This window comes from Amycolatopsis sp. lyj-90 (genome assembly GCF_046549035.1).
Lineage (GTDB): Bacteria > Actinomycetota > Actinomycetes > Mycobacteriales > Pseudonocardiaceae > Amycolatopsis.
Window position 1 is genome coordinate 1 of record NZ_JAJPWP010000008.1, and the last position, 57,671, is coordinate 57,671.

Genomic DNA, 57,671 nt, shown 5'->3' on the forward strand with positions numbered 1-57,671 from the left:
CCCCCCCCCCCCCCCACCACCCCGACCCCCCACCCGCCGCCACCCTTCCCGCCCGCCCATCCACCCACCCACCTCACGAAAGGCGCTCTCCACCTAGTTCTCCCGCATTCCGTTCCTTGATCGCCGCCGCTCATCGAAAGGATCGCTACAGCCATGTCCTTAAAACGACGGCTCGGCGTGCTCGTCACGTCGATGGTCACCGCTCTGACAGGCTTCGCGCTGCCGATGCCCACCGCATCGGCGCACGAAGCGGCGACGGTGCTCGTGTTCTCCAAGACCGCGGGCTTCCGGCACGATTCGATCCCCGACGGGGTCAAGGCGATCAAGGAACTGGGTGCGCAGAACCACTTCGGAGTGGAAGCCACCGAGGACGCGGCGGCCTTCACCGACGCGAACCTCAAGCGCTTCAACGCGGTGGTCTGGCTTTCCACCACCGGTGACGTGCTGAACGCGGACCAGCAGGCCGCGTTCGAACGGTACGTGAAGGGAGGCGGCGGGTACGTGGGCGTGCACGCCGCCTCCGACACCGAATACGACTGGCCCTGGTACGGACAGCTGGTCGGGGCGTACTTCAAGTCCCACCCGCAGATCCAGCAGGCGAACGTCAAGGTCGAGGACCACTCCCATGTGTCCACTGTGGACCTCCCGGAGACCTGGCCGCGGACCGACGAGTGGTACAACTACCGCCAGAATCCGCGCAGCAATGTCCATGTGCTGGCGAGCCTCGACGAGAAGAGCTACCAGCCCGGTGACGGCGCGATGGGCGACCACCCGATCGCCTGGTGCCACGAGAACTCCGGCGGCCGTTCCTGGTACACCGGCGGCGGGCACACCAAGGAGTCCTACCGCGAACCGGCGTTCCGCAAGCACCTGGCGGGCGGGATCAAGTACGCCACCAAGCTGAGCGAAGCGGGCTGCGCCAAGACCCAGGAAGACCCGGTCGACGCGGACTTCGACCAGATCACCCTGGCCAAGGGCGAGGAGAAGACCGGCGAGCCGATCGCGCTCTCCGTCCTGCCCAACCGCGACGTCCTGCACACCTCGCGTGACGGCCGTGTCTGGTACACCAGCTCCGCCGCGACGACCAAACTGGCCGCGACGATCCCTGTCTACAACCACGACGAGGACGGCCTGCAGGGTGTCGCGATCGATCCGGACTTCGCCAAGAACCGCTGGGTCTACCTGTACTACGCACCCAAGCTGACCACCCCGGCCGGTGACGCGCCGCAGAACGGCACCCCGGCCGACTTCGCCCCGTTCAAGGGCTACAACCAGCTTTCGCGGTTCAAGCTCACCACCGACAACAACCTGGACCTCGCCAGCGAGCAGAAGATCCTGCAGGTCCCGGCCGAACGCGGCATCTGCTGCCACGCCGGCGGCGAGATCGACTTCGACGCGCAGGGCAACCTGTATCTGTCCACAGGGGACGATTCCAACCCGTTCTCCTCCGACGGGTTCACCCCGATCGACGAGCGCGCCGACCGTAACCCGGTCTACGACGCGCAGCGCACCTCCGGCAACACCAACGACCTGCGCGGCAAGGTGCTGCGGATCAAGGTCGACGCCAAGGGCAAGTACACCGTCCCCAAGGGCAACCTGTTCCCCAAGGGCAAGGCCAAGACCAAGCCCGAGATCTACGCGATGGGCTTCCGTAACCCGTTCCGGTTCGCCGTCGATCGTAAGACCGGCTGGCTCCACCTCGCCGACTACGGCCCCGACGCCGGTGCGGCCGACCCCAAGCGTGGTCCCGGTGGCACGGTCGAGTTCAACCTGATCAAGAAGCCCGGCAACTTCGGCTGGCCGTACTGCGTCGGGGACAACCAGCCGTTCATCGACTACGACTTCGCCACCAAGCAGTCCGGCGCCGCCTTCGACTGCGCCAAGCCGAAGAACACCAGCCCGCGCAACACCGGGCTCACCGACTTGCCGCCGGTCGAGAAGGTCTGGATCCCCTACGACGGCGGCTCGGTGCCCGAGTTCGGCACGGGTCCGGAATCCCCGATGGGCGGCCCGGTCTACCAGTACGACGCGAAGAACCCGTCGCAGACGAAGTTCCCGGAGTACTTCAACGGCAAGACCTTCGCCTACGAGTGGGAACGCAGCTGGATCAAGGAGATCACCGTCGGACCGAACGGTGAACGCGGTGCCATCAAGCCGTTCTTCGACTCGATGGACCTGGTCCGCCCGATGAACATCGAGTTCGGGCCGGACGGCGCGATGTACGTCCTCGACTACGGCACCGGCTACTTCGGCGGCTCCAAGGAATCCGCCGTCTACCGGGTCGACTACACCAAGGGACGCCGGACGCCGGTGGCCCAGGTGACCGCGGACAAGACGTCCGGGCAGGCGCCGCTGACCGTCGAGTTCGACCCGGCCGGGACGAACGACCCCGACGGCGGCGCGCTCACCTACGCCTGGGACTTCGACGGGAACGGCACGACCGATTCCACCGAAGCCGGACCGGTTTCCCACACCTACACCGCGAACGGCCAGTACACGGCGAAGCTTTCGGTCACCGACCCCACCGGGCTGACCGGAGCGGCGAGCACGGTGGTCACCGTCGGCAACACCGCGCCGGTGGTCACGCTGAAGACCCCGGTCAACGGCAGCGTGTTCAGCTTCGGGGACACGGTCCCGTTCAAGGTCGAGGTGACCGACGCCGAAGACAACCCGATCGACTGCTCGAAGGTGACCGTCGAATACATCCTCGGCCACGAGGGGCACGGGCATCCACTGAGCCGCGCGACCGGTTGTGAGGGCACCATCGCCACGCCCGCCGACGAAGGCCACGGTGCGGACGCCAACGTCTTCGGCGTCATCAACGCCAGCTACACCGACAACGGTGCCAACGGCGTCCCCGCACTCACCGGCGAGGCGGAGTCCTTGCTGCAGCCCAAGCTGAAGCAGGCGGAGTTCTACACCCAGTCCAGCGGGATCGAGGTCGTCGGGCACGACGGCGCCAGTGGCGGCAAGCGGGTCGGCCACATCGAAGCCGGTGACTGGATCAAGTTCGACCCGGTGAACCTCGTGGATGTCCGCGGCATCGGCTACCGGGTCTCTTCCGGTGGGGCGGGCGGCACGATCGAGGTCCGCTCGGGTGCGGTGGACGGGCCGCTGGTCCAGACGGTCACCGTCGCCAACACCGGCGGCTGGGACACCTATGCCGACATCCCGGCCTCCGCGATCACCGACCCCGGCGGCACCGGCTCCTTGTTCCTCGTGTTCAAGGGCGGTTCCGGCGGTCTGTTCGACGTGGACGCGATTAATTTCGAGGAGAACTGATGAGCCGTCCGATCACCCTGTTCACCGGCCAGTGGGCGGATCTCCCGTTCACCGAGGTGTGCAGGCTTGCCGGCGAGTGGGGCTACGACGGCCTCGAGATCGCGTGTTCCGGCGACCATTTCGAGGTCGACCGCGCACTGTCCGAAGAGGACTACGTGCCCGGGCGTCTCAAGCTGCTCGCCGAGCACGGCCTCAAGGTGTGGGCCATTTCCAACCACCTCGTCGGCCAGGCCATCTGTGACGATCCGATCGACGAACGCCACCAGGCCATCATTCCGTCCCGGGTGTGGGGCGACGGTGAACCGGAAGGCGTCCGGCAGCGGGCGGCGAAGGAAATGGCCGACACCGCCCGCGCGGCCGCGAAACTCGGGGTGGACACGGTGATCGGCTTCACCGGTTCCAAGACCTGGAAGTACGTCGCGATGTTCCCGCCGGTCTCGCAGGCGGTCATCGACGAGGGCTACACCGACTTCGCGGACCGGTGGAACCCGATCCTCGACGTCTTCGACGAGGTGGGGGTGCGGTTCGCGCACGAGGTCCACCCGTCGGAGATCGCTTACGACTACTGGACGACGAAACGTGCGCTCGAAGCTGTCGGCAACCGTCCGGCATTCGGGCTCAATTGGGATCCTTCGCATTTCATCTGGCAGGACCTCGACCCGGTCGGCTTCATCCTCGATTTCGCCGACCGGATCTACCACGTGGACTGCAAGGACACCAGGAAACGGTTCGACGGACGGAACGGACGGCTCGGCTCGCATCTCCCCTGGGGAGACCCCCGACGCGGCTGGGACTTCGTTTCGACCGGGCACGGCGACGTGCCTTGGGAGGACTGTTTCCGCGCACTGAATTCGATCGGCTACGCCGGTCCGATCTCGGTGGAGTGGGAAGACGCCGGCATGGACCGGCTCCGGGGCGCGGCGGAGGCCGTGACCTTTCTGCGGGGGCTCCTGTTCGACAAGCCGTCGGCGGCCTTCGACGCGGCTTTCAGCAACCAGAAGTGAGGGCGGTTTCATGTGCGGTGAAGAAGCTGAGCGGTTCCACTCCCGGCGGTCGCTCCTGCGGGGTGCCGCGACGGCGGCGGCCGCGGTCGGTGCGGCGGTAGCCCTGCCGGGAATCGCGAACGCGGCCACGTCCGCGGAAGCGGAGACCCAGGGCCACGGACACGGTCACGGGCACGGCCGGGTCCCGGTGGACAAGATCAGCATCCAGCTCTACTCCCTGCGCACCGCGCTGCAGGCCGATCTGCCGGGAACCCTGTCCGCGCTGGCGGACATCGGCTACCGGAAGGTCGAACTGGCGGGCACCTACGGCCGCACGGCCGAGGAGTTCCGCGGCCTGCTCGACAAGAACCGCATCCGCGCGACGTCGACGCACATCGGCATCGACGGGGATCTCGACAAGACCATCGCCGACGCGAAGGTCCTCGGGAACACCCGTGCCAATGTGCCGTTCGCGGCCTTCGACACCCTCGACGGCTGGAAGCAGTTCGCCGGACGGCTCGACACGGCGGCACGGAAGTTCCGCCAGGCCGGGATCCCGCTCGGGTACCACAACCACGCCCACGAGTTCGCGCCCATCGACGGCGTGCGCCCGTACGACGTGCTCACCAGGAACACCAACCGGCGTTACGTGCACCTGGAGATCGACCTGTTCTGGGCGGTGGAAGGCGGGGTCGACCCGGTTTCGCTTTATCGCCAGCACTTCCCGCGCGTGGTCCAGTACCACGTCAAGGACCGGACCGCGGACGGCCGGATGGTCGACCCCGGCAAGGGTGTCATCGACTTCCCGCGGATCTTCCGGAACACCCGCGCCAACCTGCACGAGTACATCGTCGAGCACGACAACCCCACGGATCCCCTGAGCACCGCCCAGACCGGATTCACCTATCTCCGTAACGTCCGCTTCTAGCTGGGGAATCCACAATGGACAAGAGTAAACGCGGGCTGTCCCGCAGATCGATGCTCGCGGGCACCGCGGCCGGGGTCATCGCCCCGGTCGTGGTGTCGGCCAGCGCCGGTTCGTCACCCGCCGCGGCGGCCGGGATGACCCGCAACATCACCGTGTACGCCGACTACGTTCCCGGTTCGACCCGGGTCGGTTACGGGCTCGAGCCCGGCAAGCCGACCATCCCCGGGCCGCTCCTGGAGTGCTACGAGGGCGACACGCTGGTGATCGAGCTGGTCAACAACACCGACCAGCGGCTTTCGATCCACCCGCACGGCGTCAACTACGACACCAAGTCGGACGGCTCGCCGTTCAACGATTCCTTCAACAAGCCGTACGAGACCAAGACCTACACCTGGAAGACGCGGACGGCTTACCAGGCGGCCAACGGTTTCTGGATGCCCGGCAGCGCGGGGTACTGGCACTACCACGACCACGCGTTCGGCGGGGACCACGGCACCATCGGCCTGATGAAGGGCCTCTACGGCGGCCTGATCGTGCGCAAACGCGGGGATCTGCTGCCCAGCAAGCAGTTCACCGTCGTGTTCACCGAAATGTGGATCAACCACCAGGTCGCCCCGAACACCCCGATCTTCGAGGCGAACCTCGGTGAACGCGTCGAGTTCATCTGCATCGGGCACGGCAACCTGATGCACACCTTCCACCTGCACGCGCACCGCTGGGCGGACACCCGCACCGGCATGCTCACCAGCGCGACCGACAACGCCCCGATCCTCGACAACAAGACCCTGGACCCCGGCAACTCCTTCGGGTTCCAGGTGATCGCCGGTGACGGCGTCGGGCCGGGCGCGTGGATGTACCACTGCCACGTCCAGCAGCACTCGGACGACGGCATGTCCGGGGTGTTCCTGGTCCGCAACGCCGACGGCGGGATGCCCGCGGGCGCCCAGGCGGCGATCGACCGCTTCAAGGGACATCAGCACGGCACCACCTCCACCCCGGACGCCACCGGCGCCTCGGCCCATTCCCACCACTAGCCTCGAAAGGAGCGAGAACTTGAGACGAGTCTTTTCGCAACGTCGGCTCCGCAGACGGTCTTTGGCCGCACTGGCGGTCGGCGCCGTCGTCACTTCCGGGCTTCCGCTGGCCATCGCACCGGTGACCGCCGAAGCCGCGACGAACGTCCCGGTGAACGTCCTGGTCTTCCACGGCACCGCCGCGGACCAGAAGGACCCCGTCCTGCGTGCCACGGACGCGATCTCCAGTCTGGGGCAGGCGAACGGGATCTCCGTCGCGTCCTCTTCGGACCCCGCGGTGTTCACCCCGGCGAACCTCGCGAAGTACCGCGGTGTGGTCTTCCTTTCCGCGCAGGGCATCACGCTCAACCGCGACCAGGAAACCTCGCTGCAGAACTACATGAAGGCGGGCGGTGGTTTCCTCGGGCTGTCGGACGCCGCGCGTGCCCAGGACGGTTCGCAGTGGTTCTCCGGGCTGATCGGGGCGCGCCCGGTGGGTGCGCGTCCCACGCCGGAGGCCGTCGCCTCGGTCACCGCGAGTGCGGAGAACGCGCCCAACGAGGGCAAGGACAAGCTGGCCGACAACAACGAGAACACCAAGTGGCTGGCCTTCACGAACACCGCGTGGATCGCCTACAAGCTGGCCGCGCCGGTCGCGGTGAGCAGCTACGCGCTCGTCTCGGCGAACGACTTCGCCGGCCGTGACCCGAAGAGCTGGACCCTGCAGGGTTCCAACGACGGGAGCACGTGGACCGATCTGGACACCCGCGCCAACGAGGTGTTCGCCGACCGGTTCCAGAGCCGCACCTTCACCTTCGCCAACACGACGGCGTACGCGAACTACCGGCTGAACATCACCGCCAACGCCGGTGAGTCGGCCACCCAGCTGGCCGACTTCAAACTGTTCAAGGACCAGTCGACCACCCCGCCGCCACCGGAGGCCGCTCCGGCGGAGGCCACGGTCGACGTCCTCGACAAGGCGAACCCCACCACGGCGGGGCTGCCGCAGAAGTGGGTCCGCACGGACCGGTGGCTCAACTGGGAGGTCAACCCGGTCGGCACCGTCCACACCGTCGCGCAGGTCGAAGAGTCGACCTACAAGCCGGGTGTCGGTGCGAACGGCGCCTTCCACCCGATCTCGTGGTGCCGTGACTACGACGGCGGCCGCTCCTTCTACAGCGGGATGGGCCGGACCGAGGCGAGCTACGGCGAAGCCCAGTTCCGCACCCACATCCTCGGCGCGCTGAAGTGGACCACCGGCATGGTGCGCGGGGACTGCAAGGCGGGCATCGCGGCCAACTACAAGGTCGAACGCCTGACCGCGAAGAACCAGCCGGGCCAGATGGACCAGATCGGCGAACCGCACGGGCTCACCATCGCCCCCAACGGCCGGGTCTTCTACATCGGCCGCGCGGCCTGCGCCGGCAACTCGGTGCCCACGCCAAACGAGTGGACCAACCCCGAGATCGGTGCCGGCTGCGGCACGATCCATCAGTGGGACCCGGTCACCAAGAAGCCGAAGCTGCTCACCACGCTCAAGGTGATGGGCAACCGCGGCAGCGGCGACGAAATGGTCAAGAACGAGGAAGGTCTCCTCGGGCTCGAGCTGGACCCGAAGTTCAGCGAGAACGGCTTCATGTACGCCTACTGGATGCCGCACGCGTCGATCGACATCGACAAGCGGATCGGCAAGCGCACGGTCTCGCGGTTCACCTACGACCTGACCAAGCAGACGCTGGACCAGGCGACCCGCAAGGACCTGCTGTCCTGGGACGTCCAGATCCACAGCTGCTGCCACGCCGGTGGCGGCATGGCCTTCGACAAGGACGGGAACCTCTACGTCGGTTCCGGTGACAGCAACTCGTCGCAGGGCTCCAACGGGTACTCCGGCAACAACTGGACCCAGGACTACAAGGGCGTCTCGTTCCAGGACGCGCGCCGCACCGCCGGCAACACCAACGACCTCAACGGGAAGATCCTGCGGATCCACCCCGAGGCCGACGGCACGTACACCAACCCGGCGGGCAACCTGTTCCCCGAGGCCAACGATCCCGGGAACAAGACCAGGCCCGAGATCTACGTGATGGGCGTGCGGAACATCTCGCGTCTGCAGGTCGACAAGAAGACCAACTGGCTGACCGCCGCGTGGGTCGGTCCGGACGCGTCCACGCCGAGTCCGGAACTCGGCCCGGCCAAGTACGAGACCGCCACGATCATCACCGAGGCGGGCAACCACGGCTGGCCGTACTGCATGGGCAACAAGCAGCCCTACCGTGACCGCAGCAGCACCGACGCCGCGGTCCTCACCGGCTGGTACGACTGCGACAACCCGGTCAACACCTCGCCGCGCAACACCGGCCTGGTGAACCTGCCGCCGGTCAAGAAGAACATGATCTGGTACTCGCCGGACGGCGGCGGGCCGGTGTTCCCCAACCGTCCCAACAGCTCCGTCCCGTCGTACAACGCGGCCGAGGCCACCTACACGCAGCCCTACCTCAAGGGCGGCGGCCAGGCGGTCATGACCGGGCCGACGTACCACCGCGATCTGGTCAACACCACCAGCGGTGTCGCGTGGCCGTCGTACTGGAACGACAAGTGGTTCATCGGCGACCAGAGCAACGGGCAGAACCGGATCGCGGTCACCGTCGACCCGAACGGCGTGCCCAAGCAGGATCCGCCGGTGTTCGCCGAGACCGTGCGGCAGATCATCCCGACCGGTGGCGGCGACACGAAGCTGCAGAGCTGGATGGACGCCGAGTTCGGTCCGGACGGCGCGCTGTACGCGCTCGACTACGGCAGCGGTTTCTTCACCCTGCAGGACAACCAGAAGCTGGTGAAGATCAGCTACACCGGCGGCGAGGCCACCCCGTCCGCCGCGGCGATGTCGACCATGGTGCAGAACAAGCCGCTCACCGCGGCCTTCACCGGGTCGAAGTCCGGCGGCGTCTCCTACAAGTGGGAGTTCGGCGACGGCACCATCTCGACGCAGGCCGATCCGCGGCACACCTACCCGCGCACCGGGCTCTACACCGCGAAGCTGACCGTGACCTACGCGGACGGCGAGACGGTGACCACGCGGAACTCGGTGAGCATCGGTTGTTTCGTGGCGGATCCCAGTGCCACGGTGACCATCGGTGACACCGACACCGGGGTGAGCAACCGGAACGCGGGCGGCGGATGCTCGGTCGACGACCTGATCGACGACGAGAGCACGTGGACCTCCCACGCCGGTTTCGTCAACCACGTCAACCAGGCCGTGGGCCGGCTGGACGATCTCGGGGTGCTGAACTCGGCCGAGGCGGACAAGATCAACGCCGCGGCCGCCGCGTCGCCCATCGGCAACAAGGGCGTCACCGGCTACGACGCGATCTACGACGGCACGACGGAGTCGTTCCGCAACTGGTCGCAGGCACCGTCCGGGCAGTTCGCCATCCAGCCGGACGGGTCGCTGCGACCGTCGGGCGGGCTGGGGATGCTGTGGTACTCGGCGCGGCAGTTCGGCAACTTCTCGGTGAAGCTGCAGTTCAAGGACATCGCGCCGAGCGGCAGCGCCAACAGCGGGGTGTTCGTCCGGTTCCCGGATCCGCGCACACCGCTGGAGCAGCGTCCGCCGGGCAGCTGCGGCACGGTGGGGTCGGCGAAGACCTCGCAGGCCTGGGTCGCGATCTACTGCGGACACGAGGTCCAGCTGTACGACGGGGCCACCGGTGAACCGCAGAAGACCGGGTCGATCTACAACTTCGACCCGCGGCCGCTGGACCAGGCGGGCGTGAAGCCGAAGGGGACCTGGAACGAGTACGAGGTCAAGGTCGTCGGCCAGAAGTACACGATCAGCCGCAACGGTGTCGTGATCAACGAGTTCGAGAACGCGCCGGGGATCCAGTCGTCGCGGGCGGGCGATCCGTCCACCGACTTCCGGCAGTTCGTCAGCGGGTTCATCGGCCTGCAGAACCACGGTGACAACGACCTGATGGAGTTCCGCAACATCCGGGTGCGGCAGCTGTAGCGCGAAAGCCGGCCGGGCGCGACCTCCCTCGCGCCCGGCCGGTCTCCCTGTACGGAAGGTTTCCCTGCGATGTCCCCAAGAATCCTCGTCGCGGCCCTGCTGGCCGCGGCGCTCGCGATAGCGGGCCTGGTGTTACCGGGCTCTTCCGCACCCGCCTCCGCCGCCCCCGTCCAGACCCTGGAATGGACCGCGGGCGACAGCACCGACCACTACCTCAGCGCGCCCACGACCGCGGTCGCGGGCGAGACCACGATCCTGTTCAAGAACACCGAAGCCCTCGGCTCGACGATGTCGCACACGCTGACGTTCGACACGTCGACGCCGGGCTACAACCACGACGTCACCCTCAACATCGTCGCCAACCCCTACGACGAGCAGAACGGCGAGCACGAAGCGACCGTGACGCTGACGCCGGGCAAGTACCGGTTCTATTGCACGATCCAGGGGCACAGCAAGATGGTCGGTGAGTTCGTCGTCACCGACGGCGGCGGCAACCCCGACACGACCCCGCCGACGGTGACCGCCAACGTCACCGGCACCAAGGACACCGCCGGGAACTACGTCGGTTCCGCGACGGTGAACCTGGCCGCCACCGACAGCCAGTCCGGGGTGGACAAGGTCGAGTACCAGCTCGACGGCGGCGCCTGGACCGCGTACTCCGCGCCCGTGGTGGTCAACGCCGTGGGTTCGCACATGGTCCACTACAAGGCGACGGACAAGGCCGGGAACGTTTCCCCGGAAGGGATGTCGTCGTTCAGCGTCGTCGCAGGCCAGCCCGGTGACAAGACGCCGCCGACGGTGACCTCCGAGGTGACCGGGACCAAGGACGGCGCGGGGAACTACCTCGACACCGCGACCGTGAAGGTGACCGCCACCGACGCCGACTCCGGCGTCGACAAGGTCGAGTACAAAGTGGACGATGGCGCGTGGACCGCGTACACCGCTCCGGTCGCGGTCACCGCGCCGGGGATGCACATGGTCCACTACCGCGCTTCGGACAAGGCGGGCAACGTCTCGCCGGAGGGCATGGCGCACTTCACGATCGTCAGCGGTGACACGACCGCGCCGACCGTGACGTCGGAAGTGACCGGGACCAAGGACGCCGCCGGGAACTACGTCGGCAAGGCGACCGTGACGCTCACGGCCACCGACGCCGGTTCGGGCGTCGGCAAGGTCGAGTACAAATTGGACGGTGGCCCGTGGCTGACGTACTCGGCGCCGCTCGCGCTGACCGTCGTCGGCGCGCACACGGTGAACTACAAGGCGACCGACAAGGCGGGCAACGTCTCGGCCGAAGGCACGGCGACGTTCACCATCGTCGAAGGCGACGACAGCACCGCGCCGGTCGTTTCGGCGGTGGTGAGCGGTGATCTGGACGGAAGCTGGTCGTACATCGAGGACGCGACCATCAACCTGACCGCGACGGACACCGGGTCCGGCGTGGACAAGATCGAGTACCAGTTGGACGGCGGTGCCTGGACGGTCTACACCGCGCCGGTCAAGGTGACCGCGCTCGGCACGCACACGCTGACCTACAAGGCGTCGGACAAGGCGGGCAACGTCTCGGCGGAACAGAGCGGCGCGTTCAGCATCGTCGCCGCGCCGCCGGGCCCGGACGCCTGCCCGGACTCCGACGTCCGGGACACCGTGATCCTCGGCTCGGCGGACAGCCAGGTCGAGAACCGCGACACCGGCAACGGCTGCACGATCAACGACGTGATTGACGACGAGTCCGACTACTCGTCGAACGACCAGTTCGTGACCTACGTGCGGGCGGTGACGCAGGAACTCCTCGACGGCGAGGCCATCTCGTCCGACGAGCGGAACCTGATCGTCACGGCGGCGATCGACTCCGGCATCGGCGGCTCGACCGCCGAACCGCAGAAGCGGCCGGAGACGAAGAACCCCGGGATGAAGAAGGTCGTGAAGACGCCGATCAGGGACGTCTGAGCCTCCTTACGACTCACAAGGTCGTCGGTTACCTTTCTCGCGTCGCGTTCGTCATGGACATGACGGATTCGGCGCGAGAAAGGTATCGACATGACCGGCGAAGCCCTGGCCAGCGCGTTCGAGGAGCAGCGCGGACGCCTGGTGGCGGTGGCCCACCGCATGCTCGGCTCGCGCGCGGACGCCGAAGACGCCGTCCAGGAGGCGTGGCTGCGGCTGGCCCGTCAGGACGCCGACACGATCGACAACCTTTCCGGCTGGCTGACCACCGTCGTCGGCCGCGTCTGCATCGACGTCCTGCGGTCCCGCCAGGCCAGGCCCGAGGACTCGTACGACGACGAACCGCCCGAACCGCTGGTGCTCGAAGACTCGCCGGAGGAAGACGCGCTGCTGGCCGAATCGGTCGGGCTGGCGCTGCTCGTGGTGCTCGACACCCTCGGCCCGGCCGAGCGGCTGGCGTTCGTGCTGCACGACCTGTTCGCGGTCCCGTTCGCCGAGGTCGGCGAGATCCTCGGCAAATCCACGGCCGCGGCCAAGATGCTCGCCAGCCGTGCCCGCCGGAAGGTGCAGGGACAGCGCCCGGCCGACGAACCGCAGCAGCGGGCCGTGGTCGACGCGTTCCTCGCGGCCGCGCGAGAAGGGGATTTCGAAGGCCTGCTCCGGGTGCTCGACCCCGACGTGACGTGGCGCTCGGAGACCGCGCGCGGCGTGGTCGTCCGTCTGGGCGCGGCCGAAGTGGCCACGCAGGCCCGGCGCGGCGCCCGTGCCGCGGTGACCGTGCGTCCCGCGCTGGTCAACGGCAAGACCGGGCTCGTGTCGTGGAGCAAGAGCGGCAGGCTCCTCGGGGCGCTGGCCTGCACCATCACCGACGGCCGGATCGTGGCGATCGACTCGGTGAGTGATCCGGATCGCCTCGCGGCCATGGGTGTTACCTCTCGGGAGCCGTTCTCGTCCAAGTAAACGAGAACACGGACGAGAAGGAGAAACCCATGCAGGCACGACTCGAACTCTTCAAGACCGCTCTCGCGCCGAAGCTGGTGAAGCACCTCGTCTCGGCGGCGAAGGTCATCGAAGCCACGGAACTTCCTTTGGCGACAAGGGAACTGGTGAACATCCGGGCCAGCCAGATCAACGGCTGCTCGGGCTGTCTCGACATGCACACCAAGGACGCCGCGCACGCGGGGGAGACGTCGACCCGGCTGAACCTGGTCGCGGCGTGGCGGGAGGCGACGGTCTTCACCGAGGCCGAGCGCGCCGCGCTGGAGCTCACCGAGCAGGGCTGCCGCCTCGCCGACGGCAGCGGCGTCACCGACGAGGCCTGGGATGCCGCAGCCAAGCACTACGACGACGAGCAGCTTCTCGCGCTGGTGACGCAGATCGCGCTCATCAACGCCTTCAACCGGCTGAACGTCATCACCCGGCAGCCGGCCGGGAACTACCAGGTCGGCCAGCTCGCGCACTGAACACAGGAAGGCCCCCTTCGGAGCGAAGGGGGCCTTCCTGTACTTACGAAGTCAGGACTTCTGCTTCGACCGTCCGAGGATGCGACGGCGGCCGTGGCCGTTCGTGCGTTCCTCGTGCAGTTCCTTCAGCGACAGCATCATCGCGTCTTCCTGCTTCATCAGCGGGTCGTTGCGCAGGTCCTTCCAGACCGACGCGCACAGCCCGACCATCACGAAGACGAACGGCACCGCGATCAGGATGGTGAGATTCTGCAGACCGGTCAGCGCCTTGTCCCCGCCGACCAGCAGCATCACCGCCGCGACGGCGCCCATCAGCACGCCCCAGAAGATGACGACACCCTTCTTGGGATGCACGCTTCCGCGCTGGGACAAGGTGCCCATCACCACCGACGCCGCGTCCGCACCGGAGACGAAGAAGATGGACACCAGGATCATCACCAGGATCGCGATCGGGATGAACCACGGCAGGGTCTCGAGCAGTTCGAACGTCGCCGACTGGGCACTGCCCGCGCCCGCGATGTCCGTGCCCGCACGCTGCCTGCTGATCGCCGCGCCGCCGAAGATCGCGAACCAGATCAGGCTCACGATGCTCGGGATCGCGATGACGCCGAAGATGAACTGCCGGATGGTGCGGCCGCGGGAGATCCGCGCGATGAACATGCCGACGAAGGGCGTCCACGAGATCCACCACGCCCAGTAGAAGACCGTCCAGCCGCCGAGCCAGGTCTGCATCTCCTCGCCACCGGTCATCCCGGTGCGGCCGGACATCTCCGCCAGCTCGCGGAAGTAGTCGCCGATCGCGCCCGGCACGATGTTGAGGATCAGCACGGTCGGCCCGACCACCAGCACGAACACCGCGAGCACCGCGGCGAGCACCATGTTGATGTTGGACAGCCACTGGATTCCCTTGGCCACCCCGGACACCGCCGACGCGATGAACGCGATGGTGAGGATCGCGATGATCGCGACCAGGAGGCCCTTGCCGGGGTCGTCGATCCAGCCGACGGCGCCCATGCCGCCACCGACCTGGAGCGCACCGAGACCGAGGGAGGCAGCAGAACCGAACAGGGTGGCGAAGATCGCCATGATGTCGATCGCCTTGCCCAGCGGGCCTTCGGTGCGCCGCTTGCCGATCAGCGGCGCGAACACCGAACTGATCAACTGGGTGCGGCCCTTGCGGAAGGTGCTGTAGGCGATCGCGAGACCGACGACGGCGTAAATCGCCCACGGGTGCACGGTCCAGTGGAACAACGTCGTCGCCATCGCGGTGTGGACGGCTTCATCGGAGTTCGGGGCCGCCGTACCCGGTGGCGGGCTCGCGAGGTGGGAAACCGGCTCGTACACCCCGAAGAACATCAGGCCGATACCCATACCGGCGCTGAACATCATCGCGATCCACGAAGAGGTCCGGAACTCGGGCAGTTCCTTGTCCGCGCCCAGCGGGATGCGGCCGTAGCGGCTTATCGCCAGACAGACCGCGAAGACCACGAAACCGCTCGCGGTGAGGACGAAAGCCCAGCCGCCGTAAGGAATTACGGCGTCGTTGAGGAGGGTCGACGCGACATTCGCGAGGCTCTCCGGCGCGAGAACGCCCCAGACGATGATCGCGAGGGCGAGGGCCGCCGCCACACCGAAAACGGTCCGGTCGGTTTCGGCGGGTCGTTCGGAGGCGAGGGGGACGTGTTCGTCGGGGGTATGCCCCGGACCTGTCGTATCCGGTGCGTGGGCGAGGTCTGTCGCGGTTTCCGCGACGGCCCCTTCTTCCGCTTGTTTACCGTCCTGCGAACTCATGTTCAGCCACGCGCCGATGACGGCGCGTTTCTCCTTCCGCCCGAGTTAACCCGTTTGCACCACTGCACCCTAACCAGAAAACTGGTAACCGGCAGAAAATACGGGCGAAGAGGTTTAAACCCGTGATTGTGGGCCTGACCTCGGCGGATATCGGCTTCGTTCGCGCCTTTCGACGGGGGACGTGTCGCTCATGACACCGGGCCCCACCGTCGGCGGTCTCAGACGGTGGCGCCACCCCTCCAGAACGGGCGGCCGAGCGGGTCGCCCCCGGACGCGGTCGGGCGGCCTTGCCGTTCGTGGTTGCGCTCCAGGAGGTAGGTGACGAGGGCGATCAGGGCGAGGGTGACGATGATTGCGGTCATGGCAGTAAGTTTGCGCCACCCGACATCCTGCCAAAAGTGGCAGTCCTGTCGTTGTGCGTCAAAATCCTGCCAGCTATGCTCCCGGGCATGTTGAAGAGCGTCGCCGTGGTGCTGCTGGACGATTTCGCCGTCTTCGAGTTCGGTGTCGTCTGCGAGGTGTTCGGCTACGACCGCACCGACGACGGGGTGCCCTTGCTCGACTTCCGCGTGTGCGGGGAGCGGCCGGGAGAGCCGCTCAGCCTCGGGCACGGCGTGAAGATGACCCCGGAGCTCGGCCTCGAAGCGACGGAGGACGCGGATCTCGTCGTCGTCCCCGCCTGCGACGTGCGCGATGAGTACCCGCCGGCGGTGCTCGAAGCCCTCCGTGCTGCTTCGGCACGAGGAGCCACGCTGCTTTCCGTCTGCACCGGCGCGTTCGTGCTGGGCGCCGCGGGCCTGCTCGACGAGCGTCGGTGCACGAACCACTGGCGGCACAGCGCCGGGTTCCGGAAGCGCTTCCCCCGGGCGCAACTGGATCCGGACGTCCTCTTCGTCGACGACGGCGACATCATCACCAGCGCGGGGACGGCCGCCGGCATCGACGCCTGCCTGCACCTGGTCCGGCGCGAACTCGGGTCCGCCGCGGCCACCGCGATCGCCCGGCGCATGGTGGTGGCGCCGCAGCGCGAGGGCGGGCAGCGTCAGTTCGTCGAGGTGCCGATCCCGGAGTGCACCAGCGACAGCCTGCAGCCGGTGCTCACCTGGATGCTCGACACCATCGACCGGGAGCACCCCGTCGTCGATCTCGCCCGCCGCGCGCAGATGTCCGAGCGCACCTTCGCCCGCAAGTTCGTCGCCGAGACGGGGACCACGCCGCACCGATGGCTTTCGACGCAACGGGTACTGCACGCGAGGTCCCTGCTGGAGGAGACGACGATGAGTGTCGACGAGGTCGCGCGCCGGTGCGGTTTCGGCTCGGGAGCCCTGCTGCGCCACCATTTCCACAAGGTCGTGGGCGTCTCGCCGCAGGACTACCGCCGGACCTTCGCGCCCAGTCCACAAAGGACGAGCGTCAGAGCGTGAACACGGTGACGTATTCCGCGTCCCGCACGACGTAGCCAAACCGGGCGCGGAGTTCGCGCACGACCGCGCGCATGTGCTCGGCACCGTAGACCACGCCGATCGTTCCCGGCTCGTGATGCCGCTGCTCGTGCAGCCCGGCGAGCGCGTCCACGAGGAGCTTGTCGCGGCTGACGCTGATCAGGTCGTCGAACTCGGGCATGGCCTCGGCGGATTCGACCCAGGAATCGTCTTCGTCGTCGACGGTCAGGAACCGCGCCAGCATCCCGCGGGTGCCGAAGCCGCGCAGGAACACCCCCAGCGCGGGGGCGAGGACGGACATCATCAACCGGTCGCCGAGGGGGACGCGGCGCCAGCCCTCGGTGAACCCCGGTCCGTCCAGGTCCGGGCGGACCGTCGGCACGATGAAGGTGCCGGCCTTCAAGTCCTGCACCACCAGCCCGAGGCGTTTGTTCCGGGCGGCGAGCCGGTAGCTCGCTGTCAGCCGGGACACCGGCTTCGCGTCGCCGACCCCCTCGGCCACCACCACGTCGCACTCGTTCGCCTGTCGCCGCACGGTGTCGAAATAGGCCTGCGTCCCGATGTGCACCATGGGGAACAGCCGGAAATCGAGCGCCGATCCCTTGGCCCGCAGTGTCAGCACCACGGCACGGACGCCCAGTTCGTTCGCGACGATGATCTCCATGGCCCGCTCCTCCCCGTTCAGGGAGAACGCGCGGCGGGGGCGGAAGGTTGCCGTGGGTCAGACGGGACGTCGCCGCACGGCCTCGGAGATGTCGTAGGTCAGCATGGCGGCGCCTTCGGTGAATCCGTTGATGAGGATCTTCCGGCCGTCCGCGAGCTTGACGAGGCAACCGACATCGCCGCCGAGAGTCTTGGCGAGGATGTTGCTCTTGGTGTGGTCGACGACCACCTCGATCGTGTCCCACGGCACGACGGTGGTCGACCGGCGCCAGGTGTGCACGAATCCCCGCTCGTACAGTGTGAAGGTCTCGCCCTGTTTGCCGACGGCCTGCCAGCAGAGCCAGCCGCCCATCAGCATCAGCCCCAGCCCGCAGCCGATGACGAGACCGAGGAACACCTCCCCGCCGAAGACCCCGGACTCCTGTGCCATCAGGAACAGGACGATTCCGAAGAGGGCGATCGGGGCGCCGATCGCCATCGCGGCCAGCCCCCGGAGCGCACGGCTGCGGGAGTTCGTCTCGAAGCGTTCGACGTAGGCACCCAGTTCGGTCACCGAAAGGACGCTAACGACGGGCGTGGGGACCGGTCCCCTTGTCCTTCGAGGGCTTGTTGAAGAAGCCGAGGGACTGAGCCAAGGCCGCTCCGCCCGCCAGCACGCCGATCGGCAGGGTCTTGACCCAGAAGGCGCTCGCGTCGAGAGAGACCAGCAGCGCGATCAATCCGCCCGCCAGCGCGACCAGTACGAGCATTCCCAGCGCGACGCGGGGCTTCGAGACCATCTGTCCTCCAAAGTGAGTTCGGAAGAGCAAGCCTCGCGATGGCTCCGATGCGCAACGAGGTCAATTTTGCCGCGTTCGGTTCTCCGGAACGTCGCAGAGCACGACATGCAGCATTCCGCTGGGTACACCGCTGTTCGGGTAGTTGACGAATGTGGGGCCTAGGCCGACTTCCGCGCAGTAATGCCTCCCCGATGCTTCGTCGATCCGGGTCGGGCCGTTCTCGGCGACGTCACGCACGTTGTCGCTTTCGACCTCGAAGGCGTGGCGGCTGCCGACGAGGAAAAGGGTGTCCGCGGCGATGTCCGGGCGAAGCTGGTTCGGGTCGCCGCGGTACCCCAGGCGCTCTTCGCGGCCGAAGACCGGAAAGGCGTCCGGCGGCAGCTTCACCGTGTGAGGTACTCCGGCGCCGAGCCGGGCACGCACACTTTTCCACCGCGACAACGGAAACTGAAGACTGTGGTGCAGCAGGACCAGGTCAAGGGCGGGGCTGCCGCAGTCCTGTTCGCAGGCCGTCCGGCTCGCGCGGTAGGGGAGGTGGACCAGGCTGCGTGGCGAACGCGCCGCCAGCCACCACGCGGCGGCCAGCTCGCGCGCGGCCACCTCGTCCACGTCCAGCTCCGCGCCGAGCCAGCTTTCGCTCAGCGAGCCGTGCGAGATCGGGCGTGCCGGGCGGATGACGCGGTACTCGTCCTTGCCGAGGCGGACCTGACTGATCAGCGTGCGCCATCGGTACCCGTCCAGTTTCACGGTGCTTCATCCCTCCTCTCCGGCAACGGAACTGTAGGGATCGCGCGGTGCCGTGACCACCGAGTTTGCGGGCCGATCGGAACCGGGCGTACGATCAGGGCAGTCGTACAGGACGAACGCCCTAGGAGGCGATGGTGGCAGGCTCCCCGGCCGCGGAACGTGGCCGACTCGCGCGACGGCGACTGCTCGAAGCCGCGGTCACGCTGGTGCCCGAACTCGGCTGGTCCGCGGTCAGCACCCGGATCCTGGCCGAGCGCGCCGGGGTCACCCCGAGCGTCGTGCACTACCACTTCCCTTCGCTGCAGGCCTTGCTGATCGAGGCGGTGCTGGGCGCGATGGGCGAGGTCGCCGTCGCTTTCGAACCGGCGCTGGAAACCGCCGGGACACCCGAAGACGCGGTGGACGCGTTGTTCGCGTCGGTCGGCGAATACACCGGCACCGATCCGATGTCGTTGCTGTTCGCGGAGGCATACCTGGCCGCGACCCGTGACGACACCTTGCGCCAAGGCATCCGGGAGATCCTCGCCGGTCTGCGCGCCAGGTTCGGCGGCTGGCTGACGGAGCACGGAGTGGCCGACGCCGAGGACACGGCTGCGGTGCTCTTCGCCACGGTGGACGGGCTTCTGCTGCACCGCGCGCTCGAACCTGAGTCCGGCGGCGGTGCCACCTCGGCCGTCCTGCGCCGGCTGGTCCGCTGAATCGAAAGGGAGGGATTCCATGAAGGTGGCGATCTGCGGTGCCGGGATCACCGGGCTGGCGCTGGCGCACCGGCTCGCGGCGCGGGATGTCGAAGTCGTGGTGCTCGAACGTGCCGCGGGACCGCGGGAACAGGGCTACATGATCGACTTCTTCGGCCCGGGTTTCGACGCGGTCGAGGAAATGGGCCTGCTGCCCGAGGTCGAGGACGTGGCGTACCGAGTGGACGAAGCGAGTTTGCTGGACGAGCGCGGCCGCCGCCGGGCGGCGATCGACTACGTCCGCTTCGGCAAGTCGCTGCGGGGCAGGCTGTGCAGCATCATGCGGCCCGATCTGGAGCGGTTGCTGCGCACGGCACTGCCGTCCACAGTGGACGTCCGGTTCGGTTCCGGGGTCACGGGAGTCGAGGATCTCGGTGACCGCGTACGCGTGACGTCGACGGACGGCGAAGTGCTCGACGCCGATCTGCTGGTCGGGGCCGACGGAATCCATTCGACCGTCCGGCGGCTGGTTTTCGGTGCCGAAGACCGCTTCCTGCGATACCTCGGGTTCCACACGGCCGCGTTCGTCTTTGAAGACGAAGAGATCCGCGAGCGGGTGGGGGAGCGGTTCTGCCTCACCGACACCATCGGCATGCAGATGGGCTTCTACGGTCTCCGCGACGGCAAGCTCGCCGCGTTCGCCGTGCACCGCACCTCGGATCCAGTCCTGCCGCACGACGCGCGAAAGACCCTCCGCGCGACCTACGGTTCCCTCGGCTGGGCCGTGCCGAAAGCGCTCGACCTGTGCCCGCCCGCCGAAGAGGTGTACTACGACCAGGTCGCGCAGATCGAGATGCCGTCGTGGAGCCGCGGCCGGGTCGTTCTCGTCGGCGACGCCTGCTACGCTGTCTCACTCCTCGCCGGACAGGGCGCTTCCCTGGGAATCGCGGGCGCGTTCGTCCTGGCCGAACAACTCACGCAAGCACACTCGATCGAGGACGCCTTCGCGAAGTACGAAGAGCTGGTGCGTCCGGTGGTGACCGAGAAGCAGCAAGTCGCCCGCCGCGGAGCGCGCTGGTTCCTGCCCGCGAACCGGTTCCTTCTCCAGGCACGCCGGGTCTTCCTGCGCGCGGCAAGGCTGCCCGGCCTCGAACGCACGCTCGCGACCGCCGTCACGGGCAAGTCGACGGCGCTGGTGACGAACCTGAAGCAGGGGACCGAGATCCGGAGCCGGTGAGCCGGGTCCCGCGTGGCAGAGGAGCTCAGGTCGGCCTATGCCCTGAGGTGCATGGTGTTGCGCCTCGGTTGGCCGGTGGGGTCGAGGTAGGCGGGTGCGGTGAATTCGGGGAGGCCGTCTTGGGCTATGACGACCTTCCATTCACTGTGATGGATGAGCCGGTGGTGCTTCGTGCACAACAGAACCGCATATTCATGTAGTACACATTCACGCGACAATTCCGCTCAGCGAGTGCGGAGAGGGCCGCCTCGTGAGTGGTAGGGACGGTTAGGGCCAAGGGTGTCTTAGGTACCTACTGGATTTTGCGTGCGAGTGTTCGCAGGTTCGCGACACCCGGACTGGCTGGCGCATCCCCCACGAGACTCGACCTGTCACGTCACCGCCGCTCTGGCGCGGCCCGAGTACATGAAGGCCCCCTTCCTTGCGCCTAGGTACAGGAAGGGGGCCTTCATGTACTCGGGAAGGTGTGAAGCTGAGTCGAGGGCAGGGGTCCTTCACGGACCTGCGACCAACCCAGCCAGCAGGTATCTAAGGCCCCTTTGGCTCGAACCGTCCTTACCACTCACGAGACAACCTAAAGCGCCCCTAAGCCCTGAAACACAAAGTGCCCCACTGAAAGCCCGCCCCGATCGCCGACACCACGAAAGCGTCGCCCGGCCGCACCGAGTCCTCCGAGAAACCCTTGTGCAGCACGGTGAACACGCCCGCCGAGCCGGTGTTGCCGAGCCGGTCGACGGTGATCGGCGCGCGGTCGCGCGGCACGCCGAGTTTGTCCATCGCCGCCTGCACGATGTTCAGGTTGGCCTGGTGGAGGAAGAAGTGGGTCACTTCGTCCACCGTCAGCCCGGCCCGGGCGGTGGCGTTCAGGACGCTGTCCGGCAGGCATCGGGTGGCGGTGTCCCAGACGGTCCTGCCGTTCATTTTGAGGTAGTGCCGCCTGTCCGCGAACGTCGTCGCCCCGGCGGGCTGCCGCGAGCCGCCTGCCGGGATCTCGACGTCGTAGGACAGTTCGGCGCCGAAGTCCCAGCCGAGCAGTCCGGCGCCGGGCGCCGTCGCCCTGGTCAGTACGGCGGCACCGGCGGCGTCACCGAAGAAGACCCGGGTGGTGCGGTCCTCCGGATCGGTCACGCGGGACGCGCTGTCGGCCGCGATCACCAGGACCCGTTCCGCCGCACCGGTTCGCACCAGCAGGGAGCCGAGGAACAACGCTTGGACGCCGTTCGCGCAGGCCGCCTGCGTGATGTCGAAGGTGAGCGCCCGGAACGCGCCGAGAGCCTCTTTGACGATCAGGGCCGTCGACGGCAGCGGCTGGTCGTAGGTGTAGGTCGCGACGATGATCGCGTCGACGTCCCGCACGGCGCATCCCGCGGCCGCGAGCGCGGGATGCGCGGCGGCCACGCACATGTCCGAGGTGGCGAGATCCGGGGCCAGCCAACGGCGTTCCCGGATCCCGGTGCGGTTCACGATCCACTCGTCGGAGGTGTCGAGGGTTTCGGCGAGCCGCCGGTTGGTGACGACGTCCGGTGGCAGGTGGACGCCGGTGCCGGCGATCCGCACGGGAAGCGCGGTCACGTGACGGTGCTCCGTTCCGGGCTCAGCTGGCGGTCGAGGTCGGTGTAGAACCGGCCGGACGCGCACGGCAGGCCGAGCAGGATGCGCCGCGCGGCCTCGCCGCAGAGCGCGCCGCCCAGCGCGACCCCGGAGGCCAGTTGGGGCCAGCTGCTCAGTGTGCGGCCGAGTTCACCGAAGGAGGCGGCCAGTTCCGGGCTGATCCTTTCGGCGTCGACCATGGCGAGGATCAGGTCGACCTTCTCCTGGTGGCCCAGCTCGGCGACGTCCACGGATTTGATGTCGCCGAGCAGGCCGTGCAGCAGTGGCCGGTCCGGCTCGAGGTCGAAGCGTTCGACGTCGAGCATGCCGCGGTCGTTGCAGTCCATGACGACCGGGATGCGCAGGTCACGAGCGTATTCGCGGGCGGCGATCTTGACCCACGGGGTGTCGCACTCCTCGATCAGGAGGTCGATCCCGCCGGTGAAGAACGCCTCGATGTTGTCCTCGGTCAGGCCGCCCCGGTGGATCTCGATGTCGAGGTACGGGTCGATCTCGAACATCTGGCGCGCGGACAGGACCGCTTTGTTGACACCGAGTTCGTGCACGCCCGCGCGCAGCCGGTTCAGGTTCGAGAGACTGAAGTCGTCGAAGTCCGCCAGCGCGTAGGCGCCGCCGATGCCTTCGAGCGCGAACGTGAGCGCCGCGCTGTTGCCGACCGAGAGACCGATGATCCCGATGCGCTTGCCGAGCAGGCGGCGCTGTTCGGGCCGGTCGACCTTGCCGCGGTTGCGATCCGTGCGCACGAGCCGGAATTCGTCACGCGGCAGGACGTGCACGAGCCGCCGCGACCACGGGTACCAGGCCCATGTGCCGTACTCCCAGTGCGCCAGCCCGGCGAGCTGTTCCCGTTTGCGGTCCTCGATCGCGGCCGTGTCCCGGCACCACGGTTCGCGGCTGCGGATCAGCTCGGCGAGCTGCTCGTCGATGGTGTCGTGGATTTCGCGGACGTCACCGGAGGCCAGCAACGCCGTCAGGGCGGCGAAATCCGCCGGATCGCGGGGTGCGAGCAGGGTCGGACGCCACACGTCGCGATCGGGTCCGGAGGCCTCGGCGAGCGCGGCGGGCGCGGGCCTGCCCGAAGGCGACCCGGTTGTGAGCACGGCCGGTGTGGAAGCGGCGATCCGAGGGAATGCGTCCCGTAGCCGGGTGACGAGTTCGTGGTGGCGTCCGGCTCCTTCGGCGACGCGATGGAACATGATCACGACGTCTTCGGTGTACTGCTCGACATAGCGGCGAGTGCCCGGCATGGCGCGGAAACCGAACTGCTCGTGGAAGCGGTCCTGGCCGTCCTTCGTGCCCGAAGTGCCGATCATCGCGTGGGCGCCGAGGTGGTGCGCGGCGCCGATCGCGAGCGCGTTGAGGTACTGCCCGAGCCCGAGTTTCCGGGACCGGTGCTCGACGACGAGCCGACTGTGCTCGAAGACGTGACCGGGCTCGATGCCTTGTGCGGCAAGCAATTCCTCGTACCGTCCGGTGCCGAGGTAAGCCCGCGACTGGAAGCTTCCGCCGGTGGCCGGGGTGGAGAGCCGGATGTAGCCGAGCGGCGGGCCGTCCGGATGCTGCCGCGCGATGAAATGCCAGGCCCCGAAGTCGAGATCCTGGTCGTCGGTGTGCGAACCGTCCGCCCGGCGAAAGGCCGGACGGCGGCCGCGGTCGAACAGGATCCGTGCGCGGAGTTCGCGTACGGAGTCGAGCAGACAGGTGTCGTCCCCGAGGAACGCGGTCACGTTCCACGGGCGAGTGAGCTCCGTCAAGTGATGCCTTTTCTGAGGAAATTGCCGGAATTCGGCGAGATAATCGTGGGAAATATTCGGAAACGCTACGGAAACCGAACTAGCACGGACTGTAGCAGCGCGACGACGGAGCGTTCCGAACGCACGTCACGGCACCGCACACGCACGAGCGGGTGCGGCAATCGTTTACCGTCGGAGACTGCGACACTCCGTCACGATGAAGGGGTCGAATTCGGTGATCCGGACGCGATTCCTACCCGATGGGGTGGCGCACCGTTTCGCAGTGAAAGCACGCCCGTCGGGTCCTGGTGATCGACGTCACAGCAGGTGGGTGATGTTCAGCCGGTACCAGGCGTCGTCGGTGACGAGGTGCAGGACCGGGCCGCGGCCGATCATGCGATACCGCTGGGGGAGCGGCTCGCCACCGGGAAGCGCGATCCGGTGTTCGCCGATGATCCGGACTCGGCCGTCCTCCAGCCGTGTCATGACGAGCCTGTCCCGCTCGGGCGAGTAGCCGCCGCAGAAGGCGACGTGCCCACCGGAGACGGCGAGCGCCCGGGCACCGCTGATCTCGTTGTCCCACACCGTGACCACGCCGTTCTCGACGCGCGCCAGGGGGAACTCGCCGTAGTAGCAGAGCCAGGCGGTTTCCTCGTCGACGTTGAGCGCGTAGCAGTCGTCGATGCTGTCCCAGGCCTCGCCTTCGTAGGGGAACCACCAGTCGGGGGAGAGGTCCGGGGTGTACCGGACCAGGCCCGCGTCGCCGAGTGGCGTGGGGCCATCGTCGATGGTGCCCCAGCCGAAATTGCCCATGACGCCTTCGTCGAAGTAACCGACCCAGATGTTCCCTGCCCGGCTCGGCATGACGTGTTCGATGCCGTCGCCGAAAGTGCTCCTGGCGACGATGGTCCCGTCGGGCTCATAGAGGACGGCGTTGCGGTCCGCGCCTTCCGGCCGCCATTCCGCACGGGCGCCGACGATCAGGATCCGCCCGCCCGGCATCGCGTGGGCGCTCGGGTTCGCCACCGCGAGTTCGGCGATCTCGGCCACCAGACGGGTGTCCGGCGCATGACGGGTCACTCGCGCCGGGACGGGTCGCGAGGGCCTGGTGGTCGGGAAGATCGCGCCGCCGGGGCCGGTGACGCGTCCCGCGACGGCGTCCACGTCGGCCTTGGCGGCCCACAGCGCGATCAGCTCGCCGTCGAAATCGACCGAAGCCGACAGCAGAGCGTCGCCGGGGACGGCCGGGACCAGCCGGGCACGCCGCACGAGCTTCAGCGTCTTGCCGGACTTCTTCCCCTTGCGCCACCAGTTCACGACGATCATCACAACAGCCGCCGTCGGCGCGTGCCAACCGAATTCGGCCGGCCCGCGATCACCAGGTGGGATGGGCGGACACGCCGCCGTCCACGATCAGGTTGTGTCCCGTGATCCACGCCGCGAGTGGCGAGGCGAGGAACAGGCAGGCGTTCGCGACGTCCTCGGGGGTGCCCAGCCTGCCCAGCGGCGCGGCCTGCTCCCAGCGGCGGACGCCCTCCGGCCAGGCGTCGCCGAGTCCGGCCCGGTCGACGAGGCCGGGGGAGACGGCGTTGACGCGGAGGCCCCGGGGCCCGTATTCGAGCGCGGCGGCGCGAGCGTGCATGACCAGCGCGGCCTTCGCGCTGCTGTAGTGCGCGTGCCCCGGCGCGGGCCGGTCCGCCTCGATCGAGGCGATGTGGACGACGCTGCCGCCGCTCATCACGTCGGCGGCGGCCTGCGTGCACGAGAACGCGCTGGTGAGGTTCGCGTCGAGGACGGCGCGCCAGCTTTCCGCCGACATCCCCGGCAGCGGCTCGACCGGCTGCACTCCGGCGTTGTTGACCAGGGTGTCCAGCCGTCCGGTCCAGGCCGCCGCGGCTTCGACCAGCCGGTGGCATTCGCCGTCGTCGGTGAGGTCGGCGGTGAACGCGGCCGCGGTGCCCCCGGCCGCCTCGACGCGTTCGACGAGGGCGAGCGCCGAGGCCTCGCCGCGGTGGTAGTGCACGGCGACGGCGCTGCCCGCCTCGGCGAAGCGCAGGGCGATGCCCTGTCCGATGCCGCCGCTGGCCCCGGTGACGAGGGTCGTGGTGCCGGTCAGGTCGAGCATCGAAGTCCTTTCCGCAGCGCGAGTACAGCCGAAACGGCCAGAAAGACCAAGCCTGCGAGGACGTAGCAATTTCCCAGCCATTGCTGGGCCGTCGTCCACGTCTGGCCAGGCCGGTCGAAGGCGGGGAAGTACCGGAACGGCGCCGCGACGAAGATCGTCGCGACGACCCCGGTGATGGCGAGCCAGGTCAGCGCCAGCCGGTGATTCCGGCGGTGGAGCACCACACAAGCCGCGGTGGTGAACAGCGCCGGGGCGATCCACACCCAGTGGTGCGACCACGACGTCGGCGAGATGAGCAGGGCGAACGTCGCGTTCAGCAGCAGCGCGGGCACCACGGCCGAGCGGTACATCGTGAGCGTCACCAGCACGAGCAGGACGCCGGTCGCGATGAGCCACCACGGCTTGGCGGAGTCGGCCCCGAGCCGCGCCAGCACGGCCTGCAGGGTCTGGTTGGTGTGGAACGAGGTGCCGCTGATCCCGGACGCGCCGGCGAATCCGCCGAACCAGAAGCGCGCGGAGGCTTCCGGGGCGACCGCGAACGCGACGGCCGAGGCCGCCACGAACGTCCCCATGGCGGTCAACGCGCCGCGGAAGTCCTTGCGTACCAGGAAGAACAGCAGGAACGCCATCGGTGTCAGCTTGATGGCGGCGGCGAGGCCGACGCCGATGCCGCGGTAGCGGCCCCGTGCCAGCAGACAGTCTGCAGCGACGACCCCCATCAGCAGCAGGTTGATCTGACCGAAGCCGAGCGTCTGGCGGACCGGTTCGAGGAAGAGGGCCGGCGTGATCGCCAGCGACGCGACGAGCAGTGCCTTCCGCCGGTCTCCGGACGGCCACAGGCTGCGGGTGATCGCGTAGAAGGTGATCCCCAGCGCGGCCAGGCTGAGTGCGAAGAGCAGCAGTACCGCGCCGGTCCACGGCACCGCGGCCAGTGGGGTGAGCACCAGTGCGGCGAACGGTGGATAGATGAACAGCAGCGGGATGCCCGCCTCGGAGAGCGGCAAGGCGCCGTAGAGGTCCCCGCCGCTCCACAGGGTGTCGACGCCGAAGCGGTAGATCTCGAGGTCGCTGTGCGAATCGCCCGCCGTCGCCCAGGCCACGGCACACGCCAGCACGAGGGCGGCGAGCGCGCCGAGCGACCACCGGGCCCGCCCGCGCGACGTGGCTGGAGACATCGCTTGGTGACCCTTCGGACGTGCGTCGACGGTCCGACTGTACCGGGCGGTCATATGCGACTTCCGTTGGCAGTCACCGGACACATATTGGTCTAGACTTTTTATTCCCCAGTGTGGTGAAAGGGACCGGTCCATGCGCGGAACGACGGTGTTGCCCAGGACGCCCTGCCTGAAACCGAAGGCGGGGGAATTGCCACTGCATCGGCTGGAGGTCCGCGCGCCGGACGCCCTGCCGTTCACGGTCGGCACCTTCGACACGATCGGGCCGATGTCGCGGGCGGCTTTCCCGCATCGGCACACATTCTATGAAATCGTCCACGTCACCGGCGGGACCGGTGACCACGTCGTCGATTTCACGCGCTGGGAATTGGGGCCGCCACAACTCGCGGTCATAACACCGGGGCAGGTACATCATTGGGATGCCCGCGATCTCAGTGGATTCGTCGTGTTGTTCACCGACGACTTCCTGCTCGAACATCCGGCGGACCGCGAAACCCTGCGAAGGCTGAGCCAGCAGCCGTGGCGGCTCGACGAACGCGCGGCCGAGGAGACGGCACGGCTGGTCGCCGAACTGGACGAGGAGTTCCGTTGTGGCGGACAGGGTACCGATTCGGTGCTGCGGGCCCTGATGCACGTGCTGATCGTCCGGGCGGGACGGCTGCCGGGACTGGCGGATCCGCGCCCGCCCGCCAGGTCACAGGCGGTGGGAACGGAATTCACCAGGCTGCTCGGCAGGCCCGATCTCGGACTCTGGTCGGTGGGCGCGCTCGCGGAACGGATCGGGGTCACGCCGGGATATCTGACGGACGCGGTGAAAACAGCGACCGGCCGGACGGCGGCGCAATTGATGCGTGAGGCGAGGACCCGCGAGGCGAAACGGTTCCTGCTCGGCACGGATCTCACCGTGCGTCAGGTCGCCAGCCGGGTCGGATTCGCGGATCCCGCCTATTTCTGCCGGTTCTTCCGGCGGGAAACGGGGTTGAGCCCCGGTGATTATCGCCGGACCGGAGACGCCGCCCCCGAGATTCACCACGACTGACCAACCCAGTCCATCGTCCCGAGCTGATCTTCTCCATACCGTCGAGGGTGATTCCCGAAGCCCCGACGAGGAGCAGGTATGGACGAAGAGAACAAGCTCAGCCGAAAGACTGTGCTGAAGGCCGCGCTCATCGCGGGTGTCGCGGCCCCGGTCGCGCTGATCGGTGGCCCCGCCCTCGCACGCACCACCGTCGCGAGCGGCCAGGTACCCGAGCTGACCCCGTACTGTGACGACGGCGACGACCCGACCATCCCGCAGACCGAAGGCCCCTATTTCAAGCCGAACTCCCCGCAGCGCACCTCGCTGGTCACGGGGAGCACGCCGGGCACGAGGCTCACCGTCTCGGGCTTCGTCTTCGGTCTCGGCTGCTTGCCGATCGCGCGGGCCCTGCTGGACTTCTGGCAGGCCGACGTCAACGGCAACTACGACAACGTGGGATACACCTTCCGCGGTCACCAGTTCACGAACGACCAGGGCGCGTTCTCGCTGAGCACGATCGTGCCCGGTCTGTACCCCGGCCGTACACGGCACATCCACGTCAAGGTGCAGGCGCCCGGCAGGCCGATCCTGACCACGCAGCTCTACTTCCCCAACGAGCCGCGCAACAACACCGACACGATCTTCGATCCCCGGCTGCTGATGACAGTGCGCGACCAGCCGCCCGGCAAGCATGCCTCGTTCGACTTCGTGCTGAACGTGCCGCAGACGCCGACGTCGACCTCCCGGCCGCCCACGTCGAACACGACGACCTCGAACCCGCCCACCACCTCGACCTCCAACCCGCCAGGCGGGACGACCTGGGCGCCGGGAACCGGCTATTCCGCGGGCACCCGGGTCACCTACAGCGGTCGCGGTTACGTGTGCTTGCAGGGGCACACGGCCCAGCCTGGCTGGGAGCCGCCGTCCACGCCCGCGTTGTGGCGCGCGGAGTGACGAGCAGCCGCTGCGGAGGGAGATAAACGCGGGTGGATTCCCGCCGCCGGGACCCACACCCCGGCGGCGGGGTCCACCCGCCTTGCGCGGGGTGGGGTTTTCCCCCGGTCGAAGTCGGAGCTCTGCTACAGCGCGCCACCGCCGATGCGCGGGCGATGATCGCCTACGACATCGAGCGAAGGGGCGAAAGACATGGCAGACACGAAGAAGCGCTGGGGCAGACGCGGAGTGCTGGCGGCCGCGGTGGTGATGACGGGGGCGGTGCTCGCCCCCCTGGCGAGCCCGGCTCTCGCTAGTGAGGCGGAGACGGCCACGTCCTGGCGGGATCCGGTGCGGTCGCTGGAACGGGCGGCGCATCCGCTGCGCTCGACCGAACCCGGCCGGAACACCGCCGATCTGCGGGCGCTGGGCGTGATGATCGGCGGCGCGAAGGTGGTCGGCCTCGGCGAGGCCACCCACGGCTCGCACGAGTTCTTCACCATGAAGGAGCGGGTCTTCCGTCATCTGGTGGAGGAGAAGGGGTTCCGGGCCTTCGCGCTGGAGCTGAGCTGGTCCGCCGGCCTCGAGATCGACGAGTACGTCCAGACCGGCAGGGGCGACGCCCGGGAGATCGCCAAGCGGACGCTGACCGGTTCCCCTTGGGACCGCGAAGAGTTCGTGAGCCTGATCCGGTGGATGCGCGACTACAACCGCGCCCACCCCGGCCGCACCGTGCACTTCGTCGGCGACGACCTCGGTGCGCCGTCGGTGAACGACGCGTTCTTCGCCAAGATCACCGACTATGTGCGCCAGCATCACCCGAAGGCGCTGCCCCGGCTCAACGAGCTCTACACGGGACTGCGCCCGATCGACGACGCCTTCGTCTACCTCCGCAAACCCCTCGACGAGCGGCAACGGCTCGCCACCAAGGCGGAACAGGCCTTCGAGCTGGTCAAGAGCCTGACGGGCGCGGACGCCTACGGCTGGACCGAGCAGCACGCCCGGTTCGTCGCGCAGACCGCCCGGTTCCTCGCCGTCGACCTCACGGACCCGAAGTCGCTGCCCACCGCGCAGATCCTGCGTGACAAGGCGATGGCGCAGAACGTCGCCTGGTGGCAGAAGCGGACCGGGCACAAGATCCTGCTGTCGGCGCACAACGGCCACGTCTCGTACGTCACCGACAACCCGGGGCTGTACCCGAAGACCCAGGGCGCCTTCCTGCGCGAAACGCTGGGCCGGGACTACCTGCCGATCGGCTTCAGCTTCGACCGCGGCTCCTTCCTGTCCAAGGACACGGCGGTCGGGGGCGACTGGAAGCGGTTCTCCGTGCCCGCCGCGCCGTCCGGCTCGAACGAGAACGCCCTCGACCAGGTCCGGTTCGACGACTTCTACCTCGACGTCCGCACCGCGCCGCCCGCCGCCCGTGCCTGGCTGGACACCGCCCGGCCCACCCGCACGATCGGCACGCAGTTCCCCGTCGACCCCGCGGCCATCTCGCTCGGACGCTCTTACGACGTCGTCATCCACCTGCACGACGTGCGCCAGGCCGATCTGAGAAAGTAGTGACGCCGCGCCCGTTTAGAGGTTTTTAACCCGGTTTGCCTGGCGTGCCGCGGCGGATCTCGGTAGTAGTCGAAGTGTTCGCTTTCGCGGCACCCCAGTTTCCAGTAAACCAGCGGAGGAAATCCCTGATGTTCAAACGGATGCTCAGCGCCTTCGGGGTCGGCGGCCCGTCCGTCGACACCGTGCTCGACTCACCGCACGCCGTTCCCGGCGAGGTGATCACCGGCCAGGTCCGCATCCAGGGCGGTTCGAGCGACGCCCAGATCGAAGAGATCCTGCTTTCGCTGGTGACCAGGGTCGAGGTCGAGCACGGCGACCACGAGCGCGCCGGGACCGCGGAGTTCCTGCGGGTCAGCGCGGGCCGGAAGGTGAAGGTGACGGCGGGGCAGCTGACCACCGTGCCGTTCCAGATCGCCCTGCCGTGGGAGACGCCGGTCAGCGCGGTCGGCGGTCGTGAGCTGCCGGGCATGGTCGTCGGCGTGCGGACCGAGCTCGTCATCGCCGGCGCGCCGGACAAGGGCGACCTCGACCCGCTGCTGGTCGGGCCGCTGGAGTCGCAGGACCGGGTGCTGGAGGCGTTCGGCGAGCTGGGCTTCTCCTTCCGCAGCGCCGACGTCGAGGCCGGGCGCCTGCACGGCGTCCGGCAGGAACTCGGGTTCTTCCAGGAGATCGAGTTCTTCCCGCCGTCGCGCTACGCGGGCCGCGTCAGCCAGGTGGAGCTGACCTTCGTCGCGAGCCCGAGCGAGCTGGTGGTGATCCTGGAGGCCGACAAACGCGGCGGCATGTTCCGCTCCGGCGGTGACACCTTCGGCCGCTTCCACGTCTCGCACGAGGAAGCCCTGCGCACCGACTGGGCCGCGGCGATCGACGGCTGGCTGGCCAAGGTCGCCGAGTCCGGCGGCGGGCACGCCATGTTCGGCGGTCACCAGGGCCACCACGGCCACGACCACGATTACGATTACGACCACCACGGCGGGCACGGCAGGCGTGGCATGGGCATGGGCGGCGTGGTCGCCGGTGCCGCGGCCGGTGTGGTCGGCGGCATGATCCTCGGCGAGGTCATGGAAGACGTCTTCGACGGCGGCGACGAGGGCTTCGAAGAGTGATCCGGTCCCTGGGCACGCCGGTTCCGGTGTGCCCAGGGCTCACTTCGCGGTCAAGGGCGCCAAGGCGGCGTCGATCGCGTCGGTGAGCCGGCGCGGATCCGCCTCCGCCCTGGCCACCACGTGCAATCCCTGCATGACGACGAGCAGAAGGCGTGCCTGCGCCCCGCAGTCGAGATCGGCGCGGACCTCTCCGGATCGCTGAGCGGCTTCGAGTCCTTGCGCGATACCGGTTTCCAAGGCCTCGAATCCACTGTGGACCACTTTCCCGGCCGCTTCGTCGCCAGGTAGCAGTTCGGCCGCGGTGTTGCCCAGCAGGCACCCGCGTCCCGGGCTTTCCCGCGCCGCTTCCAAGACGCTGAGCAGAAGCTCGCGAAGGTGGGCGAGAACGGGACCTTCGGCGAGTGCGGCCGCCTGATCCCCGGCTCCGCCCGCGTAACGCTCCAGTGCCCGGAGGAAAAGCGTGTGCTTGTCGCCATAGGCGGCGTACAGGCTTCCCGGCAGGACGCCGAGTTCCTCCTTGAGATCCCGCAGTGACGTCGCCGCGTACCCCCGCCGCCAGAAGACGTCGAGCGCTCCTCCGATCACTTCGTCCCCGTCGAAGGACCGTGGCCTTCCCGTGCGTGGCATGTCGCCATCCTACGACTTCTTGACAGGTCGTTCAAGAAGTGTACGTTGACTTCTTGTTCAAGCGTTCAAGAAATCGGGAGTTCTCATGGGGCGTCTCTTCCTGCACGTCAACGTGTCGCTCGACGGCTACATCGCCGACGCCGCGGGTGACATCGACTGGCACTTCGCCGACGACGAGTTCCAGCGGCATATCGACGAGCTGCTGGAGTCGCTCGACGGCATGGTCTTCGGCCGCAAGGCCTACGAGGAACTCGCCGCCTATTGGCCGACCGCGGGCGACGAGGTCTCGGCGACCCAGCGGCGCCGGATGCACGAGCTGCCGAAGTACGTCCTGTCGCGCACGCTGCGGACCACCACCTGGCACAACTCCCACCTGCTCGAAGACGCCTCGGCCCTCGCCGATCTCGAGGGCGACGTCGCGCTGTTCGCCGGGGGAGGGGCCGCGACGTCCGCCGCCCGGCTCGGGCTGCTCGACGAAGTGCGGCTCGTGGTGAACCCGGTGCTCCTCGGCGGCGGGACACGCCTGTTCGACGGCGAGTATTCGAAGAAAACGCTCGAGCTCGTCGACGAACGCCGATTCGCCTCGGGTGCGCTGCTGCTCACCTATGCCGTCGCGCGGGACGATCGGTAAGGGGGTGGCCCGGGCAGCGGGTGCCCGGACCACCGCGAACGGGTCGATCAGGTGTACCAGGTGGGTTCCGGCAGTTCGTTCAACAGCGCGTACGCACCGACCTCGCGGCGTTTGTAGGCCACCGGGTCGTGGAGCGAGTGCGTGCGCAGGTTCCGCCAGAACCGGTCGAGGCCGAATTTCGTGGCGCTCGCCCGGGCGCCGGTCAGCTCGAAGATCTTCGTGCCGATTTCGAGTCCGGTGTCGATCACGCGCTGCTTGGCGGCGGCGATGAGGACCGCGACCTCACCGCGCGCCTCGGGCGTGAGGTCTTCGCGCGGAGCGTGCAGTACGGCCGAGATCGCCGCGCCCGCCTTGTCCACCAGTGCCTCGGCGGCCCAGAGTTTCGACTGGAGATCGCCGTAACCGTCGAGGATGTACCACTCCTCACCGGAAGACGCCTTGTTGTCGCCGCCGTACGGCCACGCGCGGGTGTGCTCGCGGGTGTACGCCAGCGCGGTTTCCAGCGCTCCTTGGGCGATGCCGAGGTAGAAGTTGGTGAACACCAGCTGGATCGCCGGGACGTTGAGCGTGTTGTAGGTCAGCGGGTGGAACTTCTTGTCGACGTAGCCCGCCGCGCTCGCCCACGGGACCCGCACGCCGGTGATGGTCACGCTGCCCGACTCCGTGAGCCGTTGGCCGATGTTGTCCCAGTCGTCGTGGAAGACGATACCGTCCTGTGCGGACGGAACGATGGCGAAGATGTGGTCGTCGGTGCCTTCGAGGACGCCTTCCAGCACGGTCAGATCGGAGACCTTGCTGCCGGTGGAGAACGACTTGTGTCCGTTGTAGACGATCTCGTCGCCGTCCTCGGTGATCTTCAGGTCGGAATCGCGCGGGTTGACCGCGCCGCCGAAGACGAAATTGTTCCGCGTATACAGTTCTTCGACCGCGGTGACCTGTTCGTCGGTCGCCACCAGCCGTGCGGCCCAGGCCCAAAGATAGTGATAACCGAGCAGTTGCCCGATCGAGCCGTCGCCACGCGCGACCTCGCGGGTCACGCGATAGGCGGTCTCCCAGCTCTGGCCGCCACCGCCGTGCTCGACCGGGCCGAGCAGCGTCACCAGCCCGGAATCCTTGAGCAACTGGACTTCCGCATGGGGAGTTCCGTTTTCGCGGTCGCGCTCGGCCGCGTCCACCGCGAGCCGGTCGGCGACCTCCTTCGCGGCGGCCAGCCATTCGGTGGTGGACCGGACCCGGTTCTCGGTCGTGGTCATGGATGAATTCCGTTCTGTGCGAGGGCGAACGGGAATTCCGGGCAGGGCGGAGCGCCCGGAATTCCCGGGTGATTCTCAGAGTGAACGCGGAAACTGCTTCAGGCCGGACAGAGAGTGCCTTCCATGCGTCCGAGTAGAGCAGTGGCGCTACGGGGTGTCAACGAACGTCCGCGCTCTGAGACCGGGGTAATCTCCGGGCGTGCCGGATCACGTTGACCACATTCTCAGCCAGTGGGCGGAAGCCCGTCCCGACCTGGACGTCTCCCCGATGGCCGTGATCGGGCGGCTGTCCAGGTTGACCCGGGTGCTGGACGGCGAACTGCGCAAGACGTTCGCGCGGCACGACCTCGACCGGTCCTCGTTCGACGTGCTGGCCACCTTGCGCCGCGGCGGCACGCTGACCCCGGCCGACCTGATGCGCTCGGCGATGATCACCTCCGGCGCGGTCACCCAGCGGCTCGACCGCCTCGAGGAACGCGGCCTCGTGGTCCGCGCGCCCGACGAGACGAACGGCCGCCGCGTCCTGGTGGATCTCACCGCCGAGGGTCGCGAACTCATCGACCGGGCACTGCCCGATCACGTCGACACGGAGCATCGGCTCCTGAGCGCGGTCAGCCCTGAGGAGCGAGACCAGCTGGCCGTCCTGCTGCGAAACCTGTTGCAGTCACTGGGAGACGTCGCCCTGGAGGACTGACCCTCGCGACCGTTTGACTTAGCGCTAAGCATCGAATAGCTTAGCGCTAAGAGGTTCGCGGGGTCGTCCCGTGTGCCGCCGATCTTCCTGGGGATGAAGCACCCCGCGGCCGGAATCGCCGGTCCCGCAGGGGTTTCTTCGTCATGCTCGTGAATCGAGAGAGAAAATGGTCACCCGAACCGAAAGTGCGCATTCGACCCTGAAGGGCTGGGCCGGGGTCGCCGCGATCACCGCCAGCCTGTTCGTCTTCCTCACCACCGAACTGATGCCCGTCGGCCTGCTCACGCCGGTGAGTTCCAGCCTGGGCATCTCGGTGGGCGTCGCCGGCCTGATGGTCACGCTCTACGGCGTCTCGGCCGGGCTCGGCGTGCCGTTCATCGTCGCGTGGACGCGGCGGATCAACCGGCGCGTCCTGCTCTCCACCTTGCTCGCGATCCTGGCCGTCGGCAACCTGATCACCGCGCTCGCGCCGAGTTATCCGCTGGTACTGGCGACACGGCTCGTCATGGGCTTCGCCAACGGGGCGTTCTGGGCCATCGGCGTCGGCATGGCGATGCGGATCGTCCCGGACCGCCACGCGAACCGGGCGGCGGCGGTGGTGATGTCCGGTATCTCGATCGCCACGGTGCTGGGCATGCCGCTGGGCACCATCCTGGAAAGCCTCACCAGCTGGCAGACCACGTTCCTGATCTGGAGCGGGCTCAGTGTCCTGGTGTTCCTCGCCGTCGTCGTCCTGATCCCGTCGCTGCCGTCGGCGAACGCGGTTTCGGTACGGGAGGTCTTCGGCCTGCCGCGGGTGAACGTGCGCCTGCGCTCGGTCCTGATCACCGTGGTGCTGTTCGTCCTCGGGCATTTCGGCGTCTACACCTTCATCCGTCCCTTCCTGGAAGGCACTTCCTCGGCGTCGCCCACCTTCATCACGGTGTGCCTGATCGTCTTCGGCGCCGGGGGAGCGGCGGGGAACTTCGTCGCCGGGTATTTCGTGGCGAGGAACGTGTTCGCGAGCTTCACGGTCGGTGCCGTCTCGCTCGTGGTGTCGCTGGTGTTGCTGCTCACCATCGGCAACGGACCGGTCGGGGTGATGATCGCGCTGGCGCTCTGGGGTTTGTCCTACGGTGTCGTGCAATTGAGCCAGCTCACCATGACGCGGAATTCCGCGCCCGACACGTTCGAGGCCGCGATGTCGCTCAACACCTTGGCGTACAACACTTCCATCGCCCTCGGCGCGTTGTTCGCCGGACTGCTGGCGGACAACGCCGGTATCACCAGTGTGGTGTGGTTCGGCGTGGTGCTGACCGCGGCGTCACTGCTCTTCACGGTCGGCACCCGCCGGGTCGGGAGCTAGGTGGTAAGGAGGGTTGGAACCCGCATTGCCACTCATGAGAGCCCGCCCTGACGCAGCAATCATCGACGGATCCGCGACGCCGACTGTGTGGATTTTGGGACGTTGGATGTCCCTATTTCCACACACCCCTCACCCACGGCGAAGGGCCCGCCTGGAGCCCTGACTGTCCTAAAGGGACGCTTTTCGCGATGCGGGCGTCCGATTCAGGCGCTTTGCATACGTCACGACCACCCTGGCCCACTCGCGAACAAGACGCATTCGCCCTTCTCCTTACTGTGAAACACGTCTGGCGCCGTCACCGGTCAGAACCAGTGCAGGCAGTGCGGGGAACGTTCGGCGCGGAACAACGCGTCGGCGAGTGCGCCCACTTCCGCGTGGCGCGCCCGGACGCGCCCGGCACGGATGAGCTTGCTCGGGGCGGTGCCGCCGAGGTAGAGCGAACCGAGATCGCTCGCGTCCAGGGACAGGTCGGGTTCCCGGTCCGTCGGGACGCAGGTGGCTTCGCCGTCCCGGACGGTCAGCAGGTAGCGGCCGTGTTCGCCGAGCGCCGGGTCGTCGACGTCGAGGACGAGCTCGCCGTCGGCGAACCAGCCGCGTGCGGTGAGCGCGCGGGGGATGTCCAGCAATCGCACCCAGAGCCAGTCGGTGTCGTCGCCGACCTCCCCGGCACGGAAGTCCTCGAGCTGCCAGCGCAGCGGGTGATCGGGCGGGCAGTGCTTGAACACGACCTGGGTGACCAGGTCGTGTTCGAGCAAGAACCGGGCCAAGGCCGTGGAGACCTCGTCGTCGGCGGCGATGGTTTCGTCGACCGTGAAGGTGCCGCGCTCGCTCCGCCAATAGCTGGCGTACCCGTCCGGGACACCTTCGGCGTCACGGTGGACGGCGACGTAGCGCGGTGTCGCGGAGACCGGGGGCTGCCCCGCCCCGGCGGCCCACAAGCGGTGCGGTCGCGACAGCGCGCCGGGGCGGGTGCGGCGGTACCGGTCGTAGACCTCTTCCAGGATCTCGCCGCAGTCGGCACGACGCAGCACCTCGATCGCGCCGGGCACCGTACCGCCCGCGGCGAAGGCGGCCTGACGGTGCGGCACCGTCAGCCGGTGGGTGTAGGTCGCCGGTCCGTAGCCGAACCTGCGGTAGATCAGGGCCTCCGAGGCCAGCAGGACGGAGAGGATTTCGCCCCGCGCCCGGAAATCGGCGAGCTGATGCCGCATCATCGCCGTGAGCACACCCCGGCGCCGGTGCGTGGGCAGGACGCCGACGGCGGTCACCCCGGCGGCCGGGACGACGGCCTGACCGGGGAGGGTGAGCTCGAACGAGTACGCGGCGGCCGTGCCGACGGGCCGCCCGTCCTCCGTCTCGGCGAGTATGCCGCGGTCCAGTTCGAGCGCGGACCAGATCTTGCCCCAGTTTTCCGGGAACTCCGCGAAAATGGCGAACATGGTGGCGAGGAAGGCGTCGCGGTCCTCGTCGGTGGTGGCGCGGATCTTCATCGGCACAGTGCATCGCCGCCCCGTGGCCGGGTCAAGCGATTTGCAGCGCCCGGCGCAGGGCGTCGCCCAGTTCGGTGATCTGGCGGCGCGACACCTCGGCGGACAGGATCGCCTGCGACCCGTGGAAGGTGCCGGGCCATTGGTGCAGTTCGACCGAGACCCCGGCCTGCAGCAGGCGGACCGCGTAGTCGATGTCCTCGTCGCGGTTGGGGCAGAGCTCCGCGGTGGCCACGTAGGCGGGCGGCAGGCCGGAGAGGTCGGTGGCCCGCGCGGGGGCGGCGTAATACGAAGGGGCGGGCCGTCCCGCGAGGTAGTAGTGCCACATCGCGGTGACCCTGGCGCGGTTCACCCAAGGCGTGTCGGTGAAGGTCCGCGCCGACCAGGTCTCCTGCCGGTCGTCGAGCCCCGGCTGGTTGAGCAGCTGGAACCGGATCCGCGGCCCGTGTTCGTCACGGGCCCGCAAGGCCGTGGCCGCCGCGAGACCGCCGCCCGCGCTGTGCCCGCCGATCGCGATCCGGTCCGGGGTGACGCCGAGGTCCGCCGCGTTCTCCGCCGCCCACTCGAGGACGGTGTAGGCGTCGTCGAGCGCGGCGGGGAAAGGGTTCTCGGGAGCCAGGCGATAGTTCACCGAGATCACCACCGCCCCGGAAGCTTCGGCGAGCCGCGCGGCCCACGGGTGTTCGGTGTCCAGATTGCCCATGACCCACCCGCCGCCGTGCAGCCAGACCACGGCGCCTTGCGCCTCGTGTGGGCGATAGACGCGGATCGCGACGTCCGGCTCGCCGGGCACCGTCCGGTCCTCGACCGTCATCGCGGAGGTGTCCGGCCGCGGCACCGACGTGGCCAGCTTGGCGAAAGTCTCGCGTTCGGCGATCGGGTCGTCCAGGGTCGACACGGGGAACAGGGCGATGAAGGCTTCCAGTTCGGGATCCATGACGACGATCCTGCCGGTCGCCCGGTCCGGGGGTCGCCCGCCAAGCGTCGCGCGTAAGCGCTCCGGCACGCGACGATCGCCGCGTACGCTCGCGAACATGGAGGCACTCGCCGCGCGGCTGTCGCATCTGGATCCCGACGTCGAAGGCGTGATCCGGGTCGTGATGTTCTACGACACGCTGATGCGGCGGCGGGTCGACCTCCCCGCGCTTGCCCGCGCCACGGCGGGGCTCGCGGAATGCGCGGCGGGCATCCGGCTCCACGGCACGGGGCGCACGATCCGCATGGCGCCCGACGGCCGCGAACCCGCCACCCCGCTCGCGTCCGCGTCCACCACGACGGCGATCACCCTCGACGAGGAAGAGATCGGCTCGGCGTGGCTGGAGCGCGACGGGGAGCCCGGCGCCCTCGACGAAGCCGTGCTGGACCGGCTCGCGATCGCCGTGGCGACGGTCGTCGAACGGTACGGACCGGCGCGCACCACGATGGCCGATCCGGCACTGGTGGAACTCGTGATCAGCGCCGCCGGCGACGACGCCGCCAGGAACCGGGCACTGCGCTTGCTGGGTTTCCCTGCCGAGACGCCGATCAGGGTGGTCGCCGTCCGCTCGGGGATCCCGCTGGAGAAGATCGGCGGCCTGATCTGCCCGGCCCGGCCGGTCAAGGCGGCGCCGCTCACGGACGTGGGCGTCATCCTGGCCACCACGGTGGATCCGGCCCGGATCCCGGAAGGCGTGCGGGCCGGGATCGGCGCCACCGAGTGCCCGCACCGGTCGTGGCAGGACGCCAAGACCGCGCTTCGGTTCACGACCGCCCGGCAGCCGGTGATCCACCACGACGATCTCGGAGCGCTGGCGCTGCTCGCGCGGATCCCGGCGGAGGACACCCGGGCCAACGCCGACGTCGTCGCGATCACCGCCCTGTCGTCGGATCCGGAGGACCTGCGGACGCTGGACGCCTACTGCGCCACCGGTTCCGTGCGCCAGGCCGCCGACTCGCTGCACCTGCACCACAGCAGCGTCGCGCGACGGCTCACGCAGATCGGGAAGAGCCTCGGCATCGCACTGCACGAACCCGCCGGCCTGACCCGGGCCAGGCTCGCCCTCACCGCTTGGCGACTGCTCGACGAGTGAACGCATACCTAATGATCTTCGCCGGATACTCAAAAATCACCGGCGGCCGTCATAGTAATAAATAGGTAGCCCACGCGAACTTTCGTCGGTTTCCGGCTTCCCTTGGCACGACACAGAATCAGCGCGTTGGTCCCCACGGACGCGGCCGGTATCCGGCCGCAGAAATGAGTCGGAACATGCGACTGCGCTCCCTCGCCCTGCTCGCCGGCACCGCCTTCGTGGCGCTGCTCGGCTCGATTGCCCCCGCCGCGACCGCCGCCGAGCCCTCCGGCGCGCAGCCGATGATCATCGGCGGCCAGTACGCGCAGAGCGGCCCGTGGGCGGCCCGGCTGTTCGTGAACGGCCAGCAGAACTGCAGCGCGACGATCATCGCGCCGCAGTACATCCTCACCGCGAAGCACTGCGTCGCCAGCAGTGGCAGCTACACCTTCCGGATCGGCAGCCTCGACCAGCAGAGCGGCGGCACCATGGCCACCGCGGCGAGCATCACCCGCCACTCGGGCGCGGACCTCGCCATCGTCCGGCTGACCAGCTCGGTCAACGCCACCTACGCGCCGCTGGGCACCACGAGCAACGTCGCGGTCGGCCAGAACGTCCAGGTCTACGGCTGGGGCGCGACCAGCCAGTGCGGTTCCGAGATCAACTGCCAGTCCCGGTACCTGAAGGTCGCCACCGTCCGGGTCAACTCGGTCAACTGCAGTGACTACAACGGCGGTGTCGCGGTGTGCGCGAACCGCGTCGACGGCATCACCGCCGGCGGTGACTCGGGCGGCCCGATGTTCTCCGGCGGCCGCCAGGTCGGTGTCGCCTCGACCAGTGACCGGTCGAACAACACCGCCTACACCAACATCACGCGCTACCGCAGCTGGATCCAGCAGGTCGCCGGCGTCTGACCCCCGGTGAAAGCGAAGCCCTCCCCGGCGCGGTCGGGGAGGGCTTCGTGTTCGGTGGGCAAATCACCGGCACGGAAACGGGAGAACATATTTGTCAATTGACACTCAACCCCGGGCCGATTGACGCGATAATGTGGCGTTCGGCGCCGACGGGTCGGTGCCGTGGACCTTGGGAGGGGGCCAGTGGCGCAACCGACGCAGGCTCTCGACCGCACGATCGTCGTGGTGGACGTCGAGGGCTTCACCTCCCCGGAACGGAACCCCCTCGATCGGCTCGCCGTGCGCCGGGGCATGTACGAGGTGCTGCGGATCGCTTTCGCCGAAAGCGACGTCGACTTCGATTCCTGCGTGAGCGAGGACCGCGGCGACGGCGCGCTGATCCTGTTGCCGCCCGGCACGACCAAAAGCCTTGTCGCCGACCGCCTGCCGGATCGGATCGCGGTCGCCCTCCGTCGGCACAACCACACGCGGACCCCGCAGGCGCAGATCCGGCTGCGGGTCAGTCTCAACTCCGGTGAGGTGCTGAACGACGGGAACGGGTGGGTCGGCGACGCGGTCGACACCGCCTTCCGGATCTTGGACGCGCAGCCCGCGAAAGAGGCGTTCGCGGAATCCGACCGGATGATCGCGTTCATCTCGTCGCAGCGCTTCTTCGTCGATGTCATCGCGCAGGACCCTGGCCTGTTGCCCGAGTTGTACAGTCCGATACCGGTTTCGGTGAAGACATTCACCGGAATGGCTTATTTACGGTTACACGGCGAACTCACCGTGGCCGCCACGAAACCGGCGTCTTTCGCGGCCGAGGCCACCGAAGACCTGTTCCTGGCCGACCTGAACAACGCGGTTCTGGAGTTGATCCCCCGCAAGGACCTGGCGACCCTGCATCGACGGCTGACCCGGATGGAAGTCCCTCGCCTGCCGGTCATGGTGGCCAGGGCGCTCGGGCCCGCCGTGGCGCTGCCGCCGCTGGACGGCGTCACCGACGCGTGGGACGCCTTTCACCTGCTCACCGATTTCAACGCCGGCCCGGACGGGATCCCGCCCGCGGTGACGTTTCTGGCCCTGCTCGCGGAAAACGTGGAAGGCGAGCCGGGCGCCGTCCTCGGGAACTGGATCGCCGACCATGCCCGAGCACTGCGGATCGGCCCGGCCATCGCGCATCAGCGGCAGAACAGGCCGCCGATTCCCGAGCGCCCCCATCTTTACCTGGTGATCATGATCGAACCGATTTCCGCCGACCCCACACGCTGCACTCTCGCGTTCTGGCGTCAAGATGACCCGGAAGTGTGGCCGCCCGCGCTCGGTGGAGTGCGGGAAATCGGGATAGACGAGGTCGAGTACAGGGTCGATGACGTCATCCTGGAGACTGAGGGAGTCTGGTCCGGTCAGAGCGTCTCCGCGTCCGTGGAATTCCTGCTGCCGAGGACGTTGATCAATTTGCCGGTGCAGCGGTGGGCCAAGGAACATGGGACGGGCCAGCCCCAGCCGTTGCGGTACGGGTATCGGCTGGGAATTCGGTCTTTGGAGAGGATGCGGGCGAGGCATTGGCATCGCGCATGGAACGTTCGCTGGGACTCGATGGTGAAGGATCCCACCGCCGACCGGCTGCACTATTCCGGTTGCGAGGAGTTCGAGGGGCACCCGATCGACGCGATACTGAGCGACGATCACTGGGTCGGGCTGGTTTTGACGAAACCGCCGTCGCTGCAGCCGGAACCGGGGGCCGTACCGGACGAACTGACGGCCGCCCTCCGCAGTGGATTGCCGGTGGTGCTGTGGCATCCGGACGCCGAGCCGGAGACCCTGCGCGAGTTGCTCGACTGGGTATTGGCCGCGGACGACGGTTTTATCAAACTTCCGGATCGCCGCAAACTGGCGAATTCCGGTATGGCCGTACCGTTCAAGAATTCTCTGGCTCACGATCTGGTGGTAATGTGGGACGACCCGAAACGCGTAATCGTTCTAGACCAGCCGTTGATCCCGAGTCGACAGTAAGGGGATGCCGCGGATGAGCGCGAACGATCAAGACGCGACCGTGAACGGGCGGACGTCCCGGCCCGATGCACCCGATTGGTGGATTTACCGGGGGACCGGCAGGCCGATCCACGACATCGATCTCGCGCAGTTGCTGCCCGCGCCGCCGCCGTGGCGTTCCTATCGCGGGGATCCGCCGCCGGAGAACGAGGTGCCGCCGCCGGACGACGGGGAGGTGGAGCGCCGTCTCGGTACCGCGTTCACGCTTTCCGAGCAGGACACCGACGCGGGCGAGCTGAACATGGTGAACGCCGCCCTTTATCTGCGGCGGCCGTTGCTGGTCACCGGGAATCCGGGGACCGGGAAGTCCAGTCTCGCCTACCGGATCGCCAGGGAACTCGGCCTCGGCCGGGTGCTGCGCTGGGCGATCACCAGTCATACCGCGCTGAGTTCCGGGCTGTACGGCTACGACGCGATCGGCCGGGTCCAGGCCGCGGCGACCAGTCAGGCCCAGCTCGGTGGCGAGGCCGAAGAACCCCCGATCGGTGATTTCGTCCGGCTCGGCCCGCTGGGGACCGCGTTCCTGCCCGGCCGGTTGCCGCGGGTGCTGCTGATCGACGAGCTGGACAAATCCGAGGCGGATCTGCCCAATGATCTGCTGTCGATCTTCGAAGACGGTGAATTCTCGATCGAGGAACTGGCCCGGGTACGCAACCGGCATCCCGAAGTCACCGTGCACACCGCCGACCCGCAGCGCACCGCCGTCGTCCGTGACGGCCGGATCGCCTGCCACGCCTTCCCGATCATCATCATGAGCAGCAACGGAGAGCGGGAGTTCCCGCCCGCGTTCCTGCGACGGTGCCTGCAGTTGCGGATCGAGAACCCCGATCACGACCAGCTCGCGGCGATCGTCGCCAGCCATCTGGTCGCGGAGAACGGCGAACACCGGGACAGGCTCATCCGCGAGTTCGCCGAACGGAGCAAGGCGGAAGGTGGTCTGCCCACCGACAGACTGCTCGACGCCGTCTATCTCGCGACGTCGGGCGCGTACCAGCCGGATCAGGAGGCGTGGCCGCGGCTGGTGGACGCTCTCTGGCAACGACTGACGGTGCGGTGACATGGGCAGGCCGGGCGGTGTGTCCGACTCGCGCTCCGTCCCGGTGACGGAGCAGCGGAGGCCGGGCACTCCCCAGGGAGTCAAACGGTTCGAGTTCAAGGACCTGGACTGGACCGATGTCGCGGACATCGTGTGGCTGGCCGCCGCCATCACGCCTCGGCGCGCGAGCGGCGAGGCCACTCCCGACGAGGAGCCGAAGCCGGCGTCCGATCAGGTGCGGATCCGCAACGCGCCCTCGGAACGCGGGGAGATCCCTCCGCCTCCCGAGCCGCAGCCGGCCCAGATTCCCGGTGCCACTCCGTCGAGTGATGGTGATGGCCGGGTCGTCGAGATCGACGCCGTCCCCGGTGAACTGCCCGAACCGGCGGTGGAGGGCTCGGGACCGGGCGGAGCGGTACTCCTGGAATCACTGGAGTACTTCCGCGTGCTGAGAAGGCTGAAACGGGAGACACCCTCGCTGCGACACAACAATGTGGTCCTGGACGAAGTGGCGACCGCCGTCCGGGCCGCGGAGACCGGACGGTGGTGGCCTGTCACCCGGTCGAGAAATGAGCGCTGGCTGGATCTGACGCTCGTTCTCGACAACGGTCCGTCGATGGCCCTGTGGCGGCCACGGGTGTCCGCGTTTGTCGAATTGCTCCGTCAAGTGGGTGCTTTCCGCACCATTCAGGTCCGGCTGTTGGAAACCGCGAAGGACGACGATCAGGAAGATCTCGTTCTTCGAGGTGGCACGGCGGGAGCGCCGGCGCGGGACCCGAACGAAATTCTGGATTCGTCGGGACGGCGCGCGGTACTGCTGGTGACCGACGGGGTCGGGGACGCGTGGCAGAAGAAGGACGCGCTCTATCCGATACTGGCGCGCTGGGGCCGGACGATGCCGGTGAGCATCGTGCATCTGCTTCCTCAATGGCTCTGGGGACGCTGTGGCATGAGCCCGCAGAAGGCCCGGCTGAGAGTCCCGAACGCGTTGGCCCCCAACGGTCGCTGGACTTGCGACCTCGCGGACGCGTGGCTCGAGCCCGAGTCGGAAATCCCTCGGGACACCGTGCCGGTGCCGGTACTCGAACTGCGGCCGAGGGCACTCGGATGGTGGGCCGGACTGATGACCGGCGAAAACGCCGCCGGGGTCGAAGGAACGGTAGTGCTCACCACTGAACGGATTTCTCACTCCGATTCCGGTGACCGGCCGGTAACTTTGTCACCCGCCGAAAGAGTGCATAGATTTCGCAGCGTTGCGTCGCCGCCGGCGCTACGCTTGGCTCAGTTGCTCGCGGCGGTACCGGTCCGTCTCGACGTGGCGAAGCTGGTGGGACAACGGTTCGTGCCGGAAGCAGGACTGGAGCACCTCCTGGAGCTTTTGCTTTCAGGCATCCTGTACGCTCCCGGCCTTAGGGAAGGGAAGACCACTTGGGACACGGGTGGTCTTTTCGCATTTCCCGAGGCAGTCCGGGAAATGTTGCTCAGTGGCGCGCGGAGGTCGGAAACGGCCAATGTCGTTCGAGTGGCGGCCACTCACCTAGGTCGAAGGATTCCGCTGCTCGGTCACCTCCGAGACGCACTTGCCGATCCCCACAACACGCCGGATCCGGTGCTCACTCATGAGTCCTCGTCTGACGTCGAACTGGAAAGTGTGCTGATGCGCGCGCTGTCCGGGCCTTATTTGTCCCGGGCGGACCGGTTGCGGAACGTCGTTCAAGGGCAGAGCCCTATCCTGCCCGCCCTTGAACCGAGACCGAGTAAGACATCCAAGACTGTGAGCCCCCAGATGCCTGAGACGGCCGAACGTCCGCCTGCCTCGACTGCCGTGACCCAGGGACGTTCGTCTTATCTCGGTGACCCCGAAGCGAACGAGCCGACGACGAGGATCGTCCATCCCGCGGCGTCGGAAACATCCCGGCACTTCCCGGAACGCCAACCCGATGACCCGCCTTTGGTGTTCGGGAACGTCCCGCCGCGCAACCCGAACTTCACCGGTCGTGACGAGCTGCTCGACCAGCTCACCAAGCGGTTGAGCAGCGGTACCACCGCAGTGCTCCCGTCGGCGCTGCATGGTCTCGGCGGTATCGGCAAGACGCAGATGGCCACCGAGTACATCTATCGGCATCTGCAGGATTACGACCTCGTCTGGTGGATCGACGCCGCGCACACCACCCAGATCCGCGCGGGCCTCACCGAACTGGCGGGCCTGCTCGGCCTTCCCGGCGCGTCGGAGGCCACTGTCGCGGTCCCCGCGGTGATCGAGGCGCTCCGGACCGGGCGGCCGTTCCGCCGCTGGCTGCTGATCTTCGACGCCGCGGAGACCCCTGAGTCCGTGCTGCCGTACTTCCCGCGCAACGGTCCCGGTGAAATCCTGATCACCTCGCGCAACTCTGATTGGGCCGGTATCGCGCGCCCGCTGGAACTCGCGGTGTTCAAGCGTGAGGAAAGTGTCGAGCTGCTCGGCCGTCGCGGCCCGGAGATCGAGCCGGCCGATGCCGACGAGCTCGCCGAGAAGCTGGGCGATCTGCCGCTGGCCGTCGAGCAGGCGGCGGCCTGGCGTGCGGTGACCGGGATGCCGGTGCAGGAGTACCTGCGCCTGTTCGACGAGTCCGTGGAGGAAATCCTCGACACCGCCACGGCGCCCGACTACGAGGTTTCCGTCGCGGCGGCGTGGAACGTGTCGTTCGAGGAGCTGAAGACCCGCAACCCGGCGGCGCACCAGATCCTGCACATTTGTGCCTTCTTTTCGCCTGAACCGATTTCGCGTGATCTGCTCACCGGAGTCAGCCGGGTTTCGATTTCCCCCGAGCTCGACGCGGCGCTGCGCGATCCGATCAAGCTGGCCCGCGCCATCCGCGACATCAACCGGTACGGCCTCGCGAAGATCGACCACGGCAACAACACCCTCCAGCTGCACCGTCTGGTCCAGCTGGTCCTGCGCAACCGGGTGATGGCCCGTCAGGTGCACGCGAGGATGCAGCACGGCGCCCACCAGCTGCTCGCCGCGCTGGACCCGAACGACCCCGAGTCCAGCAGGCATTGGTCGCGTTATCGTGAATTGCTGCCGCACGTCTACGCGGCGAACGTGCTGGACTGCGACGACAGCTGGCCGCGTCAGCTCCACATCAACCTGATGCGCTACCTGTTCGAATACGGTGACCACGAAGAAGCCACCCGGCTCGGCCTCGAAGCACGGAAGCGATTCACCGACACCCTCGGCCCCACCCATCCGCAAACCCTCGAAGTTTCGTCAAGACTGGGTCTTTATCTGTGGGCGGTTGGCCGGTACGCCGAAGCCTCGGAACTCAACCAACGCACTCTCGCCCTGCGCCTCCAGGTGTCCGGCGAAGAGAACGAGGAGACCTTCGCCCTCCAGCGAAACATCACGATCGACCTCCGGGCCCAGGGCGACTTCGCGGCGGCGACCAAACTCAGCGAAGAGATCTACCACAAGGCCAAGCGCATGTTCGGGGAAGACGACCCGGAGACGCTCAACGCCGCGTACCAGCACGCGATCAGCCTTCGGCTCAGCGGCGCCTACCGTGCGGCGGAGGAACTGGACCGGGAGACCTTGCGCCGTCGGATCGAGGTCCTCGGTCGCGACCACGTCCGTACTTTCGGCGTCAACAGTTCACTGATCGTGGACCTGCGCGAGGCGGGGGAGTACGGCCAGGCCAGGGTCCAGCAGGAAAGGCTCACGGAGAACTTCCGTGCCCGCTTCGGTGACGACCAATTGGACGCGACAGGCAACGCGTTCCTGCTTTCGGTGGCCAGGCGCAAGGATGGCGACCATCCGGGCGCGCTCGCTCTGTCCACGGAAAACCTCAGGAAGTTCCGGCTGGTCTACGGTGATGACCACGCCAACACCATGGCGTGCGCTCTCGCCCATGCAATCGATCTCCGCCACTCGGGTGACCTGGCGGCGGCGAGGAAGCTCGGCGAGGAAACCTTCGAGCGCTACCGCGGTGGTCTCGGCGAACATCATCCGCATACCCTCGCGGCCAACGCCGACCTCGCGGTGACGTTACGGCACCAAGGTGACCCCGCGGCGGCTCGAGTCCTCGACGAGCGCGCTCTCGAGCATTTCCGCGCCACCATCGGCCCGGATCATCCGTACGCCGTCATCGCCACTATCAACCTGGCGAGTGATCTATCGGCGTTGGGTGAGTTCGACAGGGCGGTCGAACTGGGACGGGACGCGGTCGAGCGCGGCAAACAGGTGCTCGGGGAGGACCACCCCACCGTTCTCGTGGCGTCCTACAACCTCGGGCTGGATCTGACCGCTCTCGGCCGGGACGAGGAGGCAGCGCCGTTCCGCGACCCGATTCTGGTGAAGTACCGCCAGATCCTCGGCGAAGCCCACCCGGGAACGCAGGCAGCGGTCCGCGGCGTCCGCGGTGACTGCGACATCGACCCGATGCTGATGTGACTCAGTCCGGTACGAGTTGCCCGATCCACGAGGCGAGCTGTTCCACGGTCGGTGGCCGCGGAACAGCTCGCAAGGGTCGATGCACCGCCCGGACGAGTTCGGGACAGTGCAGCAACGCCCGGGCGGCAGGATGGGGGCCTCGCGCGGAGAGTGCGAGACCCAGTCCGACCAGTGAGGCGGGCCGGTCCGGATCCCTGGCGAGTTCCTCCCGGTAGCCGTTGATGGCTTCGAGGAAATCGCCTGCGGCATAAGCGAAATCAGCGGTGGTGGCGCCGGGGACCGCCGGTGGTCGCCCGTCCGGTGTCAGCGGTGAATCGCTGACGGTCAGCCGGATCAGGTCCGTCCGGGCGTGGGACCAGCCGCCGTCCGGAACCGGCGTCGGGGGAAGGTCGGTCGTGTCGAGGGTGGCCGGCGGGCGCGGCCGTCCGCCCAGCCAGGCGGCCGCCAGTCCGCTGACCATCGACGGATCCGGGCGAAGATGACGGGCGCGCCAGCCCGCGAGGTGATCCCGGCAGGCAGCCATGGCCAGTGTGTTCGCCTCCGCCGGGACGGGTTCGTCCCGCCAGGGGCCGAGACGTTCCGCGATATCGTCGAGGAAGCGGCGCCCGGCGGTGGTCAAGGTCGAGTCCACCCGCAGGACTTGCAGGGTTCGCCACGTCTGACGGCGCCAGAACGCGAATTCGAAGCCGGAGCGCCTGGGACTCTGCCCGGCCTGGTGCAGTGCGCGCCAAAAGGCCGTCACCCCGAAGAAAGCGTAGACCCCTTGCAGGGCCCCGCTCAGTGGCCGGGGGTCATCCCGCCAAGCCACGTAGATCCGCTCCCGCGGATCCGGCTCGTACAATTCGACGAGGTGCAACAGACCGCCCAGCACGATGTGCTGGAACTCGTGGATCAAGGTCTCGGCGAGAGACGCTCCGTCGGAGGGCAGGCCCACCACCGCACTGCCGAACGCCTCCCCGGTCGACGCGCTCGGATTCCGGAAGAGCACCTGGGGTTTCGGTACCAGCGAGGCCAAGCCCACCGGCATGATGCGGGCCAGGCCGGGCAGATGGGCGGCGATCAGGCGGCAGGCCTCGTCGATCAGCCGCTGCCAGTCCGCCAGATCCTTGCCCGGCAGCCTTTCGGGTGGGACAGGCTCGTAAAGTCCGCGATAGGGATCGAGGTCGTCCAGCCACAGCGAGAAGCGGTGTGCGCCGACCTGGCTCCGCACCCGCCGGATTCCCCACCAGCCGTGGGCGTCGGAGTCGTGCGCGCTCGGCAAGCGGACCGTGGTTCCGGCGCTCGAAACGGAGTACCGGCCGTTCGCGCCTCGCACGATGGCCGAAGAGAACGGTTCAGTACCGGAGAATCTGGCCATCCCGAGCGAAGGCAGCATGGCGTTTCCGTGCCAGACCGGGATGGTGGTCTCGAAGTCCAGCTCCGCCCGGATCGCCGCGGCCGCCGCGATCGCGTGCGCGTGGCCCAAATGCATCCACAAAGGACCCACGCCGTCGATTCCGTTGCGCAGCAGCCGAGTCGTGTAGCCCGCCCAGCTCCCGGTGTACGGATTGGTGAGCATCCGGTTCACCGCCCGGGGTGCCCGTGCTTCGGCACGTGCGAGGAGTTCCCACGCGAAATCCAGCGATGGCAACGGGCCTGAATGATCGGGGGTTTTCGTCGCCTCGGTCAGCAGCACGTGGATCAGTAGTTTGCGACGACTGCGCTCGGCCCGTCGCAGACGGCGGGCCATGTCCTCGTCGCCGTCAAGGCGCGCGAGTGCGTCGAAGTCACGCCACGACAAGCGATGGAACGCGGGGCGAGCTTCGGCCGGTGGCGACATCAGTCGATGCGCTCACCGGTCCCCGCGGATCCGCTTCTATAGCGTGCGCGGACATGTGTGGTGCGTTCGACGACTTGGTGCGCCGAATGACGGAAGGCCTCACTGTCCAGCTCTCGTAACGCGGTGAATGAGACCGCGTCGAGATCGATCAACGCCGATTCGATGTCCGGTTCCGTGCTTGCCGAGAAAGAACTCATCGTGCCGATTCCCTCCACCCCGTGAAACGGTTGCGAGAGTTGAACCTTGACAAGGATAGCCGAGATTTCGGGTTCGATCAGGCATCTTCCGTCGGTGGTGGCCGTCCGGCGGCCAATTCTCGGAGTGCGCGAGGCCGGGTGATGGTGACGCGCTGGCGCGCGGTGCGCACCACGCCCAGCTTCCGGAGTTCTTCGAGGCCCCGGATCAGGGTGCTGCGGGAGACGCGGGCGAACCCCGCCAGTTCCCCTTGGTTGAAGCGGAGATCGACCTGTTTCCCGTCCGACCAGTCGAGGGCGTGCTGCAGGGCCAGTTCCAGGAGGACCGCGGCGAGGCGCTGGGGGAAATCCGGCCCGCCGGACTCGAGACGCAGCCGATCGGATTGTTGCAGCCGGATCGCCGCGGTACGGAAGATCTCCTCGGCGATGCGAGGCCGGTCGCGCAGCACGCCGAGGAGTTTCTCCCGCGACACGACCAGGGTGTGCACCTCGTCGATCGCCGACATGGTGGCGGAACGGGGGAGTCCGCTGATCGGCGCCAGTTCGCCCACGATTTCCGCGGGCCCGCGAGCGGCGAGCGGGGCGTCTTCGCCGCGATAGTTGGTGGCGCTGATCTTCACCCAGCCGCGCAGGACGACGAACATGCTCGTGGGCGGACTGCCCTGGAGGGCGAGGATCTGGCCGGGCTGCCATACCTTCACATGCCCCGCGCCGCGGAGGGCGGACTGCTCGGCGGAGGTCAGCCGTCTCCAGATCCCGTACTCGGCCGCAGCGGAACCTGTCATCCCGGCGCTGCCGGATTCGCGGAAACCGGATCGGCGTTGTGTTCCATTTGACGCATCGCACACTCCCCCGACTCGCCAGCATGGTCTGTGGGCAGAACGACCCGGAAGTTTCGAACCGCAACCGGTAATTGTGCCAGGCAAGAGGTGACTTCACCAGGCCTCGGGCCGGCGACGGGGGAGGATGTCATGCGCAGTGCCGAAAGTGTCATGGGACGGCCGAAGGATCATCGCCACGAGCCTGCCGAGGAGAACCCGCGGACGCCCAAGGCGTTCGGGCGAAGACCGGCCTTCTTCGCTCCGCACCCGCCGCTGATCTCCGGCGGGTGGTACCAGGGGGCCGACCACGAGGTCCTCGGCCCGGGCCGGTATCCGGTCCCCCGTCCGCCCGTCAAGTCCGTGAAGGCGGCGTTGTTGTGGGCTCTTTTCCTGGGCCCCTTGGGGTTTTGTTACGTGTCGCCCGTCGGCGGGCTGATCGCGACGGCGGTTTCGGTCATGGCGATCACCTTCGGGGGAGCCCCGTTGGCGGTCGTGATCTGGCCGGTCGTCATGGTGCTTTCGCTGGCCGCCCTGTCCCGGCGCTCCGAGGAAAGGGAATAGGCGACACGAGAGGTGTCCGGCCGCTTTCGGCCGGATGAACCGGGTGGGGGCCGTTCAAGGGGGGCGGCCCCCATCACGGCCTTCCGGCGAGGTCGCTGGGCGAAGCGGCGGCATGCCATCCTCCGAAAGTCGCGTCTTGTTGCTCCGATCATGCAGCGCGGAGACGGAACTCTTGAACCCGAGCCGGTCGATATGTTTCTATCTGCTCGATAGTCGCACCAAAGGTGCAGTTTCGAGCATGTTCGAGCGGGTTCAACGCAGTTTCTGGAGGGCTCCGTGCGCCGTCGTACCCTGCTGAAGGCCGCTGGTGCGGCTTCCGCCTTCACCTTGCTCCCGGAGAGCGTCCGGCAGGCGCTCGCCGCCGACGCCCCGACGGGCGGACTCGACGTCATCGAGCACGTCGTGGTCTTCATGCAGGAGAACCGGTCGTTCGACCACTATCTGGGGACCCTGCGCGGCGTCCGGGGTTTCAACGATCCGGCCGCGATCAAACTTCCCTCGGGGGCTTCGGTCTTCCAGCAGCCGGACGGCGCGGGCACGCTGCTTCCCTACGCGATCGACGATCAGTTCATGGCCGACGTCGACCACAGCTGGTCCGGCGGGCACCGGGCATGGAACAAGGGCCGTCACGACGCGTGGCGCGCGGCCAAGGGTGTCCGCTCGCTGACCTATCACACCCGGTCGGCGCTGCGGTTCTACCACGAGCTCGCCGACGCTTTCACCGTCTGCGACGCCTACCACTGCTCGGAACTGGGCCCCACCAACCCGAACCGGTTGTACCTGTTCACCGGCAAACTCGGGTTCGAGCCGGACGGCACCACCCGCGCCATCGGCAACGACGCCTGGCAGAACCCCGGGCACACCGGCTACACCTGGAAGACCTACGCCGAGCGCCTCCAGGCCGCGGGCCGCAGCTGGCGGGTCTATCAGGAATGGGACAACTACGGCGACAATTCGCTGGACTACTTCAGCAGTTTCCTCGCCGTCGGGGCCAAGGCGCTGTCGAAGGTGAAGGACTCCTCCGGCAAGGCCTTCCCGAAGCTGGAGTACTTCTACTACGCCCTCGATTCGGCCTCGGCCGCCGAACGGACCCGGCTGCTCGACGGACTCGCGGCGGGCGTGGCGGCCCTGACCGCGGGCGAGCGTGCCCTCTACGACCGCGGGCTGGCCCGTGTCGCGCCGAAGCAACTGCTGAGCGCCTTCAAGGCCGACGTCGACGCGGGCAAGCTCCCCGCGGTGTCCTGGATCGTCGCGCCGGAATCGCAGACCGAGCATCCCGCCTGGGGCCCCAACACCGGCGCGGACCTGGTCAAGTCGATCCTCGACACGATCGCCTCCAAACCCGGGGTGTGGAACAAGACGCTGTTCCTGCTGACCTACGACGAGGACGGCGGATTCTTCGACCACATGCCGCCGCCGGCGCCGCCCGCCTCCGACGACGAAGGCAAGAGTTCCGTGGCCACGACCGACGAGTTCGTCTCCGGCGAGCCGATCGGGCTGGGCGTGCGGGTGCCGATGTTCGTCATCTCGCCGTGGAGCCGGGGCGGGAAGGTGTGCTCGGAGGTCTTCGACCACACGTCCGTGCTGCGGTTCCTGGAACGGTGGAGTGGCGTCGGCGAACCGAACATCTCGCCGTGGCGGCGCACCGTCTGCGGTGACCTGACCTCGGCGCTGGACACCACGGTGCCGGGCGCCACCTACCCGGCGCTGACCAAGCCGGTGCCGACGAGCGGGCCGTGGAACACCCAGCCACAGCCGCCTTCCGTGCAGAAGCCGCCGATACCGGAGAGCGGGGTCAAGACGGCGCGGCCGTTGCCCTATCAGGTGACGGCGTCGGGCCGGGTGACGGCGGAGCGGTTCTGGATCGACTTCGGCAACACCGGAGCCGCGGGCGCGCACTTCTACGTCTACGCCACCGCGCATCGGACCGACGGACCGTGGCGCTACACCGTCGGCGCCGGGGCGTCCCTCTCGGATTACTGGCAGGTGGGTTCGCCGGACGGCGCGTACGACCTCACCACGCACGGCCCCAACGGTTTCCTGCGGCGGTTCGCCGGTAACCGGATCACCGCGACCACCGGGGGCAAACCGAATCCGGAAGTCGTGCTGCGCCCGGGTTCCGGCGTCGTGTACCTGAAGATGACCAACGCCGGCGCCGCGTGCCAGTTGACCGTGCGCACCGGCAACCGGGGTGGCGGGCCGTGGACGTACTCGGTCGCCTCCGGCGCGACGGTCGAGGACTGGTTCAGCACCGAAGGCGGCATGAGCGGCTGGTACGACCTGACCGTTCAGGGGCCCGACGGCTTCCTTCGCCGCTTCGCGGGCCACGTCGAGACCGGCGCCGAGACCATCAGCGACCCGGTCATGGGCTCCGGGCCGCTCGCGGCCACCGTCCGCTCGGCCGACAGTCAGGAGACCTCGGGTAAGTCAGGCGCCGCCACGAACGCCATCGACGGCAATCCGGCCACCCATTGGCACACCAAGTGGTCCGGTGGGGAGGACCCGCTGCCCCACGAACTGCAGCTCGACCTGGGCGCGGCCCGCACCGTCACCGGTCTGACCTATCTGCCGCGCCAGGACGGCTCCGCTCACGGCCGCGTCGGCGGCTACGAGATCCATCTGAGCACCGATGGTTCGGCCTGGGGAAGCCCGGTCGCCGCCGGGACCTTCCCCGACGACGCCGTCCTGAAGACGCTGCGTTTCTGGCCGACACGGGCCCGCTATGTCCGCTTCTGTGCTCTCACCGAGGCGGGCGGACGCGGCCCGTGGACGTCGGCGGCGGAGGTGACCCCGCTCGGCTGGGCTTGATCGAACGGGCAGAATTCTTTTTCCTCAAGGGAAAGATGTGTCGCGAGCGGCGAGGTTGTTTTTCTGAGAGCGGCGTCATCGCGGCGCATCTTTCCGTAAAGTGTCCTATGTAGACAGTCTGGGGCGCGACGTCCTTGTTCGGCTGTCGGTCGAGGGGCGGGGCGCTACGGGCCGCTCTCGCCGCGCGGGAGTCCCGCCGTCTTGTATCATGTGCTTGATACAAGACGGGAGGTTCGATCGTGCCGTTCGACAACATCGTGGCCGACGCCCTGATCATGGGTCTGTTCGGCGTGGTGATCCTGATTCTCCTGTGGCCGGGCGAAACACAGGGAGCGAAGGTGCTGCGCCGGTGGGGCGTCGGCGATCCTTCGCAGTCGGACGTCGCCGAGGCCGTGCGCTATCTGCGGCGCCGCCGCTTCTGGTACCCCTGGCTGTTCCTCGGGTTGCCGGTGCTGGCCGACGCCGCCGGGGTGCGGGGCGACAGTACGGCGTTCTTCCTGGCCACCCTGCTCGTCGGTGCGCTGATCGCCGAGGTGCTCGCTCAGCGGCCGCCGAAGAGCGCTCGCCGTGAGGCGGGGTTGGATCGGCGTGCGGTGTCGGGGCTCATCCCGGTGTGGGGTCTGGTCACTTACGCGACGATCGTCGCGGCGGCGACGGCCTGGCTCGTGGTCCATCGCTGGTGGGCGCTGCTCGGGATCGCCGCGGCCGTCTCGGCGGTCACCTGGCTGATCATCCTGCTCGCCGTGCGTCGTCCGTCCACAGGGGACAGTGCAGCCGACGGCGCGTTGCGGGTCCGCAGTGCGCGGGTGGCCGCGGGGCTGGGCCTGGCCGCCACCGTGACCCTGGCGATTCCCGAAGTGACGAACCTCGGCTCGTGGATCCTGGTCGTCGCCGGGTTCGCCGGCTGGTACAACCTCGCCCACCGGTCGCGTGCCGAGGCTGCCTGATGCCACTGAAGGTGGTCGTCGACACGGATCTCGGGATCGCGCCGTGGCGGCAGGTCCGGGACCAGGTCGTCCGGTTGATCACCGCCGGTGCGCTCGCGCCGGGCACTCGGTTGCCGCCCATCCGGCAACTCGCCAGGGATCTGGCCCTGTCTTCGGGCACCGTGGCGCGGGTCTACCGGGAACTGGAAGAGAACGGCTGGGTGCACACCGCGCGCGCCAAGGGCACGGTCGTCGCCGAACTCGCCGACCGTCCCGGCAAAGCGGTCCTGCTGCGAGCCGCCGCGGACGAGTACGCCCGGGCCGTCCGGGAGCTCGGTGCCGACACCGACGCGGCGCTGGCCGCCGTGCTGGAGTCACTCCAGTGACGTGTCGCCGAAGTGTTCGAGCAGCAGCCGCAGGCCGCCGATCAGCTCGGCCCACCGCGCCGGGTCGAGGTCGGGCAGCAGTCCGGCCTCGTTTTCCAGGTGCAGCACGAAAACCTCGTCGACGACCTGCCGTCCCTTGTCGGTCAGCCGGATCTTGACCGACCGGCGGTCGTCGCTGTCGCGCACCCGTTCGACCAAGCCCTTGGTCTCCATGCGGTCGATGCGATTCGTGATCGCCCCCGAGGTGACCATCGCGGCCTTGAGGAGCGCTCCCGGCGTCAAGCCGCCGGCCTCCCCGGAGCGGCGAAGTGTGGTGAGAACGTCGAACTCCCACGACTCCAGGCCGTGCTCGGCGTTGAACTCCTTGAGCTTCTTCTCGAGGATCCGGGAAAGCCGCTGGATGCGCCCGATCACCTCGGCGGGCCAAAGCTTGTCCTCGAGGTCCGGCCGCTCGTGTCGCCAAAGCCCGATCACCGCGTCCACCGCGTCGGCCACGTTGCGCCTCCACTCATCTCAACATTAAGAGACTTGACATTGACAGAACTCGCTGTTGTTATCTCAACGTTGAGATTATCAGTGAGGAGACATCATGGCGATCATCGCCGAGCGGCCCGTCGTCCCAGGTGAGCCGTCATCCGCGAGACCGAACCTTCGCGCCGCCGGGCTCGCCGCGCTGGCACCGGCCAGCTGGGGCACCGTCTACGTGGTCACCGCGACCTTGCTGCCCCCGGACCGGCCGCTGCTGGCCGCCGTGCTGAGGGCGCTCCCGGCGGGGCTGCTCCTGCTGGCCCTGACCAGGCGGCTCCCGCACGGGTCCTGGTGGTGGAAGACGGCGGTGCTCGGCATGCTCAACTTCGGCGCCTTCCTCCCGTTGATCTTCCTCGCCGCGTACCGCCTGCCTGGCGGGGTCGCCGCGACCCTCGGCGCCCTGCAGCCCCTGATGGTGGCCCTGCTCGCGCTACCGGTACTTCGCGTCCGGACACCGGCGCCGATCCTGCTCGCGGCGATCGCGGGGGCAGGCGGTGTCGCCCTGCTGACACTCTCGTCGGAGGCCCGGCTCGACCCGCTCGGCCTGGCCGCCATGCTCGGCGCCGTCGGACTCGTCGCCGTGGCACTGGTCCTCGCCAAGAAATGGGGCCGCCCCGAACATCCCTTGGCGATGACCGGCTGGCAGCTGACCCTGGGCGGTCTCGTCCTCGCCCCGGCGACGCTCCTGTTCGAAGGCATCCCCGGCTCGCTGACGACCGCGAACCTGCTCGGCTACGGCTACATCGGCATCGTCACCACCGCGCTGGCGTATCCGCTGTGGTTCCGCGGCATCGACCGCCTCGCCCCGGCGTCGGTCTCCCTGCTCACGCTGACCAACCCGCTGGTCGCCACCGCCGCCGGGTTCTTCGTGCTCGGCCAGACCCTCACCGGCTGGCAGCTCACCGGAT

47 protein-coding genes and 1 pseudogene (1 of these 48 running past the window's edge) are annotated in these 57,671 nt (G+C 68.1%); 28 read left to right on the forward strand and 20 right to left on the reverse strand.

The genetic code is table 11. From position 1 onward, the window contains the following. Positions 1-192 precede the first annotated feature (192 nt). The 8 genes from ACLJPX_RS29115 (at position 193) to ACLJPX_RS29150 (ending at position 13,622) form a co-directional block, all read left to right on the forward strand. Entirely contained in the window at positions 193-3,282 is a 3,090-nt protein-coding gene (locus ACLJPX_RS29115) for a ThuA domain-containing protein (RefSeq protein WP_410604055.1), read from the forward strand. Beyond that, complete coding sequence (locus ACLJPX_RS29120; RefSeq protein ID WP_101612771.1) at positions 3,282-4,286, forward strand: sugar phosphate isomerase/epimerase family protein; 1,005 nt, start codon at positions 3,282-3,284, stop codon at positions 4,284-4,286. The genes ACLJPX_RS29115 and ACLJPX_RS29120 overlap by 1 nt, the downstream gene beginning before the upstream one ends. A 10-nt stretch (positions 4,287-4,296) precedes the next feature. Further along, positions 4,297-5,193 (forward strand): sugar phosphate isomerase/epimerase family protein, encoded by an 897-nt coding sequence (locus ACLJPX_RS29125; RefSeq protein WP_410603509.1) that lies wholly within the window; start codon positions 4,297-4,299, stop codon positions 5,191-5,193. 14 nt (positions 5,194-5,207) lie between these two features. Further along, entirely contained in the window at positions 5,208-6,227 is a 1,020-nt protein-coding gene (locus tag ACLJPX_RS29130) for a multicopper oxidase domain-containing protein (protein WP_410603511.1), read from the forward strand. 19 nt (positions 6,228-6,246) lie between these two features. Then, the gene (locus ACLJPX_RS29135) at positions 6,247-10,212 is read left to right on the forward strand and encodes a ThuA domain-containing protein (protein WP_410603513.1); all 3,966 of its coding nucleotides are present in this window, start codon (positions 6,247-6,249) and stop codon (positions 10,210-10,212) included. Between the two features lie 69 nt (positions 10,213-10,281). Then, a complete protein-coding gene (locus ACLJPX_RS29140) occupies positions 10,282-12,162 on the forward strand; it encodes an OmpL47-type beta-barrel domain-containing protein (protein WP_410603515.1) in 1,881 nt (626 codons plus the stop codon). Positions 12,163-12,252: 90 nt separating this feature from the next. Then, complete coding sequence (locus ACLJPX_RS29145; protein ID WP_410603517.1) at positions 12,253-13,119, forward strand: sigma-70 family RNA polymerase sigma factor; 867 nt, start codon at positions 12,253-12,255, stop codon at positions 13,117-13,119. A 29-nt stretch (positions 13,120-13,148) separates the two neighbouring features. Beyond that, positions 13,149-13,622: a carboxymuconolactone decarboxylase family protein gene (locus tag ACLJPX_RS29150; protein ID WP_410603519.1), complete on the forward strand. Its 474-nt coding sequence runs from the start codon at positions 13,149-13,151 to the stop codon at positions 13,620-13,622. A 51-nt stretch (positions 13,623-13,673) separates the two neighbouring features. Here ACLJPX_RS29150 and ACLJPX_RS29155 read toward each other — a convergent pair whose 3' ends face one another. Next, entirely contained in the window at positions 13,674-15,413 is a 1,740-nt protein-coding gene (locus tag ACLJPX_RS29155) for a BCCT family transporter (RefSeq protein WP_410603521.1), read from the reverse strand. Between the two features lie 218 nt (positions 15,414-15,631). Further along, positions 15,632-15,775, reverse strand: coding sequence for a hypothetical protein (locus tag ACLJPX_RS29160; RefSeq protein ID WP_410603523.1), 144 nt, complete (start codon positions 15,773-15,775; stop codon positions 15,632-15,634). An 87-nt stretch (positions 15,776-15,862) separates the two neighbouring features. Here ACLJPX_RS29160 and ACLJPX_RS29165 point away from each other — a divergent pair, with 87 nt between their 5' ends. Beyond that, a complete protein-coding gene (locus tag ACLJPX_RS29165; protein ID WP_410603525.1) occupies positions 15,863-16,837 on the forward strand; it encodes a GlxA family transcriptional regulator in 975 nt (324 codons plus the stop codon). Here ACLJPX_RS29165 and ACLJPX_RS29170 read toward each other — a convergent pair. Genes ACLJPX_RS29170 through ACLJPX_RS29185 form a run of 4 tightly spaced genes read right to left on the reverse strand, consistent with a single transcriptional unit; the run spans position 16,827 to position 19,044 of the window. Further along, positions 16,827-17,519, reverse strand: coding sequence for a hypothetical protein (locus ACLJPX_RS29170; RefSeq protein WP_410603527.1), 693 nt, complete (start codon positions 17,517-17,519; stop codon positions 16,827-16,829). The two genes, ACLJPX_RS29165 and ACLJPX_RS29170, sit on opposite strands and share 11 nt — an antisense overlap. A 57-nt stretch (positions 17,520-17,576) precedes the next feature. Beyond that, a complete protein-coding gene (locus ACLJPX_RS29175; protein WP_410603529.1) occupies positions 17,577-18,071 on the reverse strand; it encodes a hypothetical protein in 495 nt (164 codons plus the stop codon). Positions 18,072-18,081: 10 nt separating this feature from the next. Beyond that, a complete protein-coding gene (locus tag ACLJPX_RS29180) occupies positions 18,082-18,297 on the reverse strand; it encodes a hypothetical protein (protein ID WP_101612780.1) in 216 nt (71 codons plus the stop codon). A gap of 60 nt (positions 18,298-18,357) precedes the next feature. Next, the gene (locus tag ACLJPX_RS29185; RefSeq protein WP_410603531.1) at positions 18,358-19,044 is read right to left on the reverse strand and encodes a hypothetical protein; all 687 of its coding nucleotides are present in this window, start codon (positions 19,042-19,044) and stop codon (positions 18,358-18,360) included. A gap of 134 nt (positions 19,045-19,178) precedes the next feature. Here ACLJPX_RS29185 and ACLJPX_RS29190 point away from each other — a divergent pair, with 134 nt between their 5' ends. Beyond that, positions 19,179-19,742 carry a TetR/AcrR family transcriptional regulator gene (locus ACLJPX_RS29190; RefSeq protein WP_410603533.1) on the forward strand — a complete coding sequence of 188 codons (564 nt, stop codon included), beginning with the start codon at positions 19,179-19,181 and terminating at the stop codon, positions 19,740-19,742. A gap of 19 nt (positions 19,743-19,761) precedes the next feature. Further along, positions 19,762-20,958, forward strand: a complete 1,197-nt coding sequence (locus ACLJPX_RS29195; RefSeq protein WP_410603535.1) for an FAD-dependent monooxygenase — start codon at positions 19,762-19,764, stop codon at positions 20,956-20,958. 35 nt (positions 20,959-20,993) lie between these two features. Here the strand turns inward: ACLJPX_RS29195 and ACLJPX_RS29200 are convergent. From ACLJPX_RS29200 to ACLJPX_RS29225, 6 genes and pseudogenes are all read right to left on the reverse strand, one after another. Next, positions 20,994-21,143 (reverse strand): annotated as a pseudogene (locus ACLJPX_RS29200) (HNH endonuclease); the annotation flags it as partial. A 400-nt stretch (positions 21,144-21,543) separates the two neighbouring features. Continuing rightward, the gene (locus ACLJPX_RS29205; RefSeq protein WP_410603537.1) at positions 21,544-22,530 is read right to left on the reverse strand and encodes a 3-oxoacyl-ACP synthase III family protein; all 987 of its coding nucleotides are present in this window, start codon (positions 22,528-22,530) and stop codon (positions 21,544-21,546) included. Next, positions 22,527-24,323: a ThiF family adenylyltransferase gene (locus ACLJPX_RS29210; RefSeq protein WP_410603539.1), complete on the reverse strand. Its 1,797-nt coding sequence runs from the start codon at positions 24,321-24,323 to the stop codon at positions 22,527-22,529. The genes ACLJPX_RS29205 and ACLJPX_RS29210 overlap by 4 nt, the downstream gene beginning before the upstream one ends. A 297-nt stretch (positions 24,324-24,620) precedes the next feature. Continuing rightward, on the reverse strand, positions 24,621-25,628 hold the full coding sequence (locus ACLJPX_RS29215) for a hypothetical protein (protein ID WP_410603541.1): 1,008 nt from the start codon (positions 25,626-25,628) through the stop codon (positions 24,621-24,623). Between the two features lie 49 nt (positions 25,629-25,677). Further along, positions 25,678-26,427 carry an SDR family NAD(P)-dependent oxidoreductase gene (locus ACLJPX_RS29220; protein ID WP_410603543.1) on the reverse strand — a complete coding sequence of 250 codons (750 nt, stop codon included), beginning with the start codon at positions 26,425-26,427 and terminating at the stop codon, positions 25,678-25,680. Then, on the reverse strand, positions 26,415-27,602 hold the full coding sequence (locus ACLJPX_RS29225; protein WP_410603545.1) for a glycosyltransferase 87 family protein: 1,188 nt from the start codon (positions 27,600-27,602) through the stop codon (positions 26,415-26,417). Before ACLJPX_RS29225 ends, ACLJPX_RS29220 begins: the two co-directional genes overlap by 13 nt. Positions 27,603-27,735: 133 nt before the next feature. Between ACLJPX_RS29225 and ACLJPX_RS29230 the strand changes: the two genes are divergently transcribed. The 4 genes from ACLJPX_RS29230 to ACLJPX_RS29245 all read left to right on the forward strand — a co-directional run bounded on the left by ACLJPX_RS29230 (position 27,736) and on the right by ACLJPX_RS29245 (position 32,222). Continuing rightward, positions 27,736-28,641: an AraC family transcriptional regulator gene (locus ACLJPX_RS29230; RefSeq protein ID WP_410603547.1), complete on the forward strand. Its 906-nt coding sequence runs from the start codon at positions 27,736-27,738 to the stop codon at positions 28,639-28,641. A gap of 78 nt (positions 28,642-28,719) precedes the next feature. Further along, positions 28,720-29,574: a carbohydrate-binding protein gene (locus ACLJPX_RS29235; protein ID WP_410603549.1), complete on the forward strand. Its 855-nt coding sequence runs from the start codon at positions 28,720-28,722 to the stop codon at positions 29,572-29,574. Positions 29,575-29,766: 192 nt separating this feature from the next. Further along, positions 29,767-31,116: an erythromycin esterase family protein gene (locus tag ACLJPX_RS29240; protein WP_410603551.1), complete on the forward strand. Its 1,350-nt coding sequence runs from the start codon at positions 29,767-29,769 to the stop codon at positions 31,114-31,116. 128 nt (positions 31,117-31,244) lie between these two features. Beyond that, on the forward strand, positions 31,245-32,222 hold the full coding sequence (locus tag ACLJPX_RS29245; RefSeq protein ID WP_410603553.1) for a sporulation protein: 978 nt from the start codon (positions 31,245-31,247) through the stop codon (positions 32,220-32,222). 39 nt (positions 32,223-32,261) lie between these two features. On the opposite strand, the gene ACLJPX_RS29250 is transcribed toward ACLJPX_RS29245, so the two are convergent. Then, on the reverse strand, positions 32,262-32,849 hold the full coding sequence (locus ACLJPX_RS29250) for a TetR/AcrR family transcriptional regulator (protein WP_410603555.1): 588 nt from the start codon (positions 32,847-32,849) through the stop codon (positions 32,262-32,264). Between the two features lie 85 nt (positions 32,850-32,934). On the opposite strand from ACLJPX_RS29250, the gene ACLJPX_RS29255 reads away from it, so the two are divergent. Further along, positions 32,935-33,480 (forward strand): dihydrofolate reductase family protein, encoded by a 546-nt coding sequence (locus tag ACLJPX_RS29255; protein WP_410603557.1) that lies wholly within the window; start codon positions 32,935-32,937, stop codon positions 33,478-33,480. Between the two features lie 47 nt (positions 33,481-33,527). Here the strand turns inward: ACLJPX_RS29255 and ACLJPX_RS29260 are convergent, their stop codons facing one another. After that, on the reverse strand, positions 33,528-34,733 hold the full coding sequence (locus tag ACLJPX_RS29260; protein ID WP_410603559.1) for an acyl-CoA dehydrogenase family protein: 1,206 nt from the start codon (positions 34,731-34,733) through the stop codon (positions 33,528-33,530). 199 nt (positions 34,734-34,932) lie between these two features. Here ACLJPX_RS29260 and ACLJPX_RS29265 point away from each other — a divergent pair, with 199 nt between their 5' ends. Both ACLJPX_RS29265 and ACLJPX_RS29270 read left to right on the forward strand, forming a co-directional pair. Beyond that, entirely contained in the window at positions 34,933-35,427 is a 495-nt protein-coding gene (locus ACLJPX_RS29265) for a MarR family winged helix-turn-helix transcriptional regulator (protein WP_101612793.1), read from the forward strand. Between the two features lie 166 nt (positions 35,428-35,593). After that, on the forward strand, positions 35,594-36,772 hold the full coding sequence (locus ACLJPX_RS29270; RefSeq protein WP_410603561.1) for an MFS transporter: 1,179 nt from the start codon (positions 35,594-35,596) through the stop codon (positions 36,770-36,772). Positions 36,773-37,074: 302 nt separating this feature from the next. On the opposite strand, the gene ACLJPX_RS29275 is transcribed toward ACLJPX_RS29270, so the two are convergent. Further along, positions 37,075-38,262 (reverse strand): GNAT family N-acetyltransferase, encoded by a 1,188-nt coding sequence (locus tag ACLJPX_RS29275; protein WP_410603563.1) that lies wholly within the window; start codon positions 38,260-38,262, stop codon positions 37,075-37,077. 31 nt (positions 38,263-38,293) lie between these two features. Further along, positions 38,294-39,196, reverse strand: a complete 903-nt coding sequence (locus ACLJPX_RS29280) for an alpha/beta hydrolase (RefSeq protein ID WP_410603565.1) — start codon at positions 39,194-39,196, stop codon at positions 38,294-38,296. A 97-nt stretch (positions 39,197-39,293) separates the two neighbouring features. Between ACLJPX_RS29280 and ACLJPX_RS29285 the strand changes: the two genes are divergently transcribed. The 5 genes from ACLJPX_RS29285 (at position 39,294) to fxsT (ending at position 48,720) form a co-directional block, all read left to right on the forward strand. Further along, the gene (locus ACLJPX_RS29285; RefSeq protein WP_410603567.1) at positions 39,294-40,328 is read left to right on the forward strand and encodes a PucR family transcriptional regulator; all 1,035 of its coding nucleotides are present in this window, start codon (positions 39,294-39,296) and stop codon (positions 40,326-40,328) included. Positions 40,329-40,504: 176 nt separating this feature from the next. Continuing rightward, positions 40,505-41,221 carry a S1 family peptidase gene (locus tag ACLJPX_RS29290; protein WP_410603569.1) on the forward strand — a complete coding sequence of 239 codons (717 nt, stop codon included), beginning with the start codon at positions 40,505-40,507 and terminating at the stop codon, positions 41,219-41,221. 183 nt (positions 41,222-41,404) lie between these two features. Next, positions 41,405-43,216, forward strand: a complete 1,812-nt coding sequence (locus ACLJPX_RS29295) for a hypothetical protein (protein ID WP_410603571.1) — start codon at positions 41,405-41,407, stop codon at positions 43,214-43,216. 13 nt (positions 43,217-43,229) lie between these two features. Beyond that, entirely contained in the window at positions 43,230-44,312 is a 1,083-nt protein-coding gene (locus tag ACLJPX_RS29300; protein WP_101613794.1) for an AAA family ATPase, read from the forward strand. Position 44,313: 1 nt separating this feature from the next. Next, positions 44,314-48,720: an FxSxx-COOH system tetratricopeptide repeat protein gene (gene fxsT / locus ACLJPX_RS29305; protein ID WP_410603573.1), complete on the forward strand. Its 4,407-nt coding sequence runs from the start codon at positions 44,314-44,316 to the stop codon at positions 48,718-48,720. Between the two features lies 1 nt (position 48,721). Here the strand turns inward: fxsT and ACLJPX_RS29310 are convergent, their stop codons facing one another. From ACLJPX_RS29310 to ACLJPX_RS29320, 3 genes are all read right to left on the reverse strand, one after another. Next, positions 48,722-50,539 carry an aKG-HExxH-type peptide beta-hydroxylase gene (locus ACLJPX_RS29310; RefSeq protein WP_410603575.1) on the reverse strand — a complete coding sequence of 606 codons (1,818 nt, stop codon included), beginning with the start codon at positions 50,537-50,539 and terminating at the stop codon, positions 48,722-48,724. After that, entirely contained in the window at positions 50,539-50,736 is a 198-nt protein-coding gene (locus ACLJPX_RS29315) for a hypothetical protein (protein WP_410603577.1), read from the reverse strand. Before ACLJPX_RS29315 ends, ACLJPX_RS29310 begins: the two co-directional genes overlap by 1 nt. A 77-nt stretch (positions 50,737-50,813) precedes the next feature. Continuing rightward, positions 50,814-51,518, reverse strand: coding sequence for a Crp/Fnr family transcriptional regulator (locus ACLJPX_RS29320; RefSeq protein WP_410603579.1), 705 nt, complete (start codon positions 51,516-51,518; stop codon positions 50,814-50,816). A 186-nt stretch (positions 51,519-51,704) separates the two neighbouring features. On the opposite strand from ACLJPX_RS29320, the gene ACLJPX_RS29325 reads away from it, so the two are divergent. The 4 genes from ACLJPX_RS29325 (at position 51,705) to ACLJPX_RS29340 (ending at position 56,235) form a co-directional block, all read left to right on the forward strand. Continuing rightward, positions 51,705-52,115 (forward strand): hypothetical protein, encoded by a 411-nt coding sequence (locus tag ACLJPX_RS29325; protein WP_410603581.1) that lies wholly within the window; start codon positions 51,705-51,707, stop codon positions 52,113-52,115. A 276-nt stretch (positions 52,116-52,391) separates the two neighbouring features. Continuing rightward, on the forward strand, positions 52,392-54,923 hold the full coding sequence (locus ACLJPX_RS29330; RefSeq protein WP_410603583.1) for a phosphocholine-specific phospholipase C: 2,532 nt from the start codon (positions 52,392-52,394) through the stop codon (positions 54,921-54,923). 239 nt (positions 54,924-55,162) lie between these two features. Next, positions 55,163-55,870, forward strand: a complete 708-nt coding sequence (locus ACLJPX_RS29335) for a hypothetical protein (RefSeq protein WP_410603585.1) — start codon at positions 55,163-55,165, stop codon at positions 55,868-55,870. Then, a complete protein-coding gene (locus ACLJPX_RS29340) occupies positions 55,870-56,235 on the forward strand; it encodes a GntR family transcriptional regulator (protein WP_101612807.1) in 366 nt (121 codons plus the stop codon). The genes ACLJPX_RS29335 and ACLJPX_RS29340 overlap by 1 nt, the downstream gene beginning before the upstream one ends. Here the strand turns inward: ACLJPX_RS29340 and ACLJPX_RS29345 are convergent. Beyond that, a complete protein-coding gene (locus tag ACLJPX_RS29345; RefSeq protein ID WP_410603587.1) occupies positions 56,224-56,730 on the reverse strand; it encodes a MarR family winged helix-turn-helix transcriptional regulator in 507 nt (168 codons plus the stop codon). The two genes, ACLJPX_RS29340 and ACLJPX_RS29345, sit on opposite strands and share 12 nt — an antisense overlap. Positions 56,731-56,824: 94 nt before the next feature. Between ACLJPX_RS29345 and ACLJPX_RS29350 the strand changes: the two genes are divergently transcribed. Beyond that, positions 56,825-57,671, forward strand: partial view of an EamA family transporter gene (locus ACLJPX_RS29350; RefSeq protein ID WP_410603589.1) — the 5' portion only. It continues 77 nt past the right edge of the window; the window shows 847 of its 924 coding nt (coding positions 1-847); its start codon is at positions 56,825-56,827; its stop codon lies beyond the right edge, outside the window.

Bases quoted from the DNA above. Each gene is read 5' to 3' on its own strand.
- ACLJPX_RS29115 (WP_410604055.1), top strand. From the start codon at position 193: ATGGTCACCGCTCTGACAGGCTTCGCGCTGCCGATGCCCACCGCATCG.
- ACLJPX_RS29120 (WP_101612771.1), top strand. From the start codon at position 3,282: ATGAGCCGTCCGATCACCCTGTTCACCGGCCAGTGGGCGGATCTCCCG.
- ACLJPX_RS29125 (WP_410603509.1), top strand. From the start codon at position 4,297: ATGTGCGGTGAAGAAGCTGAGCGGTTCCACTCCCGGCGGTCGCTCCTG.
- ACLJPX_RS29130 (WP_410603511.1), top strand. From the start codon at position 5,208: ATGGACAAGAGTAAACGCGGGCTGTCCCGCAGATCGATGCTCGCGGGC.
- ACLJPX_RS29140 (WP_410603515.1), top strand. From the start codon at position 10,282: ATGTCCCCAAGAATCCTCGTCGCGGCCCTGCTGGCCGCGGCGCTCGCG.
- ACLJPX_RS29145 (WP_410603517.1), top strand. From the start codon at position 12,253: ATGACCGGCGAAGCCCTGGCCAGCGCGTTCGAGGAGCAGCGCGGACGC.
- ACLJPX_RS29150 (WP_410603519.1), top strand. From the start codon at position 13,149: ATGCAGGCACGACTCGAACTCTTCAAGACCGCTCTCGCGCCGAAGCTG.
- ACLJPX_RS29155 (WP_410603521.1), bottom strand. From the start codon at position 15,413: ATGAGTTCGCAGGACGGTAAACAAGCGGAAGAAGGGGCCGTCGCGGAA.
- ACLJPX_RS29160 (WP_410603523.1), bottom strand. From the start codon at position 15,775: ATGACCGCAATCATCGTCACCCTCGCCCTGATCGCCCTCGTCACCTAC.
- ACLJPX_RS29165 (WP_410603525.1), top strand. From the start codon at position 15,863: ATGTTGAAGAGCGTCGCCGTGGTGCTGCTGGACGATTTCGCCGTCTTC.
- ACLJPX_RS29170 (WP_410603527.1), bottom strand. From the start codon at position 17,519: ATGGAGATCATCGTCGCGAACGAACTGGGCGTCCGTGCCGTGGTGCTG.
- ACLJPX_RS29180 (WP_101612780.1), bottom strand. From the start codon at position 18,297: ATGGTCTCGAAGCCCCGCGTCGCGCTGGGAATGCTCGTACTGGTCGCG.
- ACLJPX_RS29195 (WP_410603535.1), top strand. From the start codon at position 19,762: ATGAAGGTGGCGATCTGCGGTGCCGGGATCACCGGGCTGGCGCTGGCG.
- ACLJPX_RS29215 (WP_410603541.1), bottom strand. From the start codon at position 25,628: ATGATCGTCGTGAACTGGTGGCGCAAGGGGAAGAAGTCCGGCAAGACG.
- ACLJPX_RS29220 (WP_410603543.1), bottom strand. From the start codon at position 26,427: ATGCTCGACCTGACCGGCACCACGACCCTCGTCACCGGGGCCAGCGGC.
- ACLJPX_RS29225 (WP_410603545.1), bottom strand. From the start codon at position 27,602: ATGTCTCCAGCCACGTCGCGCGGGCGGGCCCGGTGGTCGCTCGGCGCG.
- ACLJPX_RS29230 (WP_410603547.1), top strand. From the start codon at position 27,736: ATGCGCGGAACGACGGTGTTGCCCAGGACGCCCTGCCTGAAACCGAAG.
- ACLJPX_RS29235 (WP_410603549.1), top strand. From the start codon at position 28,720: ATGGACGAAGAGAACAAGCTCAGCCGAAAGACTGTGCTGAAGGCCGCG.
- ACLJPX_RS29240 (WP_410603551.1), top strand. From the start codon at position 29,767: ATGGCAGACACGAAGAAGCGCTGGGGCAGACGCGGAGTGCTGGCGGCC.
- ACLJPX_RS29245 (WP_410603553.1), top strand. From the start codon at position 31,245: ATGTTCAAACGGATGCTCAGCGCCTTCGGGGTCGGCGGCCCGTCCGTC.
- ACLJPX_RS29250 (WP_410603555.1), bottom strand. From the start codon at position 32,849: ATGCCACGCACGGGAAGGCCACGGTCCTTCGACGGGGACGAAGTGATC.
- ACLJPX_RS29255 (WP_410603557.1), top strand. From the start codon at position 32,935: ATGGGGCGTCTCTTCCTGCACGTCAACGTGTCGCTCGACGGCTACATC.
- ACLJPX_RS29260 (WP_410603559.1), bottom strand. From the start codon at position 34,733: ATGACCACGACCGAGAACCGGGTCCGGTCCACCACCGAATGGCTGGCC.
- ACLJPX_RS29270 (WP_410603561.1), top strand. From the start codon at position 35,594: ATGGTCACCCGAACCGAAAGTGCGCATTCGACCCTGAAGGGCTGGGCC.
- ACLJPX_RS29275 (WP_410603563.1), bottom strand. From the start codon at position 38,262: ATGAAGATCCGCGCCACCACCGACGAGGACCGCGACGCCTTCCTCGCC.
- ACLJPX_RS29280 (WP_410603565.1), bottom strand. From the start codon at position 39,196: ATGGATCCCGAACTGGAAGCCTTCATCGCCCTGTTCCCCGTGTCGACC.
- ACLJPX_RS29285 (WP_410603567.1), top strand. From the start codon at position 39,294: ATGGAGGCACTCGCCGCGCGGCTGTCGCATCTGGATCCCGACGTCGAA.
- ACLJPX_RS29290 (WP_410603569.1), top strand. From the start codon at position 40,505: ATGCGACTGCGCTCCCTCGCCCTGCTCGCCGGCACCGCCTTCGTGGCG.
- ACLJPX_RS29300 (WP_101613794.1), top strand. From the start codon at position 43,230: ATGAGCGCGAACGATCAAGACGCGACCGTGAACGGGCGGACGTCCCGG.
- fxsT (WP_410603573.1), top strand. From the start codon at position 44,314: ATGGGCAGGCCGGGCGGTGTGTCCGACTCGCGCTCCGTCCCGGTGACG.
- ACLJPX_RS29310 (WP_410603575.1), bottom strand. From the start codon at position 50,539: ATGTCGCCACCGGCCGAAGCTCGCCCCGCGTTCCATCGCTTGTCGTGG.
- ACLJPX_RS29315 (WP_410603577.1), bottom strand. From the start codon at position 50,736: ATGAGTTCTTTCTCGGCAAGCACGGAACCGGACATCGAATCGGCGTTG.
- ACLJPX_RS29320 (WP_410603579.1), bottom strand. From the start codon at position 51,518: ATGACAGGTTCCGCTGCGGCCGAGTACGGGATCTGGAGACGGCTGACC.
- ACLJPX_RS29325 (WP_410603581.1), top strand. From the start codon at position 51,705: ATGCGCAGTGCCGAAAGTGTCATGGGACGGCCGAAGGATCATCGCCAC.
- ACLJPX_RS29340 (WP_101612807.1), top strand. From the start codon at position 55,870: ATGCCACTGAAGGTGGTCGTCGACACGGATCTCGGGATCGCGCCGTGG.